This window comes from Iodobacter arcticus (assembly GCF_042664895.1).
Taxonomy (GTDB): Bacteria; Pseudomonadota; Gammaproteobacteria; order Burkholderiales; family Chitinibacteraceae; genus Iodobacter; species Iodobacter arcticus.
Genome location: NZ_JBHTBQ010000019.1, coordinates 115,344 through 171,337, shown reverse-complemented (window position 1 = coordinate 171,337; position 55,994 = coordinate 115,344). Strand labels below are relative to the sequence as shown.

Sequence of the window (55,994 nt, the reverse complement as noted above, 5' to 3'; positions counted from 1 at the left end):
TGGTATTTAGCCAAATCAAATAAGCTAAGCAGCACCCAAACTTACAAACCAGCCATGTTTTATGCAGGTGCATACACAGGCACTGACATTCAACGCAGCTGGCAATGCAGATTTGCTGGCAGCGGGCTTCTCCCGCCCAACAACAAACCCACACCAAAAATTAACTACGCAGCATCTGCAGCAACACGCCATATTGATGAGCGATTTCGCTATCGCTACCACGCATTTCTTCAATGGTGCGGCAAGCATGCAAGACCGTGGTGTGATCTCGCCCGCCAAAAGCTTCACCAATGGCAGGTAAAGACATTTGCGTGAGCTCTTTAGTCAGCGCCATGGCAATCTGCCTTGGCCGCGCAATATCACGAGTGCGCTTTTTAGAATGCATATCTGCAATCTTGATTTTATAAAAATCTGCGACAGTTTTCTGAATATTTTCTACCGATACCTGACGGCTACCAGACGCTAAAATATCTTTCAGCGCTTCTTTAGCTGCATCCAGTGTAATCGGCTGATTGGTAAAGCGAGAATAAGCCAATACCCGCTTCAATGCGCCTTCTAACTCCCGCACATTTGAGCGGATATGTTTAGCGACAAAAAACGCTACGTTGGCATCAAGCTTAAAGTTTTCGCGCTCGGCTTTTTTCATCAGAATTGCCACGCGCATTTCTAGCTCAGGCGGCTCGATCGCCACCGTTAAGCCCCAGGAAAAGCGCGAAGTTAAGCGCTCTTGCAAGCCGTCGATTTCTTTTGGATAGCGATCGGAGGTGATAATAATTTGCTTGTGCGCTTCCACAAGGGCATTAAAAGCGTAGAAGAATTCTTCCTGCGTTTTGTCTTTGCCCACAAAGAACTGAATATCATCAATCAGCAGCAGATCAAGCGAGTGGTAGTAGCGTTTAAACTCATCAAACGCTTTGTGCTGGTAAGCACGCACCACATCTTGCACGTATTTTTCGGCATGAATATAGCGAATCTTGGCGCCCGGATTACGCTGATGCACATAATTACCAATCGATTGAATCAAGTGAGTTTTACCCAAGCCCACGCCGCCATAAACAAATAGCGGGTTGTAGCTTACGCCGGGGTTTTCTGCCACTTGAATCGCCGCCGCACGCGCCAATTGATTGGCCTTACCGGTGACCAGCGTTTCAAAAGTAAAATTAGGGTTTAAGCGTGTGGTTTCGTGATTGGCGGCCGAAGCGCTAATCACCGCCTTAGCAGGCGCAGGTTTACCCTCTGCAACGCTGCTGCTAGCCTGAGGCGCAGCAGCAGGCCTTTGCATTGTGCCTACGCGCAAGGCAATAACAGGCGCATCGCCCGTTGCAAAGGTGGAGGCAGCTTCTTCAATCATTCCAAGATAACGATCACGAATAAATTGTAAGAAAATCTGATTAGGTACGATCAGGTTTAAGCCTTCATCGGTCATTTCAACCGTTAGCGGTTTAATCCAGATGCGAAACTGGTCCGCGCCTAAACGACGCTCCAACTCAGCAAGGCAGTGGGGCCAGCAATTTTCCTGCACAGACATAGGGGTATCCTGTCCGTCGTGATTTGTGGAATACACAAGTGCCCCACACAGGAGGCCCACAACGAAAGCGGTGATGTTTTCAAAAGAGAACGAGGGGCGATTGTACCGCTTCACCCCCTACTTATCCACAGCCCGATTATGATGCCGCTTAATAAAAGGCATTGACACAGGCGCCTAGAGGGCATATAAACGGCGGTTTACTTCGATTTTGTTTGGCAGGGATCCAATATTATGAAACGTACATTTCAACCTTCAGTTATCAAACGCAAACGCACTCACGGTTTTCGTGCCCGTATGAAGACCGTTGGCGGCGTTCGCGTTGTTAACGCTCGCCGCGCAAAGGGCCGCAAGGTTTTGACCGCTTAATTGCGGGCAGAACCTTGATGCTAAGCTTTGTTGGGACACTCCCAAACTGGTTTTGCGCGCAATATGCGCCTGCTAAAAGCGGATGAATTTTCATCCGTTTTTAGTTTGCGCTGTTCTTCTTCCAATGATTTTTTTCAAGTGCTTGGCAGGCCCAACGGGCTGGATCACGCCAGACTTGGCTTAGTCGTCGGTAAAAAAACAGACAAGCGGGCCGTAGGTCGCAACTACATCAAACGCACAGTGCGGGAAACATTTCGCCTGAACGCAAATAAAGTAACCGGCATCGATCTGGTGGTACGTGCACGTCGGCCATTTGGACGAAAAGAAGGCGCTGCAGCACGTGAAGCACTTATTTCACTGCTCGGCAAGATTCACAAATGTCGAAAATAATCGTCGCGCTACTGCAACTTTACCGGTTTACTATTAGCCCGCTCCTAGGAGCGCGCTGTCGCTTTACGCCAACTTGCTCCCAATACGGCATTGAAGCCGTCACACGCTACGGCGTGATGAAAGGGGGCTGGCTAACTACTCGCCGGCTATGTCGTTGTCACCCTTGGGGTGGCTGTGGCTATGATCCGGTACCATAAATCTGCATACCCTTTCGAGCCAAGATGGATACCAAAAGACTCATCCTCTTTATCGCGTTGTCATTCGGCATTCTGTTCTTCTGGCAGAAGTGGATGGAAGAGCGTTACCCTCAAATAAAAACCCCTGCAGCAACTGCAAGCGCTACAAATGGTTCTACGCCACAGGCTGCAGCACCAGGTCAGGCCCCACAAGATGCAGGCAGACTGCAACGTGGTCAGCGCATTACCGTTAAAACAGACCTGTTTAATGCAGAAATCGACACCAATGGTGCCGATCTGCGTAGCGTAAAGCTGCTTAAACACGGCATGATTGATAATGCCAAAAAGCCATTTGCCTTACTGCAAGACGAAGGCGAGCATATTTATGTGGCACAAACCGGCCTGATCGGTGAAGGCCTGCCTACGCATAAAAGCACTTTTACCAGCGCACAAACCGCCTACCAACTGGCTGATGGCCAGAAGGAAGTCTCTGTTCGCCTAGAAGCTGCCGGCCCTGATGGTATAAAAATCGCCAAGATTTATACCTTTAAGCGTGATAGCTATCTGATTGATGTGAAGTACGAGCTGGTTAACGGTTCTGCTAAACCATTGACCACTTCGGCTTACTACCGTTTGCTACGCGATGGCAAAACACCTGAAGGTAGCGGCGGCCATATGGGAGCCACTACCTTTACTGGCCCTGCTGTTTACACTGAAAAGAAGAAATTCGAAAAAGTGGAATTCAGCAAGCTGGATAAAGGTGAAGCCACCTACGAGCAAGCAGCTAAAGACGGCTGGGTTGCCATGCTTCAACACTACTTTGCTACTGCGTGGATTGTTTCACCTAAAAACGCGCCAGCAGTGGGCGGTGCAAATGGTGTTCGCTACGAGCTGAAAAAGCTGCCAGATGGCCTGTACTCTGCCGGTGTGATCGTAGAATTGCCGACGATTGCTGCCAATGCAAAGTATGAAACGAGCATTCCATTGTTTGTTGGCCCAGAAGAAACCCGTGTACTGAATACCGTAGCCGAAGGTTTTGATCTGATTAAAGACTATGGCATTTTCACCATCTTCTCTAAGCCTATCTTTGCGGTTCTGGATTTCATCCACAAGATGGTTGGCAACTGGGGCTGGTCGATTATTTTGCTGACCATGCTGATCAAAGCGATGTTCTTCCCGCTGGCTGCTGCGAGCTATCGCTCTATGGCTAAAATGCGCAAGCTTGCACCGCGCATGGAACAGCTAAAAGCGAAGCATGGCGATGACAAGATGAAGTTCCAGCAAGCCGTAATGGAAATGTATAAAACCGAAAAAGTGAATCCGCTGGGTGGTTGTCTGCCTATGCTGGTACAGATTCCGGTGTTTATTGCACTTTACTGGGCACTGCTGGCATCGGTTGAGCTACGCCAAGCACCATGGATTTTCTGGATTACCGACTTATCGGTGAAAGATCCTTACTACGTACTGCCTGTGTTGATGACGATTTCGATGTATATCCAAACATCGCTGTCCCCTCCTCCACCGGATCCGATGCAAGCTAAGATGATGAAGATTATGCCGCTGATGTTCAGTGTGTTCTTCTTCTTCTTCCCAGCAGGCTTGGTTGTGTACTGGGTAGTGAATAACGTGATTTCTATTGCCCAGCAATGGTATATCACGCGTAAGATTGAAAAAGCAGACGACGACAAGCCTATTAAGCTGGCTAAAGCTTAACAAGTCACTGCCAAATAACGCCGCCTTAGGGCGGCGTTTTCATTTCAGAGCAGCCGAGTATTTGTAATGACCACACAACAAATCCACACTGAAATTGAGCACTTTTTTAATACCTATTGCCTTGCTTACAATCAGCAAGATAGCCCGAGTATTGCTGGGATGTTTGCCGTGCCTTCAGGCATTGCTCAGCATGGGCAATACACGCATTTTTCTAGCCCGGATGCCACAGCAAGCAATATGCAGGAGCTTTGCCAGTGGTATACAGAGCATGGTTTTTTAAAAGCTAGCTTCAAGATTAATCAGCTCTTTTTGCAAGGCGCGCAACACGCCATCGCAGATATCAATTGGCATATTGAACGCAAGCAACAAGCGCCGTGGCAGTTCCATACCACGTATAATCTGATTAATACATCGCAAGGCTGGCTCATCCTGCTTTGCACCGCTTATGAAGAAAGTTTTACTTAATCCCCATACCGAGTCCGCCATGCTTTACACCCCCGACATCATCGCCGCCATTGCCACTGCCCCGGGTCGAGGTGGCGTGGGCGTTATTCGTATTTCTGGCCGTCATTTGGGCGATATTGTAGAAAAACTCATCGGCAAGCCCTTAAAGCCCCGCTACGCCCACTTCGCCCGATTTAAAGCCGAAGATGGTACGGTGTTAGATGAAGGGATTGCACTGTATTTCCCCGGACCCAATTCCTTTACCGGCGAAGAAGTGCTGGAATTACAAGGCCACGGCGGGCCTGTGGTGATGCAGATGCTGCTGGCTCGTTGCTTAGAGCTGGGCGCACGCTTTGCCGAAGCGGGCGAGTTCAGCAAACGCGCTTTTTTCAATGGCAAAATGGATTTGGCACAAGCCGAAGCCGTTGCCGATCTGATCGACGCCCAATCGACTGCTGCCGCCAAATCGGCGCTTAAATCGCTGGATGGCGCGTTCTCGCGTGAGATTCATGTGCTGGTCGACGAGCTAATCACTCTGCGTATGCTGGTAGAAGCCACGCTCGATTTCCCCGAAGAAGACATCGATTTCCTAGAAGCCGCCAATGCCCACGGCAAATTGCTGGAGCTGCAAAGCCAGCTGCAACGCGTGCTTGGCACCGCGACTCAGGGCAAATTGCTGCGTGAAGGCATGCATGTGGTCCTCATCGGCCAGCCTAACGTAGGCAAAAGCAGCCTGATGAATGCGCTAGCAGGAGAAGAAATCGCCATCGTCACCGATATTGCTGGCACGACTCGCGACACCGTGCGCGAGCTGATTCAACTCGATGGCGTGCCTGCGCACATTATCGACACCGCAGGCTTGCGTGACACCACCGATACCGTAGAAAAAATCGGTATTGAGCGCACCTGGGCAGCGATTGCCAAAGCCGAACTCGCCCTGCTGCTGATCGACAGCCGCATCGGTATTACCAGCGACGATCAAGCCATCCTGGACAAACTGCCGCCGGAGCTGCCCGTACTGCGCGTCTTTAATAAGATCGACCTCACGGGTGATGTGCCAGGCATTGTGGCCGACAATGAAATCCACGTATCCGCCAAAGCAGGCATCGGCCTAGACGAGCTACGCAGCAAGCTGCTCACTTTAGTAGGCTGGCATGGCCATGACGACAGCGTATTCATCGCCAGAGAGCGCCACCTTAACGCCATCCGCCGCGCCCAAAGCCATCTGGTGACGGCGGAAAGCGCCTATCTGCAAATCGAAATATTTGCAGAGGAATTACGTCTGGCGCAAAACGCACTCAGCGAAATCACCGGGCAATTCACCTCTGACGATTTACTCGGCGTGATTTTTAGCCGCTTTTGTATTGGAAAGTAATTAAGCAAGCCCGTAAAAAAACCCGCTTTAATGCGGGTTTTTTGCTTTTAAAAACCAATAAAATATATCGCAATCTGCTATGAATAAGTCATAAAACGGGAAGAGCTGATCAATCACGCCTATCCCGCATACCACCCTCAGTACTTTGCATCACACCGTGCTGCACTAAGCAGGTGTTTTTATGCACTACTTCTAAAGGCGGCGAATGACTTTAATTAAAAACACATCCCCTTCTAGCTATATTCCAGAAATAGATAGCCTGCGTGCAATCGCTGTTTTATCGGTTATTTTATTTCATTTTAACCCGCTGATTTTGCCCGGTGGTTTTTCAGGAGTAGCTTAGCCAAAAGCAGGCAAACTCATTTTGTGAACTTTGTGCTGCAATTTTATTCGCGGCGCATTATCCGCATTTACCCGGCACTCTTGGCTTGTTTAATGATTGTTGGTCTGCTGCAAACGCTCTTTGTGCCCGCATCATGGCTAAGCCAAAGCACGAACAGCACAGCCTTGTATGCTTTGCGGGCTTAAGTAATTTTGCACTGATCTGGTTTAACGATGGCTATTTCTCACCGCGCGTTGAGTTTAATGCCTTTACCCATACCTGGTCTTTGGCTGTTGAAGAGCAGTTTTATCTGCTATTCCCCTTCGTGTTTTTTATCTGGATTAAATATAAAGAACAAAAAAACTTTATGGGGCGAATCTCCCCATACCTATTGCCGCTGCTGTTTATTATTTCTTTGTTTTATTCTTGGTATGAAACCCAACTCGCCCCAAACCATGCCTATTACCTGCTGCCCAGCCGATTCTGGGAGCTGGCCAGTGGCGCAATGCTATTTATATTTCATCAGCAAAACAAACTGATTGCTCAATCAAAACACAGCTCAAACTTTGCCATTGCACTCGGTATGATATTAATTGTGGCTGGGTTTATATATTCAGACCCAAAAGCCTTTCCTTTTCCTTGGGCTCTATTAGCTGTAAGTGGCACTTTATGCCTGATTGCTGGCGTTGCTAAGACATCAGGCCGTTTAGGAATCATCCTGCAATGCTCATGGTTGGTTTATATCGGCAAAATATCCTATTCACTCTATTTATGGCACTGGCCTGTTTTGGTGCTATTTAGATGGACAACAGGGCTGGATCACCCAAGCAATATACTGGCTGCAGCTCTAACCACAGGCTTATGCAGTATTTTTTCCTATCATTTTTTAGAGCGCCCCATACGCAAAAACATTTTTATTCATAGCAAGCGAGACTGGCAAATTGCAGGAGGCGGCGTTTCAATTATTTTGCTCTGCTTTATTTCTACCCAGCATATTTTCAAAGCTCAGCCACGACTTAGCCTGAGCGTTACCCGTGATGTGCAAAACTGGTATCCCGAAGCTTGGCCATCTGCCAGCAATACGCTGAAAGCCACTGCTTTGGCAGATCGAAAAATCTTTATTCTGGGCGATTCACACGCCGTAGCTTACCGCACCATGCTGCGTAAGCTGAGCGATGAGCAAGGCATTGAAGTTTTACCTTACTCGGCAGCAGGCGGTCCTGTCGCCAATTTACGCCAGACAGCAAACCCACAATGTGCAGAATTTATTGAGCAAGCGCTCGGGCAAATCGAGCACACTGCACAAGCGGGCGATCTGATTTTTTTAGCCTCGCTCAGAATGCCCCGTTTAAGCGATCAATGGACCACCTTTATCGAGGCACAAGTTTTAGATTCCAATCAAAAAGCAGATGAGCATCGTAATCAGATTTTGGCAGAAGCAGAAAACATCATTAGCCGCTTAGAAAAACGCTCTTTAATCGTAATGCTGGATGCGCCCAAACCCGTTTTTAAATCTCCCCCTTTCGCTGCTCAGACTGGTTTAACGTCAACAACCCCATTTGCCAAAGCGGCCTCAGTATAAAGCGCAGCTATTTGCAAGAAATGAGCAAGCCCGCCTCCACCACGCTAGCCGCTTTGCAAAACAAGCACCCCAAGCTGCTTGTTTGGGAAACTTTCTCTGCCCTATGCCCATCAGATACTTGCTCAGCTTTTGATCGAGGATTGCCTTTATTTTTTGATGGCGATCATTTAAGCGCTCATGGTAACCGGGTGCTTTATCCTTCATTCCTTGCCCTGTTGCGTACGGCATGGCGCTAGCTTTGGATACTTGAAAGCTTATAAAATATACTGTGGCATCTTACTGACAGCACAAACAAAGAAAGCATCTATGCAATCCAAGCGTATTATGATCAAGTTATTATGCTGACAATCAGCAAGATTCAAGCTTTATATTGCGAAAAATACCCCATTACTTAGCTTTTAAACTACTTAATAATGATTAAATTTTAATCATTTAATGCGATGCTGAGTGCTCAATTTATTTTCGGCAGAAAATTCCAGAGAGTAAGCTTTGCATGTGCAATGATTGAATATACTTTTAAGGCATAACTGTACTAAAAGGAGTCCACCGTGAGTACTGCTGACCAAGCATCAGTTAAGCGGCTTTTAGAGCTAATTAATCTGGATGATCGTGCCGCTGTTGAAGCGCAATGGCTGGCATTTGAAGAAGAGCTTGACGCTCAGAGCGATGATGAATCTGACGATGAAACAGAGCTGATCTGGATCATCAAAGATGTGATCGATTGGGAATCGGGCTTCTTTGTAGATTGGAAAGACACCGAATCTTTTATTTCCTGCATTGAAACGCTAGTTGAGCGTGTCGATATCAGCATCGACTGGGGCGTGGACGATCCGGATGATGATGAGTTTCTGGATAACACCAGCGTGCCGGATCTGATGGAAGCCGCTTTCGAGCAGCTACGCACTCACGGCTACACGCTATGGAATTGGGCAACAGATGGCGATTGCTACGGCGGCTGGATTGCTAAAAGTGCGGATGACGAGGAAATGCTAAGTATTTCTGAGGCACTCGGTGTGGAATTCAGAACAGGTGATATGCCATTTTAAGCAGCAAGGAACAAGCCCAGCCAAATCTAATTTTGTAGGGTGTACAACGACGAAGCCGAAGCACCGAGAACCGGTGCGCAAGAAAAACAACTTGCACACCCTACGCAAACCCGACTTTGCACAAAGCTTGGCCTTACGCTGATGCGCCTTTATCGACAAGCTTCATCCCCACCGCTTAAGCCAATAAAGCTGCAGCCAAGGCAGAGCCAGAGCGGTAAGCGCCTTCTACCTTGCCGCCTGCTAGCCAATCCCCGGCTAAAGCTAGGCCATCATTGCTTAAAGCATAGGGCAAATCAGCCACCGGCAATGCTCCACTCGCAAAGCGCCAGCGATGCGCGCTCATTTGCAGTAGCTTAAAGACAGGTAAACCATCGACAGGCATATCATGGAAAAGATCGCCAAAAGCCCGGCTTAGCATGGCGCAGGCTTTATCCGGTGTTAATTCCAGATGCTGACGTGACCATTCTGGCGAGGCATGCGCCACCCAGTTTTCCTCACTACCGCGTCCCAGCTTGCTGCTATTTCTAGCCAGCCAGCTCAGCGGTCCCTGATTAATAAACAGGCCATCAAAAGGCAGGGCAATGGGTCTGGCAGAATGAATGAGTAAGGCCCAGCAAGGCTCCATCTGACAAGAGGCAGCAAGCGTAGCCAATGCATGGCCTGCTGGTAATAATGGCCCTACTTGCTCGGCAGGCGTGCTCAGTACCACTTGGCTGGCTTGCCAGCTTTGCTCGCCTGCTAAGACTTGCCAACCACCATCAATGGCTTCAAGCCCGGCGATCTTCACATCAAATAAAATCTCAATTCCATCAGCCAGAGCGCGGAGTGGCGCATTCATTCCCGGCACACCTACCCAGCGTTGTGTAGCACTAGGCGTACTAAAACGCTGCCCATCCCAAGCCTGGATTTTTCCTTGCCAATCCGCCACAGAGCCCGATTGCTGCCAAGCTGCAACTTGCGCCGCAAAATCACGATCGCTGGCCGTGAAATATTGCGCGCCATGATCCCAAGCGCCTTTTTCAGTCCGGCGGCAAGCCATACGGCCACCTAAGCCACGGGCTTTTTCTAAAACCAGAACCTTCTTGCCTGCATCTTGTAAGCGCCGGGCACAGCTTAAACCTGCCATGCCTGCGCCAAGAATAAGAACATCGTAATGGGAAGACATGTTTTCTCTCTTCAATCTTTAATTAATTAGCTATAGCCGAATTTTAGCACCCCGCCCCTTACTCAACCCTATCAATCTCAGGGGAATTTGTAGGTTGGGTTAGCAAGCTTTATCGCGTAACCCAACATTCTATTTGCGCATAAATGTTGGGTTACGCTGGTTTATCCGCCTTTTAAATAGACGAATAAACCAGCTAACCCAAGCTACAAAAGCATCATGCCTCGCGGGTTTTGCTCAAGTTGATAGGATTGACTCCTTGCTGCCTACAGCTAGATTGCAATAATTCCTTTCAACACACCGTACATTTAATACACAAGAAGTGGGTAATGCTTGCTTCCCTGCTTACCAATTCCTAGATAAACTCTTGCGTAATATCTAAGCAGCCTGTCGGACTTAGGCGGTCGAAGCGAAAAATCGCATGGTTGAAACCAGATTTTGCCGAATTTGCAGCGCCAATAACGAGTTATTGGTCAAAAATACGGTGAAATATGGGCCAATCAGGTGATTTTGCAGCCGACTGATGCTAAGTCCGACAGGCTGCTAAGCATTAAAATAGAACGCTCTTCCTTACCTGCATCACCTCCAGCTTTCGAGATCAACTCCATATGACGCTGTTTAAATTATTGGGCGATTTTGTCCGCCGCCATTGGCGTGCCTATATTTTGGCTGCGCTCATGCTCTTTGCCGTGGCCGTGCTCACGGTATGGATTCCGCGCCAAGTGGGTCAGATGATTGATGGCTTAGTCAATAAATCGCTGACGCCTGATTTACTGCTCTGGCAACTGGCGGGACTCGTTGCGATGGGGCTAAGCATCTACTTTTTGCGCGTAGGCTGGCGCTTGCAGCTGTTTACGGCGGCTTATCGCCTAGGGATAGAGCTAAGGGTGCAGCTTTACCAAAAGTTAGCCGCCCAAGGCCCGGCTTTTTATCATCGCCAACGCACTGGCGATTTGATGGCGCGCGGCACCAATGATATCGACGCAGTAGAAATGGCCGCGGGTGAAGCCATGCTGGCTGGTTTTGATGGCTCGATGACGCTGATCCTCGTGCTGGCGATGATGACGCTGGGCATAGATTGGCGCTTGGCCGCCGTTGCCCTGCTGCCTTTCCCGCTAATGGCGCTGGGTTTTTGGCGGCTATCGCGCCAAGTGCATCAGGCGTCTACCGATTCGCTAGAGCGCTTTTCGGCGCTCAACGATCATGTGCAGGAAACACTGGCAGGTGTGCGCACACTTCGTGCCTTGGGCTTAGAAGGCCGCAATAGCAAGGTGCTATCTGGCCTTGCCGAAAACGCTGCCAAAGCCAGCCTTGATGCGCAGCGCTGGGAGGCCGCATTTGAACCCGTAGTCGGCATGACGCTCACTGCGGCCAGCGTATTAACGCTATCTTTAGGCGGCTATCTGGTTTGGCACAATGAGCTAAGCATCGGCGCACTCACCAGCTTTAGCATGTATCTGGGCCAGTTAATCTGGCCGATGTTTGCTGCAGGCTGGGTACTCTCCCTGCTAGAGCGTGGCAAGGCAGCATGGGCGCGGCTTGATCCGCTGCTCAGCCAGCCACTCTCCGTAGACGATCATGGTGCAGTTGAAACCGCACCCAACGGCTTACTAAATTTTGACGCGATTGAGTTTACTTACCCAGAGCAAAACAATGCCGCACTGGCGGGTATTTCGCTCAGCCTTGCTGCCGGGCAAACGCTCGCTCTGGTTGGCCCAACGGGATCGGGTAAATCAACGCTGCTACGTATGCTGCTGCGCCAATACCACCCGCAAAGTGGCGCTGTGCGTTGGAATGGCGTGAATGTGGAAGAATATAAATTACAGCAACTACGCTCGGCGATGAGCTGGGTGCCGCAGGAGTCGTTTTTATTCTCGGCATCGGTCGCAGAAAATATTGCCCTGATTAAACCAGATGCCACGCGAGCCGAGATTGAACGCGTCGCCAAGCTGGCAGCAGTGCACGACGATATTCTGCGCCTGCCGCAGGGCTATGAAACACCGGTTGGCGAGAAAGGCGTATCGCTTTCTGGCGGACAACGCCAACGTGTCGCCATCGCCCGCGCCCTGCTGTCTGACGCACCGCTGCTGCTGCTCGACGATGCGCTATCGGCGGTAGATACACAAACCGAAACGCAAATTCTGGATCACCTAAGGGACGCCAAGCAAGGACGCAGCATGATTATCGTCAGCCACCGCCTCTCTGCCGTGGTCGACGCCAACCATATTGCGGTACTGAAACACGGCAAGGTGGTAGAAAGCGGTACGCATCAAGAGCTGGTCGATCTAGATGGCTGGTACGCCAGCCAATGGCGCTACCAACAGCTGGAAGCAAGCTTGGAAGAGTGATTATTACTTACACACAATACTTAAAACCCTAGGTTCTGTAGACACAGAGCTCAGTGAGAACACAGAGCACACCGAGAAAACCTTTAAAACGAGAACTTCGTAGGGCGGGTGAAACCCGCGACAATGAGTCAGAAATACGCGGGTTTCACCCGTCCTACAGCTTCTTATAGATGTTTTTTTCTGCTTTCTCAGAGTTCTCGCCTTTGTCTTTCTCCATGTTCTCTGTGTCTACAGATTTAAGGTTAGTTTTAAACAAAAAAGGTTGATGTATGAGCGAACGTAAGCAAGCGATTGCGCTGCTTAATCAGGCTGCGCTACCAGAGCGCCGGCATTTATGGCTGGGTTTATTCTGGCTGATCTGCGCTGCGCTGCTGGAAGCAGCAGGGCCGCTCCTAGGCAAGATGTTTATTGATCAGCATCTCTTGCCGCGCGTTTTAAACTGGCCCGAGATTTTTATGCTGCTGGGTGGTGCGCTAGCTTGTGGCTGGGCAGCGTCTTTGATCCGCTATTTGCAATTGCTACGCCTTGCCGGTGTGGCAATGCGCTCGGTTAAACGCTTGCGTGAGCAGGTTTATAGCCATGTATTAGCGCTACCGATGGCGTTTTTTGATAAAGCGATTACTGGTCAGCTGGTTAGCCGCGTTACCAACGACACCGAGTCGGTAAAAGCACTGTATGTGCAAGTGCTGTTTGTGATGCTCGATAGCCTGATTGTGGTGCTCGGCACGCTGGCGGCGATGGCCTGGCTCAATTGGCGCTTAATGCTAATCGTGCTGATCTTGATTCCGGCGGTGGTTTTAATTGTTTGGCTCTATCAGCGCTGGAGCGCGCCGTCAGTTACCAAAGCGCGTCAGCTACGCAGCGATATCAATGCTCAGATGGCCGAATCCATTGCGGGGATGAGCGTTTTACAAGCGACCAATTCCGAGCAACGCTTTACCGCACGCTTTCAAAAAACCAACCTCAGCCTCTATGACGCACGCATGGCCGAATTGCGCGCCAATGCTTGGCTGCTGCGCCCTGCGCTGGACTTTTTAAATGTGGCACTGCTGTCCACGGTGATTTGGATGTTTGGCCAGCAAAGCTTTAGCGGCTTGGAAATTGGCGTGCTCTACGCCTTTGTCAGCTATATCGCCCGCGTGGTGGAGCCGCTGATCCAGATCACCATGCAATTTAGCCAAATCCAGCAGGCCGTGGTTTCGGCTGCTCGGGTGAATGTATTGCTGGGTGAAAAACAAGCCATCAATGGCGATGGTGAGGGCCAAATTAGCAAAGGCGCAGTGCACTTTAAAGACGTGGCCTTTGGTTATGATGCCAAGCATCCGGTGCTGCACGATCTGTCGCTCACCATTCCGGCAGGCTCTTTCTACGGCATTGTGGGCCACACTGGCAGCGGCAAATCAACGCTGCTTTCCCTGCTACTGCGCTTTTACACGCCGCAAGCTGGGGAAATCGAAATCGATGGTTATCCGCTACTCGAAATTGGCGATACCGCGTTCAGAAGTGGCGTAGGCTTGGTGCCGCAAGACCCATTCCTGCTAGCATCCAGCGCGCGCGACAATATCGACATGGGCCGTAAACTCAGCCAGGAAGAGATCGAAACCGCCGCCAAAGCCGCCAATGTACACGAGCTGATTTTAAGCTTAGAAAACGGCTACGACACCGATATGGGCGAAAGCGGCACGCGGCTTTCTACCGGCCAAAAACAACTGATCGCCATTGCCCGCGCACTGGCAGGCAAGCCGCGTATCTTGCTGCTAGACGAAGCCACTTCGCATATCGACAGCGAAACCGAGCAAATCGTCCAGCAAGCTTTATCGCGCTTGCACGGCAAAGTCACCATGATCTCGATCGCCCACCGCCTATCCACCATCCGCGACGCCGATCAAATCATCGTGCTCAACCACGGCCGCATCGCAGAAAAAGGTAATCACGAAGAACTGATGCAAATAGAGCGCGGCATCTATCAGCGCCTGTATTTATTGCAGCAGCTGGATGCTGGCGCTTAAAAAAACCTAAAATCTGTAAACACAGAGAACACAGAGTTAAAAAGCAGCACACTGAGAAAACCTTAAAAATACAGAGAAAAACATTCATTAAGGTTTTCTCTGTGTTCTTCCTATTCTCATTTAGCTCTGTGTCTACAGAACTTCGCTTTTAAAGGTTAAACCATGTACACCCCTGCCGCCTTTGCCGTCAAAGACACCGAAACCCTGCATGGTTTTATTCGGGATTACGGCTTTGCCACGCTGATTAGCCAAGTGGATGGCAAGGCATTTGCCAGCCATTTACCGCTCACTTTAATTGCAAAAGAGCAAAAGCTGGCCGGCCACGTCGCGCGGGCTAATCCACATTGGAAAGCGTGGCAAAACGACGCTCAAGTTTTGGTTATTTTCCAAGGCCCGCACGGCTATATTTCGCACCGCTACGCCCCTAGCGGGCCACAAGTGCCGACATGGAACTACAGCGCAGTGCATGTGCAAGGCAGCATTAAATTGCTAGACAGCCCTGCCCCAGCCTTAGCGGCCCTTGTCGCCCAATACGAGGGCGAGCCCTATGCACGGCCCGACATCATGCCCGCCGAATTTATCCAGCGCTTGCAAGTGGCAGTTGTTGGCTTTGAAATCAAAATTGAATCGCTGATCGGCAAATTCAAACTTTCACAAAAAGACGCTCAGACCGAGCAAAACAGCATTATGGAGGCCTTAGCCCAAGGCTCGCCTGCCGATCAGGAACTTGCGGCTTTTATGCAGAAGCACAAACCCACGTCTTGAAACACGGAGTTTCACGGAAGAATACATTCCTTAAGGTTTTCTCCGTGTGCTCCGTGTTCTCATTTAGCTCTGTGTCTACAGAACTTCGCTTTTAAATTCTGTAGGGAGAGCACCTTTTGGCTAAAGACTTGGCAGCTTTTATGCAAAAGCGGCCAATAATCGGGCAAAATAGCGGCCTGTTGCTCCACTCTGATGCCTTAAGGAATTGCGATGACCGGCCTTACCACGACCAATTTGACCAGCCTGACTAAGATTTACTCAGGCAAAGTACGCGATCTTTACGCGATTGATGATGCGCGCATGCTGATGATCGCAACCGACCGCCTTTCCGCGTTTGACGTAATTTTGGCCGAGCCGATTCCTGAAAAAGGCAAAATCCTGACCGCTATTTCCAACTTTTGGTTTGAAAAACTAAAAGACGTGGTGCCTAGCCATTTCACTGGCGAGCGTGCCGAAGATGTAGTGAGCGCAGCAGATCTGCCGCAGGTTGAAGGGCGTGCCGTGGTGGTAAAACGCCTAAAACCAGTCGCCGTAGAAGCGATTGTTCGCGGCTATATCGCAGGATCTGGCTGGAAAGAATATCAACAAAACGGCACTATCTGCGGCATGGCTTTGCCAGCGGGTTTACGCGAAGCAGATCAACTGCCAGAGCCTATTTTCACCCCGTCCACCAAGGCAGAGTTGGGTGACCACGATGAAAACATCAGCTATGCACGCTGCGAAGAAGTGATTGGCGTAGAGCTTGCCGCCAAGGTGCGCGATACCGCCATTGCACTCTATAAAGCCGCCAGCGTTTACGCGGCGACTCGCGGCATTATCATTGCCGATACTAAGTTTGAATTTGGTCTGGATACCGATGGTACGCTCTGCCTGATGGACGAAGCACTCACGCCGGATTCCAGCCGCTTCTGGCCTGCAGATCAATATGTGCCGGGCAGCAATCCACCAAGCTACGACAAGCAATTTGTACGTGATTGGCTAGAAACTACCGGCTGGGATAAAACCCCGCCAGCCCCTGCCCTGCCTTTAGAAGTAGCGCAAAAAACCGCCGCTAAATATCGCGAAGCGCTGGATAAGCTGACTAAATAAGCCAGAGTACAATAAGGGCCGCAACTTCTTTTAATAGAAGCTGCGGCCCTTTTTATATGCGAAAAGTAAGACTCATCTGCCGAGCGGGCACTCCCCCCCTGCCCGCCTCCTCCTGCAACCTCCCCGTCTTCTGCTAGGCTTAAGCACTCATCTGCCTAGTGTTCAGCTCTCATGTTCAAGTTCTTACAGCAACTTTTTGCGAAACCAGCACCGCCGCCCTCGATACCACAGCCTGTCCAGCAGGGGCCTGCAATCACTTTGCAGCTGCAACACGTCAATATTATTGATGCCAACGGCAAAATAGTGGGCAGCCTGCTGCGTAGACGCCCGCAGAGTAAAGAAAGCATTGCGCAAATTCTGCTTGAAGAAGGCGAGCTTATTCGCCATGCCGTGCGCTTAGGCACAACCATGAGCAAGAAGCGGCTGCGCCTCTTGGAAATATCTGCAGGCAGCCTTTTACAGCCCGAACTGGCCCAATTTGCCGCCCAAGGGAACATGCTACTGCTCAACACCAATACGGCACTGCCCGAGCGTGGCTTAGCTGCGCTGCAAAAACTACAAAAAGCAGGCCTGTATTTAGCCCTGCAATTACCCGCTACTTGGTCATCCGAAATCATTGCCCAAGCACAGTGGTTGGGTTTTTCAGTGAATGGCAAGCTTGCGCCCGATATTGAAAGGCTGGCGCGGCGCATCCGGGCGCAGGGTCCAAGTAAACCGCTGCTGATGCTGGATCTGGCTTGGCACGATGAATTTCAGCTTTGTCAGCAGCTTGATATTGCCTATGCAGCAGGCAGGCTATTTCACCAAAGCTCCTGGCAAGAAGGTCCGATCGAAGCGGGGTTCTTACGAATAATGGATTTGCTGAATTTGCTGAGTCAAGATGCAAGCAATAGCGATATTGCCCACTCGCTAAAAACCGATCCGCTGCTCTCATTCAGAGTGCTGACGCAAGCCAATACTGCAGCTGAAGCACGCAATAAGAAAATTGACACGCTGGATCAGGCCTTGGTGGCCTTAGGCAGGGAGCGTTTATATCGCTGGTTATCCTTGCTGCTGTTTTCCTTACCCGGCCAAGAAAAACCCAATCCTGCCCTGCTGGAGTATGCACTCTTACGCGCCGAGCTAACCGAGCGATTGGGCAGCCAGCGCTGGCCACAGGAAAAAGACCATTTATATTTATTGGGATTGTTTTCAGTGCTGGAGCAACTGATTCACCGGCCATTGGTGCAAATTGTGGGGCTGCTTAAATTACCAGAAGCGGTATGCAGTGCCTTATTACAAGGCACGGGGCCTTACGCACCTTTTTTAAACTTAGCCATCGCCAGCGAATCCGCTCAATGCCCGGACGGTAAGCTCTTGGTTGCGTGCGGCATCAACGCCAATCACTATTTCACGCTTTATTATGAAGCGATGCTAAGCGTTGAAGCCGCAAATGAAGAGTATTAAAACAGACGTTCAGCAAACAGTGCTGGCTCAAAAACCTTGCGCCACTCGACTTGCTGGGCGGGCAGTAGTTGATCAGGCTCTTTGGCGCAAAGCACAGACAGCGCGCCCCAGAACGGGTCTTCCTTAGGCAGCAGCTGTGCCAGCTCGCCCGGCAAACAAAACATCGGTTTCTCGGCTAGATTACTAGCCACACTGGCAGCTAAATCCGGCGTGCTGGCCTTAATAAACAAGGGTACTTCAGCGCGTTTTCGCCATTGCTGCGGCGTGAGCTTATAGGCAAAACGGAATCGATCATTGCGCTCACCTTTCTCACGGAAAAACGCATCGTCAAACACACCTTTGCGATAAAACGCAGCCGTTAAAGAAGGCTTATGATCGCCGATTAAAGCAATTACCAAGGGGCGTTTACGCTTTTTAGCCTGCGCTTCAAGCTGTTTTACAAATTTTTCTAAATGCTTTATCGCGGCATCAAGGCGCTGATTGTAATCACCCAAACCCCCGTCATAATCTCTGTCGGTGTAATTGCCATGCGTCATCACCGTGATCAAAGACAGCATTGTTTTGCCTTTAGCCGGGCCTTCTGCATAGGCTTTAAGCGCCGCATCATATAAAAGACCATCGTCCGGCCAAGTTCTGGTTTTCCACGACATTTCTTCTACAAAGCGTGTTGAAGTAAAGCCAAAGCTAGGGTAAATTTCGCTCCGCTTCCAGAAGTTGCCATGAAAATTATGCATACCAATCGTTCGGTAGCCCGCATCTTTATAACGGGAAACCAGCGTGGCGGCATCTTTACGATAGCTACTGGCGTAGTTTTGATAATCAATGCCCGGCAACACGGCAGACGATAAGCCAGTCAACATTTCAAACTCGGCCTCGGCCGTACCCCCGCCGTAAACGGGGCTGAGCATCATGCTGGCGCTAAAACCCTTTTGCTTTAAACGCGCAATCGGCGTAACAAACTGCTCATCATTCAAACTGGTAAAACAGGCTTCGCATAAGATTAACGCCAGATCGGGCTCGATGGCCTCTTGGGTTTTAAGTGAACCCAATTTATAAAAAGAATGTGGCCCGGCAGCAGGCCGTTTCACACTTTCAGCCGTTTGGTAGAGATGAACCAGAAGGCCATTCTGACGGGTATTTTGAATAAAATTGTATGAAAGGTAATGAGCGTTTACGTAATCAGATAAAACGCTGGCCGTCGTTTTATTCAACACCCCGTGATCAAAGATACGAATCAGCAAAAGACTAGGTAATAGCAGCGCCAAGGCCAAACGCCACCAGACAAAGCGAGGCCTTTTCCAAATGCCAATGCCAACTGCAGACGCCACAAGAAGTGCAAAAACGATCATTTCCCAATTTAAATAGCTAGCCAAAGACACGCCTTGCGACACTTCAAACAAATCACGAGCCAAAAGCGGCTCGCCAGTCTGCCCTTCTTTTAACCAACTAGCCTGACACAACAAACCTTCGAGGCTGATTGCGGCCACAGCGGCGGCCCAGCGATTGAGCGGCAACGCTAGAAATGCAAACAGCAGTGCAGAAAACAGTAAGCGCTGGGCGCTCCAACTGCTATCCACCAGATATCGTCCGGCCAGCAGCAGTAATAGGGGGCCAATCGCAAAAGCAAACTGCTTACATATTTTTTTAAAGTGAATGAGAGTCATAACGCAACATCAGCATAAATTAGTAAGCGCATAAGTGCACTTGAGGGGCGGCAAATCTAGCATAAAATCAGCATATTAGTGCCTGATAATCATATATATTCGGACTATTCACAATGCTGTAACCTTTCAATAAAGACCTCTTTTTTACCATCCACATGGCATTTGTACCAAGCACACTACCGGCATAGCCGTTATTCTTGAGCAGGCTAATGCCTACACAAAGGACCAATATGTACCATGGAGAGCGCTTCAATAGCTGGAGCCATCTGATCGGAGCGGCACTCGCAATCAGCGGGCTGATCCTGCTCATCACCTTTGCAGGAATGACGGGCGACCCGTGGAAAATCGTCAGCGTAGCCGTCTATGGAAGCACACTTGTTCTGCTGTATGTGATTTCTACCCTTTACCACTCGCTCAGCGGTAAAGCCAAAACTGTTTTTCAGCGCCTAGATCACTGCGCTATTTACCTGCTGATTGCAGGTAGCTACACGCCCTTTGCCTTGGTTACCCTCAGAGGGCCACTTGGCTGGACGCTATTTGGCGTGAACTGGGGATTGGCGATCTTTGGCATTGTGCAGGAAAACATTCTAGGCAAACGCACCCGCATTCTTTCCCTAGGAATTTATGTAGTAATGGGCTGGCTAATTATCTTTGCTATCAAGCCCTTAATGGCCGCCCTGCCTGCGGCAGGCATGGCTTGGCTGGCGGCGGGTGGCGTAGTCTATACAGTCGGGATTGTGTTTTACGTGCTCGACACCCGCATCCCCCACGGCCACGGCATCTGGCATCTGTTCGTACTAGGCGGCAGCCTCTGCCAATTTATTAGTATCTTGTTTTATGTGATTTAGGGCTTAAAACCCTAAGATCTGTAGACACAGAGAAAACCACTCGAATCATCGTAGGGCGGGTGAAACCCGCCGTTTTCCTTAGCATTTCATACCAAAATCTGGCGGGTTTCACCCCAATTCAACTTAAGATTTTGTCTTAAGATGAATTGGCATTTCGTAGGGTGTACAACGACGTAGTCGTTGCGCACCGAGAGCGGTGCGCAAGAAAAACGACTTGCACACCCTACGCAAAAATAAGCTTTGCTATTTTTGACCTTAAGTTAATAGGATTGGATTTCACCCTCCCGATATGGCTCAAAGCAAATAGCTTAATTACAAGCCCTGCTTTTCTCCGTGGAACTCTGTGTTCTCTGTGCCCTCTGTGGTTCAAGGTTTGGGTTTTATTCCTTACTAGCTACTTTTCAACAAACTCCACAGCATCTTGCTCGCCAGCACAATCAACAGGGCAGCAAAGCATTTCTTCAGTACCGGCACAGGCAGGCGGTGTGCGGCGGCTGCGCCGACTTTAGCCATGGGGAAACTCGCCAGCACAATGCCCGCCAGCGCAGGCAGGTAGACAAAACCTAAAGCCCCCTGCGGCAAGCTCGCTGACCAGCCGCTCACTACGTAACCCAATGCCCCAGCCAAAGCAATCGGAAAACCAATCGCGGCCGATGTGCCTATCGCCTCTTTCACCGGCACATTGCATAGCGTCATAAACGGCACCGATAAAGAGCCGCCGCCTATACCTACCCAGCTCGAAACCAAGCCAATCGAAGTCCCCACCGCCGTCATGCCACCTTTGCCGGGTAAGGCTCTAGATGGCTTAGGTTTAAAATCCAGCAACATTTGTACGGCCACCAGGTAAGCAAAAGCCACAAAAAACCACTGCAAACCCAGTGCAGGCACAAAAGCCGCCAACTGCGCGCCAGCAAAAGTGCCCAGCAAAATACCAGGTGTAATACTCTTCACCACCGACCAGCGCACAGCACCACGAGCGTGGTGGGCTTTAAAGCTGGCGATGCCAGTAAACACAATCGTCGCCATCGACGTGCCTAGGGCCAGATGCTGGTGGTGCTCTGGCGGTAAGCCAAGCAGGGCAAACACATACAGCAGTGCGGGTACAATCACCAAGCCTCCACCTACGCCCAACAAACCCGCTAAAAACCCGGCAATCAGGCCAACACTTAAATAGGCCAGAATCGCGGTCAGCATAGCTTTGCCAGAATAAAGGCAGCATCTGCGGCAGACACCGGAGTGATCGATAGGCGCGAGCCTTTTTGCAATAGCACCATCTGGGCCAGCTCTGGAAAGCTACGCAGATCGTTCAGGCTCAATAAACGCGTTTTTTGCACGAAATGCACATCAACTTGTAGCCAACGAGGCTTATCTAAAGTCGATTTAGCATCAAAATACTCGGAAGTCGCATCAAACTGAGTCGGGTCTGGATAGGCGAGGCGGCAGACTGTCGCAAGGCCAGCAATCCCCGGCTCTTTGCAACTGGAGTGATAAAAAAACACTTGGTCCCCTAGCTGCATCTCATCACGCATAAAATTACGCGCCTGATAATTGCGCACACCGTACCAACCCACCGTCTGATCCGGCCGTGCTGCCAGATCATCAATCGACACATCATCCGGCTCTGATTTCATCAACCAATAATTCATTTACATCTCCTTTTACCCGCCCGTAGCACACCCCAAAAGACCTGTAGACACAGAGAACGGGAAGAACACAGAGCACACTGAGAAAAACTCTGGAAGAGAGACTTAACCATGAATATATTTGTAACTTCAATGAATAAGCTCGGAAAAGGTTAGTAAAGCCAAATTTATTCTTTGAGGTTTTCTCTGTGTACTCTGTGTCTACAGATCTTTGTAAACTTAATCAGGGCTCACATCACCTTTACCGTATCCCATACCAGCTTAGAAATCAGCGTGACCGACAAGATCAAAAATAAACGACGTACCCAGACGTTGCCGCCTTTTAGTGCCATTTTACTTCCCACTTGCGCGCCTGCGATATTCGCAATCCCCATCGGAATGGCATAGCCCCAGATCACCATTTGTGCTGGGATAAAAAACATCAGCGCGGCCAGATTGGTGGCTAGGTTTACCACTTTGGCCGATGCCGAAGCGCGCAGAAAATCGAAGTGAAATAAGCGCACAAATAGAAAAATCAAAAATGAACCGGTGCCGGGGCCAAAGAAGCCATCATAAAAACCAATCACCAGCCCAATCAATAGGCCGATATATAAATCGCGCCGCGTTAGCTCCCGCTCCGCATCTTCATGCCCAAAAGACGGTTTTAGCCATGTGTAGACCAGCATAATGGCCAGCAGACCAATCACCAGCGGGCGTACCCATTCCAATGGCAAAAAGTGCAAAGAGCGTGCGCCCAGATAAGAGCCAACAAAGGCCGACCCGGCCGTAGGCAATAAAATATTCCACGGCAATTTAACCCGCCGTGCATAGCGCACAGCCGCGGAAGCCGTGCCCATCATCGATGCTAATTTATTAGTGCCAAAGAGTGCTGCTGGAATTTCACGCGGCAAGATCGCAAACAGACCCGGAATCATCACAAGACCACCACCACCTACGGCAGCGTCGATTAAACCGGCAGTAAAAGCGAGTGGAAGCAGAAGAATTAAATCAGTAAGCATAGAAACTCGCAGATGCAGATAGCTGACCATTATCGTGCAAGCTTCTGATAAGTAACAGAGGCAGATTTCTTTAGCATCTGCCATAACAGGCAAAGAAATAGAGCACCGGGGTGCTCTATTTCTTTTGATGGACAGCAGCTTGCAGTGATTTCATGTAGGGCGGGTGCAACCCGCGTATTTTTCAGCATTGCACGCGGGTTGCACCCGCCCTACGTCATGCTTGCAATACCTCCCTAGCTTTTATCCTAGCAAAATCCGCAACATACGACGTAATGGCTCGGCAGCGCCCCAGAGCAGCTGATCGCCAATCACAAAAGCGCTGATGTATTCTGGGCCCATGTTCAGCTTGCGTACACGGCCTACGCCGATGTCCATTTTGCCGGTGATGGAAGCAGGAGTTAGCTCTTTCACTGTTACCGCACGATCATTTGGCACCCATTTCACCCACTGATTGCCTGATTGAATCAGCGCTTCAATTTCGGCGAGCGGCAGGTCTTTATTTAGCTTAATGGTTAAGGCAAGGCTGTGGCAGCGCATTGCGCCAATCCGCACACAGAGGCCATCAACAGGAATTGGTGCTGCATTACCGAGGATTTTGTTTACCTCGGCTTGGCCTTTCCATTCTTCCTTAGTCTGGCCATTATCCAGCTGGGCATCGATCCAAGGGATCAAGCCGCCAGCCAATGGCGCGCCGAAAAACTCTGTTGGCACGTCGCTACGAATTGTTTCTGCAACCTTACGATCGATTTCTAAAATCGCTGAAGCTGGCGTTGCCAATTCATCGGCTACCGAGCCATAAACCACGCCCATGCCCTTAATCAGCTCGCGCATATGGTTTGCACCACCGCCGGATGCGGCTTGGTAAGTCATTGAGCTAACCCAATCGACCAAGCCTGCTTTAAAGAGGCCAGCCATCCCCATCAACATGATGGAATTGGTACAGTTGCCACCGATATAGTTTTTAACGCCTTTAGCCAAAGAAGCACGAATCAAATCGTCATTCACCGGGTCAAGCACGATCACCGCGTTTTCTTCCATGCGCAGGGTAGAAGCCGCGTCGATCCAGTAGCCATCCCAGCCTGCGGCGCGCAGTTTTGGGAAGATATCCGAGGTGTAATCGCCGCCTTGGCAAGAAATGATCACGTCCATCAACGACAGCTCGGCGATATCGTTAGCGTTTTTCAGTGTGCCTGCGTCTTTACCAAAGTTCGGAGCGGCTTGGCCAGCTTGCGAAGTGGTAAAGAAAACAGGATCAATCACATCAAAATCTTTTTCTTCCTGCATGCGTTGCATGAGGACAGAACCCACCATGCCGCGCCAGCCAACCAGACCTACTTTTTTCATGGTTCTATCCCTAGCGGTAAAATAAACGAGAATACTGAATATTCAGCCCCTTTACTAGGCTCTGTTTCTCATTTTTCAAAAAATGTAAATTAGGGCTCTGCCGAACAAAAGCCATCGCCAATAGCAATGTCAGCAGGCAATATTTGCGCTTAAGAAATTTCAAAGCCCATGTAATATCACTGCTTCCGGGGGAAAGTAATGCGCGTTTTAATTCAAAGAGTAAAGCAAGCCAGTGTGGCTGTAGAAGGCGAAATCTGCGGGCAAATATCTACCGGATTATTACTTTTAGTGGGGATTGAAAACAGCGATTCTGAAGCCGATTTAAACTGGACCGCCAAGAAAATATGCAATTTGCGCATCTTTGAAGATGAAGCAGGAGTGATGAATCGCTCGGTGCTCGATTGCCAAGGTGAGATGCTGGCCGTTTCGCAATTCACGCTATTTGGCTCTTACAACAAGGGCAATCGCCCATCTTGGGGCAGAGCTGCCAAGGGCGAAATCTCTCAGCCGCTGTTTGATGCCTTTGTGGCAAAGCTAGCCGAGCTGAGCGCCCAGCCTATTCCTACAGGAATCTTTGGCGCAGATATGCAAGTCGCGCTGATTAATGACGGCCCGATCACGATGATGTTAGATTCAAAGCATCCAGAATAAGCTGCTTGACAGCTAAGCCGCTCACCGCCAGAATGAAACTCACAGCGCCGAGTTGATTTTGCCAGCTTGCGGGCGCTTTATAAATGCAGCTAAAGCAGCGTAACCCGCGTTGCGGGTTTTTTTGTTTTACGCGCCTATTAATCGACAACTTGCGAGGCGCGCCCAAGTCTGAAGTAAGACTCATGGGGAAATATCGCTAAAGCGTTGGCCGCATCCGACCTCAAAAACCTTGCGACCAGCTTCCCACTATGTGAATTAGGAATGCTGCCATGTACGACTGCCTAGCCCCAGAATTAACCAAAGCCACCCGCGAACTCCACCCAGCGCTGCGCTGGAAAACACAAAGCTGGCTGCGCCTCAATGCCAAGCGCAATACCTCGCCACTGGCACTCTCCAAGGCTTTTGCCGCCGCCACCAGCTTGGGCTTTCGTACCGAGAATCTGGCCAATGGCAGCGTCGTTATTCTGAATTTAGATTTGCAAGATGCGCTGATGTTTAGCCGACGATATCCTGATTTACTTGCCGAATACGAACCCATCAATCCATTTTGCTTGCATAAGTAGCAGTCTGTTGGACTCGATCTACCAAGCCAAGTAAAAAACCAGTAGATCACTATGACCACCCGACTCACCGATATTCGCGCCACTTGGCACCTTGCATGGCCCATTGCTATTGGACAGCTCGCCACCACAGGCACTGCATTTATTGATGCCGTAATGGCTGGGCGTGTTTCAGCAGGTGATCTGGCAGCGGTATCGGTAGGCTCGTCCATCTGGGTCACCATGATGGTAACGCTGATGGGATTTTTGCTGGCCATCAGCCCGCTGGTGGCACAAAAAATCGGCGCTAATGATCTTAAACCCATTCCAAACTTAACTCAGCAAGCGCTGGTGCAAGCCCTGATCCTCGCCTTAATCGGCCTGATTTTAATTCGCTTTTTATTGCCGATTTTTAATCATCTGGGCCTTGAAGCCGTTGTTGCACATAAAGCCGGAGAATTCTTAAAAGCTGTTAGCTGGGGCTTGCCCGCCTTTGCCTGCTACCGCGTTTTGTATTGCTATAGCGCAGCACTGAATCAAACCAAGCCGATGATGGTGATTTCCATCTTTTGCCTCTTGCTCAATATTCCTTGTAACTGGGTATTGATCTACGGCCACTGGGGCTTTCCAGCCATGGGCGGCGTGGGCTGCGGCTGGGCAACAGCGTTTTGCGTATGGATTAATTTCTTGCTATTAGCTGTATGGATCCGCTATGCCCACGTCTACAAAAACACCCATCCATTTCGCGCATGGCAAAGCATAGACTGGCATGCGCAAAAGCAATTACTAAAATTAGGCCTGCCCATTGGCATGATGTTTTTTGTAGAAGTCAGCGCATTTAGCCTGATCGGCCTATTAATTGCCCGCCTAGGCACCGTTACGGTGGCTGCGCACCAGATCACGCTGAATTTCTCATCGCTCACCTTTATGGTGCCGATGGCGCTTGGTACAGCGCTCACAGTCAGAGTGGGCCATGCGATTGGCGCCGGGGATTATAAAGCAGCTCGCTTTATTGGACAGACGGGCATTCATATGGGGCTGTGCATTGCCCTATTAACCGGCACCACCATGATTTTTGCCTCGCGCTTTATCGCAGGGTTTTACACCAACGATACCGTAGTGCTCATGCTGGCTAGCCAGCTGCTGGTATTGGCAGGCTTCTTCCAATTTTCTGATGCCACACAAGTTGTGGTGGCAGGCGTATTACGCGGCTACAAATCCACCCGCGGCCCCATGCTGATTCACCTTACCGCCTTTTGGGTGATCGGCATTCCACTTGGCTACTTGCTCACCTTCGGCACCTCCACCCTGCCCGGCTACGGCGTGCAAGGCTACTGGATCGCGCTAGTCGCCGCCCTCACCTGCGCCGCACTGGCCCTGATGGCACTGTTCCGTAGGGTAAGTTTGAAGCAGTTGGGGGTTTGAGATAATTTTTCTATGCATCTTTTGCAGGGCGGGTGAAACCCCATCTGCTAACCAGTTTGCTTTTGTTTCAGCAAACAACGAAAAACTTATTAGCCACGCTCTTGGCATAGGGCTTTTCAAATCCCCTTGAAGCACGCCGAAGCGAGGAATAATAGACTCGGGGTTTCGGAAAAGGGGTAGCGAGGCAGCGAGTGAGCAGCCTTTTTCGCCGAGGCGATTATCCGCAGCGAGGGGCCTTCGTGCTGGTCGGGGCGGCCTTCTTTGCGTACTTTCTTGGCCGTTCAAGAAAGTGAGTCCCCCGCGGGGATGCCGCACCTAAATCAACGTGCCGAAGGCACTAAATAGATCTTTTGGACTTTGCTTAGTGCAAATGGCGTGAAACCTGCTGTTTCCCTTATGTTTCTTATCAAGGTCTGGCGGGTTGCACCCGCCCTACGAACGCAATGCTTACATATGGGTATTAGAATCCCAACACCGCCAGCCCCAAATCAAGCCAAATACATCGCAATATTCTTCATCGCTCTAGCTACGTACTCTTCTTTTTCTCCCACCGGTGCCACGTAGTAAAGCGCTTCTTTGGCAGCATCGATGCCCGCCGTTTTAGCAATCATCCATGCGGCTAGATATGGCGCGGCAAAGCAACCTCCGGCGGTGGCGATATTATCTTTGGCATAAAAAGGTTGATTCAGCACCTCAACACCTGCCTCTATTACCCAAGGCTTGGTGGTGAGATCGGTGCACGCAGGAATCGCGCCTAAAAGACCCAGCTTCGCCAACACCAATGCTCCCGAGCATTGAGCGGCGATAAGCTGCCGACTAGGGTCTAGCTTGAGTTGCGCCATAATTTGCGGATCATTAATCACTTCGCGCGTTTTAGAGCCACTCCCCACTAGCACCGCATCTGCGCTCGCCACCTCATCTAATAAACTCTGTGCATGGATCGTTACGCCATTCAATGATGTAACGGTCGCCTCCGGACAGCAAATGCTGACCCGCCAGCCCAGCACTCGCTTGAGCACGCCAAGCGCGATAAAAGAATCAAGCTCGTTGAAGCCCTGAAAAGTAAGAATGACGACATGCATAGATTATCCTTAATCGAAGAGGGAACCCCGCCTATGAATTAGGCAGCAACGGGCGAAGGCAAAATATGCAGCACTTCAAAAACGCAGCATACAACCGGCATGCTCTCTACAGGCTGGCGGCCCAGTTGTTCACACTCCCGTGCAAAGAACCCCCAATGCGCTTGACGCCAGTATTCCAAAGAGCCGTCGCCTTCACCCTCAATCGCGGCATATTCGGCAGTCACTTCTGAATACGGCACAATATAAGTGCTCACCACACGCGTAATCAGCGCTGGCTCGTTATGGTGATCAAGCACAATCTGCAAATCGCCCACGCATGGCACAGGCACTTGATCCGCTTCATGCCCCCACAACAAACCAGTGCCTGCACGTTTTTTGCCTTGGCGAATTAACGCCAATAGCTCTTCGGATAACTCAGCAGAATCGCCATATCCATCCAGCAAAACCGGGCCAGCAGGCAAAGAAACACCCAGTGAGTCTAACTTGGAGAGGACTTGCGAGAGCGGAGGAAAAGCTTCCATGGTTTGTGTCCTGACAATGAATTAAGCGACTGGTAAGGTAGTATCACGCCCATCAGTGATGAATAAAATTTGGCCTATCGCCCCAAAGCCAGAGCCTGAGTTTGGGGCCGCAACTTCAACCAATCCCCACCCAAAGCGCCCTTGCCTTCAGTAGCAACTAAGAAAACGGCGGTTTGCGGGGTAAATGGTGTTTCAGGCGCAGGCGTAAAATCTCCAAAATAGCGGCGATGCAATTCCGTATGCACAAGCCGCCCCTTTAGACGAAAAACCATCAGCATTTCTCCTTCGCCAATAAATTCGATCTTGAACGCCGATTTACATTCAACAGCAGAGAGCATCAAGCGCTTACATACCTCGCTTTTAGGCAGATAGGGGTCAAAGAGAAAAAATTCGTCCCATGCAAATTTTGTCAGCTTAACCATTTCGACCTGCGTGTTATCACGAAGCTCTTTATTCAACGCCCGTCCGATCTCACCGCTCTTTAGATAGCAATAAACATCCCCACAGCCTGATAGCAATAGAACGAGCACAATTGTAAGCAAGAGTCGCATCGGTTTACCGATTTAGAATTAACTGAAAAAATAAGGAAAACAGCGATCGGGTAAAGAAACAAAACCAGACCGCAGTTATACCGTACGAAGGAAACGATTTACTGCGTATCTGGCCGATATTTATTTAAGAGATTGCCAATTTTTAATCGTGCCAACAAAGAAACCAAGGCCTGCCACAAACCAAACAACTGAGCCAACAATATCAAAGGTGCTCAATAATTCTGGCACCCGAATCAACAATGGCACCAGCAGCAGCCCCCTCAATAAGCAAATGCTGGAAATAACGATCAATCCTGTTCTTAGCAAAAACAAGCGCTTAATCACGCCAGCACCAGAAAAAGCATATACCGCACAAGTAAACATCAAAAAGCCAATCAATACCGCGCTAACCGGCGCTTCCGCCGTTCCATTTCGAGCTGAATCAACCACCCACTTTGGCGCGGTAAGAAAGGCGTACCAATCTGGGCCAATAAGCGGTGCAACCCAATGAATTAACGCGCCAAAGAGAGCAATCCCTGCGCCAATCAAAAAAGAAAAATAGCCAATACGGATCATTCAATATCACCTTGATAATTTAAAAACTAAGTCCCTGTTAATTTAACTGCCAACTGAAATAGCTTAGACATAGATCGCTGACCAAGCGAATACGGCCTTGGGCACTTTGTGCCCAAAGCACGAAGCTAGGTCTAACATTTCAACAAAAATATTGAAATATGAAAGCTCACTTCTCTAGCCCTTGATAACGCTAATTAACAGGGCCTTTTGTGATGTTTGATAAATCTAAATTTATATCAAAAATCTTGGCATGCACTTCAGAAACCCCAAAACCTTTTAACCTCGCCGTGTGTTTATCGAGATAAGCCGTGGCAGTTTCTTCGTTTTGAAACAAATAAATCCCGCCAGCGTCTTTGGTACTCTCATTTTCCGTCCATATTTTCCAAATAAATCCTGGCTCAGCAGCAATTGAACGGGCAATTTCTTTAAATTCATCAGCCATTTGCTGATTAAAGGGCCCGTTGAATGGGAAATCTATTTGCAATAACTTTGTCATTTCTACTTTCTCCGTTTTTCTAACAATTTCTACCTATGCAAAGTAGTCTCTGCAATAAAGTAAGCGCTAAAAAGTCGCAATAAAATCAGCCGGTAAACACGTATCAAATCTGGCAAGCATACGCTGCAGCATGATTTTCGGATCACTCTCTAGCGCTTCAAAGTGCGGGGTAAAGCAAAAGCCCATTCGCTCGTAAAGTGCGCACGCGGCTTTGTTGAGTGGGGAAACAAACAGGCACACTTCAGATTCGCCACGTGACGCAGCAGCAGCCAAGACTTTCTCAACCAGAGCGCTTCCAATACCAAGACCGCGATGCGAGGGGGCAACCCACATGGCGATAAGGTTAAAGCCGGTGTTTGCCTTAACGCCACCGATCACGCCAACTGGATTTCCCTCAGCACGCGCGACGAAATACATGGGAGGCGTTCGATTCCCTGCCCGATCCTGCCATTGGGCATCCGTGTAGGCAAAGGCCGCCTCATAGGTGAGGCCAAACGCATCCGGCGACTCCGCCAGTGAAGACAGCCTGATGGTCTTAAGATCGAGCCAATCTACGTCCGTGGTCTGTTGAATATGGATGTGCATAAGCCCTGCCAGATACATAAAGTGAAAGATAAGCAGATTGCTTCGGCCTGCTCGGCTAAGTAAAAAGTTAAAGAGTGTACCTTTGCCCTCAACTTGGCCCGTAGAAGCTGGCGGCAAATTTATAGCTTTGTAATGGCCAGTTTAACCAGCTCTACAAGCTTTGGAATATCGCTGGCCAAGCTAAAGCGCACTTCAATCCAGGCGGAATTAGGTGAGCGGGTCGGATGATGAAGCGAATCAGGCGGATGCTGCATTCCAAGCTTGCGGATGATGGCTTTAGTGAGCCTTAGATCAAGTTCATTTGTGTTATGAAAATGCGCGAACTCTTTGCCAAAATAAAAAAGTGCACATCCTCCCGCTACAGGCGACGGGCGATCCTCTACCCCCTCGATTTTTCTTAACTCGGCCAGAAGCTGATTCATCATCTGTGCAAATCCTGTGGACTTTGTAAGAGCAATGGCAAATTGAACATATTGCAATGCAAGACTGCGTGTATTTACCCTATGCGGTGCATTACACATGTGTCATGGCTTAGGACATTGTTTTATCACAGCGCTTTTTTGAAAAAAACCACCCGCTCAGTTTCATTAAAACCAAGTGATTTATGCATGGCATGGCTCTGGGTATTCTCTATTGCAGCATCAGAAGCCAACTCCTTACAGCCATGCTCTTTGGCCCATTGCTCAGCAGCGGCAACCAGCTTGCCCGCAATGCCGCGCCGTCTGGCACTTGGCTCAACGTAAATGCCTTCAAGAAATGCAACCGGCGAAGACTCCGTGCCATTTACATAATCGCCCCGCACGGCAAGCTCAATAAACCCAAGCGCCCTGCCAGCCTGATCGTATTCCACAAACTGGGCAAAACGCTGCGGCGAAGCTAAAAACAGTGCCATTTCTGCCAAGTGCTCATCTTTTGAGCAATCAGGCCAAAGCGCTGACCGAAGCGTAAGCCAGCCCGGCTGATTAAGAGATTTACAGGGAGTGATCATTCAAAGCCCATCCATTTAGTTTAAATACATGGGTTTAATGAATTATTCACCCTACCCTCATAAATACATAAACCACCGTGCTGCTCATGCCTACTAGGCTTTCTTTTGATAGAGGCGGCGCTTCCGCTTAAGAGGTCGTACCCTCCCTTCCAAAAACTCCACAACCGCTAAACAAATCGCCTTATCAAGAATGAGATTCTCTGGTGCAGAATAGTGATTGGAAGCAAGTACACCAATCGCAGCTACAGCTTGAGGATCAAGTTGCATGAGTTTTTCGGCGGCATCGATCTCTCCATAAGCCAATAACTCTCTGACTAAATCACGAGGGCTAAAGCTAACCGTGCAACGAGCGTTAAGAAGAATTTGTTGTGCATCCAGCATAGCGCCCCTTAATAGGCATATTTATATGTTTAACTTTGTAAGGCGCTAATAAGCACAGCGTATTACGCCGCATGCGGCTTAGCAAAGCACGTGACGATTAATAAGCCACATACGCCATAAGCCTTGCGTGTTTTTACATTGGCGAAACGGGTAGTGTTTTATTTCTGCAGGGTGATGCGGAATAATTTAACTTCGGCGCTTACCTCATACGGCGCACTACGCTTCGCTTTGAGTGCGCCCTACAAAGGTGCATACGGCTAATGACTTTGTGCAGCCCTTTAAGGTTAGTGAGCACCGCATAATGCTCCCTGGCAATTCAGTGTATTGAAATCATAAACAGCAGAATGCCCCGGATTGCCATCTGGTTTTGGTACGCCCTTACGAATCAGGAAGGTCGCCGAATTTCCACCATACAACCCAGAAGGATAAGTAAATGGTTTAAGCACTACATACGCATTGTATACAGACATCTTTGGAGGTTTAGGAACGCCTTGACCAGCAACCGGCGGTATATCTCTTTGTGGCGAATTTTTCAAAACTGCATCAGCCCATGCTTGGGCATCAGCCGCTGTTGCCTTGCGTAAAAGCCCTCTGCGAACAGCATCTTCTAACCCTGCAGGCCCCGCAATCGGTGCAGTTTTGTCATAAAATAATTCAGGCGTGGTTTCGGCAGATGTAAGCAGCTTGCTTCCAGCAGGAAGCGGCTCTCCAATAACTACCTTGCCATTAACTGCGGGGAAGACCATATCAACCTGACGTGCAAAAACACGCTTAGACAAAGGATTCAAAGGGGCCAGATTATCAGGGGTAACATAGAAGTATCCGCACGGCCCACGATTGTCGTAAGTGCTAAGCAGTAATGGAGTGCCTTTCACCAGCCCGGCTACAGCCTGCCGATGATATCCCCCAACCAACACCGCAATGATTTTAGTTGCTTTCGACCAGCCAATATTCCAAATCGTTGGCTCATAGGCACCAAGCATCAATACAACGGGCTTATTGGGGCTATTTACCACAACATCAATCTGCGTTCCTTCATGGCCGCTCTGATCAATTTGAAACGCAATCTTTCGACCTGAGTAGGCTCCTGCCGCGAACACCGCGAATTCCGTGGGCAATTTTAAATTTGGAAAACCACAAACCGTTTTTTCCACAGCAATCGTTTGCGATTTCGTTTCCGGCTCAAAGTTAAACGGCTTAAGCTCAGTAGCCCATGAATTAGAAATAGACGCAAACACAATGAGTAGTGTGCTGATAAGTTTCATAACATTCCGTTGATCGCTAAGGTTTAAATTCACCAGCCAGCGAGGCTTTTCTGGCATATCTGGCGAAATAATGGGTTCGGCCGCAAGCGATACCAAACTTCTGGTGCAACAAACACCCAAAATCCTGCAGGGCAAAAAAACTTACAGAAGGAGGCCATTCCAATACCTAAAAAATGCAAACCACCCCAAACAAAGCCAAAGGGCATCATAAATATGATGATGTAGGGCGCTAATAAGCGCAGCGCATTACGCCGCATGGGCTTAGCAAAGTGGTCAATGCACGTGATTAATAAGCCACATACGGCGCACTACACTTCGCTTTGAGTGCGCCCTACAGATGGGAATTACGAGTTATGGCCTTAGACCTTTGGACTGCGAAATGCCTTCTCGCCGAACAGGGTAACGTCAGCATTCATTGCTCGGTACGCATCGCTTTTGGCATAGCGGTCAATGCTCCCCCTGAAAGCTTTGTCAATTTTTCCCTGCTGTTTCTCATTGACACTGTCTAGTGCATCTCGCATCGCTTGAGCTTTTTGCATCAGATACTCCCCAAACGCTCTGGGTAGGACATATTTTTTGGGGGCAATGAGTCCAGCATTTACATGGACTTTAGTGCCTTTCCAGTGATTAGGGGATGGCTCGTGAATGAAACCTAACACGATAAATCGACCCATCTTGGCGTATGTGAACATCAAATTAGTGCTTTGACACAGGTCCATGTGTATGGCCCGCATAATGTACCGATTCATGTTGGATGGGAGATCCATTGATGTGGATGAAATTTCATCCATAGGAATGAGGTGAAGTCGATACTCGCCTGGATGCTGTATTTCCCCAAGCAAGAACCTTCTCCAAGTTGCCTCAGCAGATGCCATCCGATCACGTAGCATTTGAGGTGTATCGCTGAAGTCACTTTCTTGCTGATAGTGCCGCAATACCCGCCAAGAGATGGATGCGCAAAAGTGCGAGAGCCAAGGTCCATATTGAATCGTGAGCTTGCCATGGTCTGTGTATGGCCTAAACACGCGATTGGCGAACAACCCTTCTGACTGGCTAAATAGGTCCTCACAGTTTTTGCATAGCCAATAGTGCTTGAGTCCATCTTGAACGCGTCTATTTGGCTCCTGCGTTGTGCGGATGTGTCCATTGGCTGAACTCTCACGTTGCCAGCGAAACACAAAGGCAGGCAGTACATGACTGTACTGAAGCACGCTATCTTTTGAGCATAGAAAGCAGCAACCTGTTTGCATGGCCAAAGAAACCTAAGATTGTATTAACCGAATGGCCAACCGCACCAATGCCCCGAATGAGCTGTCGCGCCCCAACCAGTCCGATTGAATATATTATTTGGTGAAGCAATGCATTTAGGTAGATAGGTGCGAAACAACGCTACCGACTCCAATAGCCCACATAGTTTCAATTGTGGAACTGAATAACATACGAACACGGGCAGTAAATGCTGCAACCATAGACACCTCCTTTTGACTGGATTCGGCCGAAAGAACCAAACCAATTGATAAATAACGCAGCAAAAACAACAGAAGAGCTATGGAGCCAACAAACGTCCGGGAGAAATCTCCCTCACCTATTACCCCTATCAGCCTAAATACACTGACATTCTTTACACCTAACAAGATATAGACACCCTGAAATACCACGTTCAGTGACAAAACCTTACTTGATGCGGCAAAAATAAATTGCCATGAAAAAACCGCCCACTATTAAGCGGAGTTTACCCCCTGCACACACCGACCTGCCCAACCAAACAACTCATTCCGCATAATATCAGCAAAAAGTAAGCAATATTTATTATATCTTACGCCAAACACTAAACTCCTCGCCCTTATCCGTCGCCCTTGTGGTTTTTTTCAACAAGCTATATTCACCAATATTGGCGGGCATGGTACTGCCTTGGATTAATAGCTGCGGGCATTCTTTGCCTCGGCCTATTTCGAAGCGTTGCACGCGCATCGTGGTGTAGTAGTGGAAGTTGCCTCTTTCGTGCTCACCCAAGCCAAAGCTAGCCAGACACTGGTTTTTATCTAGTTGGGTGGCTAAATCCAGCATCATGGGTTTATAGCTTTTGCTGTAATTTAAGCCGGGTAACAGCAGGCTGAATACTAGGCCATAGCTCATCACCAGCACGGCCAGCCAGCGGATAGCGCCCTGGTGTTTGGCCCACTGGGGTGCTCGCCAAGCCAGATTCCACACGATGATGGTAAGTGCGAGCGCGGACAGCACACCCAGCCAGTTTGGCTTTTCTGCAAAACCCGGTAAGAAATGCAGCAGGCGCGCTTGCAAAGGCAGGCCAAAGTAGAGGGCAGCCCAAGCCCACCAGAGTAATAGCGCACTGACAGCCACTAAGCACAGGGCGACAAGGCCAAAGCGGCGCTCGAAAGTGGCGGGGACGCTGGATGCTTGTGCGCCCATCCATACGGCAAACGCCACCACGGCGGGCACGGCGTATAGCTCCATCGAGGTTTTAGCCAAGGACAAGATGGTGTAGGTCAAAAGGCAAAGCAGGGCTGCCGGGGCGGCGTTTTTAAACGCATCGAGGCGCTGCCTGAAAAATAAAACCGGCAGATAGAGAATCAGCGGGAAGGCGTGCCAAGGCAAAATCTTCAGGTAAAAGCCACGCTCGTATTCCGGGCCAAGGTTATTCTCACCGAGGAAACGCCCTAGGTTATTCACCCAAAACCAAGTTTTGAATAACTCCGGCGAGGCCAGCCACAAGCGCCAAGGCCAGATCAGCCACCAAGGCAATGCGGCCAGCAAGGCGATGCTTAGCGTCAGTAAATACGCTTTTTGCCGGTAAGTACGATCAAAGACCGGCAACAACAGAGCCGCCAAACCAAGGCAGCCCGGCCCCAACAGGCCCTTAGTTAAAAACGCCATTCCCCAAGCCGTGCCCATCAGCAGGCCGCTGGCAAGTGGCCGTAAGGGAAATATAGCAAATGCGTAGAGGGCAATGGCAAAGCTGGCAAATAAGGCGCTATCGGTCAGAATATGATGCCCATTGCCGACTAAGCCCAGCGTGCCTGCAAGCAAAATGGCGGTGAGCCATGCGGCTTGCGATGGGTCTTTGGCCCGGCTGCGGGCAGCAAATTGCCCTGCGGCCAGAGCGGCAAAGATAAAGGTGAGCGCAATATAAAATGCCGCGGCTAATCTTGCTGCCGCATGCACTGGCAGCCAGGTAAATACATAGCGGGAGAAGCCCGCTGCCGTCCAGAAAAACAGCGGTGGTTTTTCCATAAAAGGCTCGCCAGACAGCATCGGCACCAGCCAGTTATCGCGCAGCGTGTATTCATAAACTAGACCAAGGATATAGCTTTCGTCGGGCTTCCAAGGATCGTGCGGGGCGAACGAGGGCCAGAACCACAGTGCAAGCAGGACAAAACACCCGACTTTCCATGAAGGCCAGTCAATCTTTACACTCATCCCTTATCCCCCCAGCGCTGCATCAGCTGATGCGGGATTTGGAACTGATCCAATATCCTTGCCACCACAAAATCGACTAAATCGGCGATGGTTTTAGGGTGGTGATAAAAGCCCGGATTAGGCGGCAAGATCACCACGCCCAGCCGAGCCAGCTTGAGCATATTCTCCAAATGCAGCACCGAAAAAGGTGCTTCACGTGGAACAACGACTAATTTTTTGCCTTCCTTAATCATCACATCCGCAGCGCGCTCTAATAAATTATCCGAAGCGCCCACCGCAATCGCCGATAAAGCGCCCATGGTGCAGGGGCAAACAATCATGCCATCGCCAGGGTTAGAGCCGGAGGCCATCGGGGCAAACCATTCTTGCTGGCCAAATACTTGCAGCTTTGATTCATCAGTAACGCCATAACGCTGGCGAAAAAGCACCGCCAAATCGGCCGCGCGCGAAGGCCAGGTTTCATCTAGCTCTTGCTTGGCCACAATTTGCGCTGCCTGGGTATAGAGCACATGCACGGTGCAACCCGCCGCCAGCAAGCATTCCAGCGTGCGCAGGCCATAAGGCAGGCCGGATGCGCCGGTAAAAGCTAAAGTTATTGTTTTCATTTGAAACCTATTAAAACGATGTAACACCCAAAGGTCTGTAGACACAGAGAACACGGAGTTTAAAAACAGACCACAGAGAAAACCAAATCAATTGATATTTATAACGCTATGTTGTGTATTTTTTGTAGGGCGGGTGAAACCCGCGAGCGATGCTGAAAAATACGCGGGTTTCACCCGCCCTACGCACTTTTTGAACGTTTCACTCACGAGCCAGCAGCTTTGCTGCAATCACCCCATTTACCACACCAAATACCAAGGCTGCAGCAGCAAACAGGGGCACTAAATGGATGATGCCATTATGCGGAATCAGCCAGAGCCGCGCTAATAATAGCTGCCCTGCCATATGGGCAAAGGCGGCAACCAGCGAGTGCGATACGGGGCCGAACCAGCGCCTAGGCAAGTGATTCGCAGCGGCCAAGGCTAAGAGGCTGCTTAGCCCGCCCATCAAACTCATAGCAAAACCGGGGGATAAAAAACCGCCCAGCACAATACCACTGCCGATGATTCTGAGCATGGAAATCCACGCAGCATCGCGCCAGCCAAAGCGCCAGAGCGCAATCAGGGTAATGATATTAGCCAGCCCCGGCTTAATACCGGGAATAGGCGAAGGAATACCCGCCTCCAGCACCGATAAGGCAATCGCCAGCGCGGCATAGCGGGCAATGCGCACATCGTCCAAACTGGGTTTGATACGGATTTCAGTAACTGAGGCTGTCGAATTCATGAGGACGCGAGCCTAAAAGCTCGATGCTGATTCGGTTAGGCAGGCAAATCGCCATTTGGCCAGCCTGATCCAGCCAGCCCATGCGCACACAATATTGGCGCGGGCTGGGGTCACGGCTAATACGTACCCGGCCCGATTTTACTTCTACAGAGGTAAACCCAAGGGGGCCAGCCACTTGCACCGTGCGCTCTGCGTTTAAATCCAGCACGGCAAAGACTTTGCCCGCCTGATAAATACGCACCCGCGTGGCACTCTCCTGCTGCCAGCTCCAAAAACCCAAATACACCACAAAAACCAGCGCCAGTAAGGCAAACGGCCAGTCACCTGGCCGCATTACCCTAAGCATCTCCCGATTTCGAGAGGGGCGTATTTCAGGCATGCTGCTCACGGTGCCTAAGCAATACCTGCCGATGCTCGGCAAAGTATGCCGCTAATTGCTCCGCTAAATAAACCGAGCGATGCTGGCCGCCGGTGCAGCCAATCGCTACCGTGATATAGCTGCGATTATCGGCTTCAAACTCTGGCAACCAAGCTTCCATAAATGTTTTGATATGGCTTTGAAAGCGCCCCACCACCGCTTGCCGCTCTAAGAAATCAATCACGGGCTGATCTTTACCCGTTAAAGGGCGTAAAGATTTATCGTAATAGGGGTTGGGCAGGCAGCGGGCATCAAACACAAAATCGGCATCCATTGGCAAACCATGCTTAAAGCCAAAAGATTCAAAAATCACCGTGAGTCTGGAGCGGTCCAGCGCCACAAACTGCCGAATCCAGCTGCGCAGCTGATTAGCCGATAAATCACTGGTATCAATACGATGGGCAACTGCGGAGAAATCAGCCAGCATTTCACGCTCTAAGCTAATAGCCTCGGTCACCGTTAATGTGCCACTAGAGAGCGGATGGCTGCGCCTTGTTTCAGAAAAGCGCTTCACCAGAGTGTCGTTATTCGCTTCCAGAAACAGCATTTGCACATCAAGCCCCAGCTCAAACAGGGCTTCAAGATGATTGGGGAAGCTGGCAAAATTGTGGGCGCTGCGCACATCAACCGAAATGGCAATTTTGGGATAGCCATCTTCATCCAGTAATGCCGCGGTTTGTGGCAGCAAAGGCGCAGGCAAATTATCGATGCAAAAATAGCCAAGATCTTCTAAAGACTTAAGTGCAACGCTTTTACCCGCCCCTGATAAACCAGATAATAAAATAACCTGCTGCTGTTTCACTCCCCATCCCCATTATTTTGTATATTTTTGTGTAGCTTATATTTTGATACTTGCATAAACACCCTGCATATTGGGTGAGCGACTTATTCGCCCATTTCCATAAATTTTTGGTGTCTTTCAATAAATTCACGCGTGGAATCAATGCCGCGTAATTGCAAAATATAATTTCTAACCGCAGCCTCAACCAAAACCGCTAAATTTCGACCGGCCGCCACAGGAATCACCAGCTTGCGAATCGGCACGCCAAGAATATCTTGCGTGGCCGCCTGCATTTGCAATCGATCCATCGGAGCGACTTTCTCGCCACCCGCCTTGGCCAGATGCATAATCAGCTTGAGTGTTTTACGCGGCCTGACGGCAGTTTCACCGAAAATAGTGCGGATATTCAATACGCCAATTCCGCGCACTTCGAGAAAATCACGCAACATCGGCGGGCATCGCCCTTCCAGCGTTTCCGGATTGGTGCGATAGACCTCAACCACATCGTCTGCCACAAGGCCGTGGCCGCGTGAGATTAGCTCCAACGCCAGCTCGCTCTTACCCATCGACGATTCGCCAGTCAGCAAAACGCCCACTTCCAGCACATCCAGAAACACCCCGTGCAGATGCGTAGAAACCGCCAATGCCTTCGAGAGGTAATAGCGTAGTACATCCATCAAATAGGGGGATTGCTCGGGGGAGGTGAGCAGCGGTACATGAAAACGCTCAGAGGCTTCGCGCAGGCAGTCGCCCACAATCTGACCATTGGCTACAATCACTGCCGCCATTTCATTAGAGAAAAGCCGCGCCAAGGATTCTCTTTGCGCCTCGGGGCTAAGCTGCAGCAGATAAACCGTTTCTGCCACCCCAAGCACCTGAATGCGGTTGGGGTGGATAAAATTCAGGTGGCCGACTAAAGAGAGTGTTGGCTTTTGCTCAGATGCATCATTAGATAGCAGATTATTCGCACCCGATTGCCCTGCTACCCACGTCAGTCGCAGCTTCTCGGCGTTATCGATAAAAAGCTGTCTAACTGAAATCTGTGGCATAAGGCTCCCAAGTACTGATTAGCTTCCAGATTTGGCCGGGTTCAGTGGCCGCCAGCAGACTCTCGCGCAATACTTTATCTGAGAAAAGCTGAGCCAGTTCGGACAAAATTTGCAGATGTAAATCGGTAGCGTGAGCAGGCACCAGCAACACAAATACCAAGGAAACCGGCTTGCCATCAGGCGCGTCATAAGGGATAGGCTCATTAAGGCGCACAAATGCACCTGTGGCTTCTTTCAAACCTTTAATCCGGCCATGAGGGATGGCAACCCCTTGCCCAAGCCCCGTGGAACCAAGCTTTTCCCGGGCAAACAGACTATCAAAAATAACACTACGGGCAATACCGTGGCTATTTTCAAACAAAATACCAACTTGTTCAAAAATACGTTTTTTGCTGCCGACTTCCATGTCAAGGAAGACATTTCCGCTAGGCAAAATTTGGGCGATCAAGCTCATTGTAGACAGACCAAAACAGGGACGACACCCATTGTAGCGCCGTCGTTTAAAAACAAAAACGGGAACCTGAGTATTCCGGTTCCCGCTAAGGTGAGAAAAGTCGCTTTATTCAGCGGTAGGCTGGTGCTGCTTAATGGATTCGTTACGGTGATCCATTGATTTTTCTTTGTGCTTCACAACTTGGCGGTCTAGCTTATCGGCCAGCAAGTCAATGGCTGCATACATATTTTCATCCGTCGCTTCGACGTGGATATCGCGGCCGCGAACGTGAACGGTTGCTTCAACCTGATGTTGCAGTTTCTCCACGGATAGGATGACATTAACGTCAATTACATTGTCAAAGTGTCGAATGACTCGTTCCATCTTACTGTTTACGTACTCACGGATAGATGGGGTCACTTCAAGATGATGGCCACTGATATTCAAATTCATAGGGTTACTCCTTCCGTTGGGGCCTTACAAACTTTTGCGCTGACTTACTGGGTAAATCTGCAACGCTTCACGGTATTTGGCAACGGTGCGCCGGGCTACCACAATACCTTGAGCGGATAATGCTTCTGCCAATACGCTATCACTTAAAGGTTTTTTCTTATCTTCTTGCTGCACCATCTGCTTGATCAATGCTTTGATCGCTGTAGCAGAACACTCCCCTCCGGCATCCGTATCAACATGGCTACCGAAGAAAAACTTAAATTCATATAGGCCACGCGGCGTAAGCATATATTTTTGCGTGGTTACCCTAGAAATAGTCGACTCATGTAAATCTAGTTCTTCGGCGATATCTCTGAGCACCAGCGGGCGCATCGCCACTTCACCGTGTTCAAAAAATGCGCGCTGCCGTTCTACAATCGCGGTGGCTACTCGCAAAATGGTATCAAATCGCTGCTGCACACTTTTTACTAACCAACGTGCTTCTTGTAACTCACGGGCTAAATGGCCGCCATCGCCTTTTTGTAAGATATCTGCATAAAGACGATTCACGCGCAATTTAGGCATCGAAGCATCGTGTAATCTCACCCGCCAAACACCGCGTACTTTTTGCACAACGACATCGGGGCTTACATATCGGGGCGATGCTACAGACCATTGTGCACTCGGCCTAGGGTTTAAACTTACAATTAATTCCTGCGCTGCTTTTAACTCAGCATCCTCGCATTTAAAAGCCCGTTTAAGCCTAGTGTAGTCCCGCCCAGCTAATAAATCGAGTGAATTTTCGGCAATCTGCAAGGCTAAATCACGGGCAGCGCTCGCTGGCTTCTGGCGCAATTGTAAGCATAAACAATCAGCGGTATCTCTTGCTCCAATTCCCAAAGGCTCTAAGTGCTGTAAGCGAATTAAAGCAATTCTTAAGTCATCAGGTTCGAGTTCATAATCTTGGATTAGTTCCTCTGGCAGCTGAGAAAAGACATCTTCTAAGGACTGAGAAAGAAACCCATCCTCATCCAATGCCTCAATCAGCATCAATAACAAGGACTTATCCCGATGCGACAAAGGCAGCAAACCTGCTTGTTGCAGCAAGTATTCGCGTAAATCTAAATCGCGGGCGATATTGCTGGCCGGATCAAAATCATCATCATCATCCGAGCTGCCGTGGCTTGTGCCTTCCCAGCGTAAACCGTCGTCTTCACCCATTTCCCACTGCGGCTCTGCTTGCTCTGCCTCACCAGCGGCGGCTTCTTCGCCACGCTCCAATAGCGGGTTTTCGCTCAGATACTGTTCAAGCTCTTGTTGAAACTCAAGGGTGGAAAGCTGCAGCAGCTTGATAGCCTGCTGCAACTGAGGAGTAAGATTAAGTTGCTGGGATAACCGCAGCTGCAGGGTTTGTTTCATTTACATGCGGAAATGTTCACCGAGATAGACCCGACGCACACTTTCGTTTTCTACAATATCTTTCGGAGCGCCAGACGCCATCACTGCACCTTCGGAGATGATGTAGGCACGATCGCAAATACCAAGGGTTTCACGCACATTATGATCAGTGATCAAGACACCGATTCCACGTTGCTTTAAAAAACCAATAATACGTTGAATATCCATCACAGCAATCGGGTCTACCCCTGCAAATGGCTCATCCAGCAAGATAAAACGCGGGCTGGCGGCCAAGGCACGGGCAATTTCTACCCGGCGGCGCTCGCCCCCCGATAAGCCCATTGCACCTGCATCACGCAAATGATCAATGTGCAAATCGTGCAGCAGCTCATCAAGCCGGGCGTTTATTTCATCGCGATTTTTACAATGCAATTCAAGCACTGCAGTGATATTTTGTGCCACTGTCATTTTACGAAAGATAGACGCTTCTTGTGGCAAGTAGCCTAAACCTCGCCGCGCCCGCTGATGAATGGGTAAATGACCGATATCCTCGCCATCCAGCGTAATACGCCCGCCATTCATACCGACTAAACCCACAATCATATAAAAGCTGGTGGTTTTACCCGCGCCATTTGGGCCAAGTAAACCCACCACTTCACCACTCGAAATTTCCATGGTGACATCACGCACCACGGTTCTTTTTCCGTAACGTTTTTCTAGCTGCTCCGCTCGTAAAGAACTACTCATGGTGCAGGTGCCTTTTTCGGTGTAATCACGATATTGACGCGCCCGCCGCTCTCTGGTTTGCTTTGCGCTTGATAAGCTTCATTGTTTAAATCGTAAGTAATCAAATCGCTATGAATTTGATCTTCCCCACGTTTCACCCATGCCTTATCAATCAACTTAAGAATGCCAGTGCGCCCGTCATAATCAAAGCGCTGCGCTTCGGCATCCACCCAATCATTGCCGCCATCCATTTTCTGCCGAAAGCGAACCGGCCCGCCATTGCCAGCAACATACTGATTGCCCGCCTCATCCTGACGTACCGTCAGCTTATCAGCCCGAATGCTGAGTGTGCCTTGGGTCAGCACCACATCTTTGGTACAGACGCTGGCCTGCGTTTTTTGATTCATCACACAATTTGCAGCAACAATATTGATCTGTTTTTCCCGGTCTGCTTTTTCTGCATATGCAGAGCTTGCCAACAGCATGAGTAAAACAACTTTAACGGGTGCGAATCGGCTCATAGCTCATCCTGACTTTAGATTTAAGTTCTAGCGTTTCAGCCTTGGAATCAGCAATAAAACCGACTGATTCAATAACATACGTGCCCATCACTGCGATTGCCGGCGCTTCTGAGCTGGCAAGTCCTTCCTGCGGTAAAACGCGCATATCACGCCCATTAATCGTTAACTCTGCTTGCGTAGCACTGGCCGATCTAACCATTTTAACCACGCCGGGAAACCAGACTTCACTCCCCTGTTTGATTGATTTAGCACGCTCGCCAGTGACTTCTAAGCGGGGCTGATCGGGGGCGGTATAGCGTAAATGTGGGTTTTCCAACCAGGTGATATCGCCAGCAGGCAAATGAGAAACATGGGTGGCGGTGAGTAAAGATAAGGGGCGTCCATCTTCACCAAAGCGCACCGCAGTGGCTTTATCTACTAACATATCGGGCTGATTTGCATTAATTGCAACCGCAGAGCCAGGTAAACTTGCCGCCCTATCGAGCAGCCAAGTCAGGCTACCCAACAAAACAACAAGGGCCAACGGTAGCAGGCGAGTAGTCCCCGGCACTGCCATCAGGCGAGGTAAGGCGCCATAGCGGCATCAAACGTGCCTTGTGCTTGCATCAGGTATTCGCATACTTCACGCACAGCCCCCCGCCCACCCGAGCTGCCCGTAATATAGTGAGCATGTTTACGCACTAACTCCGGGGAATCAGGCACCGCTACCGCAAAAGCGACTCTGCGCATCACCGGAAGATCAATCACATCGTCGCCCATAAAACCACAGGCATCTTGGCCGACTCCAGCGGCTAGCAGTAAATCTTCATAGCTTGCCCGCTTATCGTGAGCGCCCTGATAAAGAAAATCCACCCCCAAATCTTTGGCACGTTTCTCAACCAGCAAAGAAGTACGACCGGTAATAATGGCTAATTTCACACCGCTGGCGCGTAACATTTTTAGCCCGTGACCATCCAGCGAGTTAAACGCTTTTAGCTCTTCACCCGCATCGCTGTAATACAAGCTGCCATCGGTCATCACACCATCAACGTCAAAAATCATTAAGCGCACCGCTTTTGCCATATCAGTCATTACTATTTTCCTATTTGTCATTTAGCTGCTTTTGGCACTTTTTAAAACGGGAATAACAGGCGGCTGCAATCCCACACAAGCCTGCTCCGCACTATCTATGTGCATTTTAAACCACTCGTGCCCGCAGCAGGTCGTGCATATTGATCGCCCCAACCAGCACACCCGCATCCAGCACCAATAAACCATTCACACGGCGTGCATCCATTTGCTGGACGGCCTCGGCGGCTAATTTATCCGCCTCAATCGTGGCAGGGGCTAAGGTCATTACGCTGGAAACCGAAGTATCACGTACATCGACGCCCTGATCCAGTGCGCGGCGCAAATCGCCATCGGTAAAGATGCCCATCAATTTACCTGCAGCATCCACCACCGCTGTCATGCCCATGCCTTTCTTGCTGATTTCCAGCAGCGCATCGCGCAATAAAACATCGTGCTGCACTACAGGCAAAGCATCACCGGTATGCATTAAATCGCGCACGAGCACCAATAAGCGCCGGCCTAAGCTGCCGCCCGGATGCGATAAGGCAAAGTCTTCAGCCTGAAAGCCGCGCGCTTCCAGCAGGGCCACAGCCAGTGCATCGCCCAAAGCAAGTGCCGCCGTAGTACTTGCGGTAGGCGCCAGATTCAGCGGGCAGGCTTCTTGCGCCACACCCGAATCAAGATGCACGGTCGATTGTTTACTTAAAGTAGATTCAGCATTGCCCGTCATGGCAATCAAAGGAAGACCTAAACGTTTTAGGCTTGGCAGCAAGGCAATCACTTCATCGCTTTCACCCGAATTAGACAAGGCCAGCACCACATCACTGCGGGTGATCATTCCTAAATCACCATGTGCGGCTTCGGAAGGGTGAACAAAAAAAGCAGGAGTACCAGTGCTGGCCATCGTGGCTGCTATTTTTTTAGCAATATGCCCCGACTTGCCAATCCCGATCACGATCACCCGCCCCTGGCAGGAAAGAATCAGCTCGCACGCTTTAACAAACTGATCATTCATTCGCTCGGCCAGCGCGAAAACAGCATCAGCCTCAACCCGTAGCACGCGACGAGCGCACTCGAGGATAAATTCAGCATTTTTCATATGCGCGAAAGTATAAGAGAAGCAGGCCCTGTCCCGCCACCTGCGTCTGCTGTCAATATGCCAATCAGGATCAATGATCTTGCAAATACAGCCTTCAACGGCTTGTTGCCAGCAGCCTGCCAGACTAAAAACGGATCGGCTGCAAGGGTAAAAGATAGTACCTGAAATGAAAAAAACGCTAGGATGTAACCCTCCACTTTGTCATTCGCAAGAGAAAAACGAATCCAGCCTATGTCCATTCAACTCTCTACGCTCTTGCTCTTGCTTGCCGCAGCCGTTTTAACAGTGGTGCTTTGCCGTCGCCTAAAGCTGCCAGCCATGCTTGGCTACCTAGTTGTTGGCTTATTAATTGGCCCCCATGCACTTGGTTTTATTGCCAGCAGCGATGAGGCCACTCATTTGGCCGAATTTGGTATCGTTTTTTTGATGTTTACATTGGGGCTGGAATTTAATCTTGCCCGGCTCAATGCCATGCGCCGCATCGTATTTGGCTTGGGTGCAATGCAAGTCATCAGCATGCTGGCTGTTGTCATGGTGATTTGCCTGCTGGCCGGCTTAGACTGGAAAGTAGGCTTGGCACTGGGTGGCGCGCTCTCGATGTCATCCACCGCGATGGCGTCTAAATTACTGGCTGATCGCAATGAGCTGCATTCTGCACAGGGGCAAAACGCCATCGGCATTTTGCTATTTCAAGACTTAGCCGTTGTCCCTTTCCTCATTATGATTCCCGTGCTCAGCTTTCCGGGCAATGAATTGCTGATGGCACTGGGTTTTGCCGCGCTAAAGATTATTGTGGTGTTGCTGGTTTTGCTCTACTTCGGGCAAAAGCTGATGCGGCCTTGGTTCAATATCGTAGCCAGACAGCACTCCAGTGAGCTTTTTATGCTCAACTTGCTGCTGGTTACTTTAGGAATCGCATGGATCACCGAGCTTGCAGGCTTATCGCTGGCTCTGGGCGCTTTTCTGGCAGGTATGCTGATTGCCGAAACAGACTTTCGCTACCAGGTTGAAGACGATGTGCGCCCGTTCCGGGATCTGCTGCTTGGGCTATTTTTTGTAACCGTTGGCATGAATCTGAATTACTCCGTGTTACTCACCCAATGGTGGCGAGTATTGCTGGTGCTGGCACTGCTCGGCCCCGGCAAAATTTTAATGATTGCCGGGCTCTCCAGACTATTTGGCAGCACACCCGGTGCAGCCTGGCGCACCGGCTTTACCATAGGGCAAGGGGGCGAATTCGCTTTTGTCATGCTGGCGCTCGCCTCTAAGAGCGCGCTCTTACCCGAAAACATTCTACAAACCACCATCGCTGGCATTGTTTTATCAATGCTAATCACCCCATTTTTAATTCAGCATTCCGATAAATTAGTATTGCGCCTTGCCCGCTCAGAATGGATGAATCTGGCCGCTAATTTGCATCAGGTGGCCGTACGCAGTATGCAAAGCCAAGGCCACGTAATCCTCTGTGGCTATGGCCGCAGTGGCCAATCTCTGGCCCGGATATTAAGCCAAGAAGGAATAGGTTTTTTTGCGCTGGATTTAGACCCAGATATGGTGCGCGAAGCCGCGGCCGCTGGCGATTCCGTCGTTTATGGCAACGCAGCCAAGCGAGAAGTACTGATCGCCGCAGGCTTAATGCGGGCTAGCGCCATTGTGGTGACTTACGCCGAAACCCATTCCGCCATGCAGATTTTAGAAATCGTACACGCCATCCGCCCGGAGCTGCCGGTGATTATTCGCACTCAGGACGATAGCGATATCGATCAGCTCAAAAACGCAGGCGCCACCGAAGTAGTGGCAGAAATCATGGAAGGCAGCCTGATGCTGGCTTCCCATACGCTGATGCTGCTAGGCGTGCCATTAAATAAAGTCGTCCACCGCGTGCGTGAAGTTCGCGAAGCCCGCTACCAGCTGCTACGCGGCTTTTATCGCGGCGTAAGCGAAGACGCCGATGATAGCGACCGGCCCCAGCCACGTTTACACACCATCTACTTAGCCAACGATGCCGCTGCCGTTGGTAAGCACCTTGGCGAGCTCAAGCTAGAAAACCTTCATATCGAAGTACGCAGCGTACGCCGCCGCAATATGCGCCCCACCCAGCCAGATGCCAGCTTTGAATTACAAGCAGGCGATATTCTGGTGATTTTAGGAGAAAGCGATAATCTGGCGGCGGCAGAGATGCTTATTTTGCAGGGCAATTAAAACATTTTGCGCTTTAAAACGCAGTATTAAAGCTGTAAAAACATTGACTTACAACGCACACAAGCTGACCATATGCTGTCGTGGTTCTGTTTCACAAAGATAGAATTGCGAAGCCTGATAGCGGACTAACACACCGTTTAAGCCGCTTGCATCCTTATCAAGGAGGTCTGTATGCGTAGTCATTGCCTTACCCAACTTGCCTTACTATCCGCCACGCTCTTTAGTCTGCCCTCTGCGGCAGAAATCAGCCCCGAGCTGCAGAAAACCGCCAGCCAAGCCATGCTCTTACAGCTGCAACCCACCGTGCAGCAAGGCGTGCTGATCGAAATCCAAAAAATACATCCTGATAAACACTGGGTTTTGGGCAGCGCCACCCTCATCCTGCCCTCGCACCTTGACGATGTGCCCGAAACACGGTTCTTTATGGCGCAATACATTGCAAACCAATGGCGGGTAGCCATCGAGGGCAGCGAGCAATACGGGCAATTGCTGGAACAAGCACCTGATGCGCTCTTTGCCCCCAATGAAAGAAAGCTGCTCCTGCAATCCCAGAGCGTGAATCAGCGCCAGAAACGCAGTGCTCCGCTGGCAGAAGTGCAGACCGGGCTTGGCCTGCCTTGGGCAGAAGGCACTGCATGGCGACTAACCGGCGGGCCGCATGGCGATGATCAGACCAGCCGTCCTTTTAATTCACTGGATTTTGCAGGCGGCAATGGCAGAGTGCTGGCCCCGCGTGACGGGCTGATTTATCAAAGCTGCTTACGTAATGGCAGCGGGCTGATTACCCTTGTCCACGATAATGGCTTTAGCAGCAGCTATTACCATATGGAAAACCTAACCAATCTAAGCAATGGTGCTGCGGTCAGCAAAGGCACTTATCTGGGGAAAATCGGCATGGGCCTGCCTTGCGGCGGCTCCACCACAGGGCCACACGTCCACTTCGCCCTTAAGCAAGGCAGTAATAAAACACCGGTCGATGGCAAAATCATCGGGGGTTGGTCGTTCCGCGAAGGCAATGCGCCTTATCAAGGCTATGCCTCACGTAATGGTCAGCGGGTTAATGTGGGTGGCGAATTAATCAACTTTGGCGGTGGTAGCTCCTTGCCTTCCGGCAAAATAACGCCGGGCAATAATGAGAGCACAGTTAATCTGCGCCAATCTCCGTCACTCAGCTCAGCCATTGTTGGCTCCTTGCAAAGAGGCGAAATCGCCACCATTGCCTGCACCGCTCAAGGCGATTGGGTAGATGGCGTATGGGGGCGCACCCAGCTTTGGAATCGCTTAAGCGCAGGCAGCTGGATTAGCGATGGCTTTATTGATACGGGCAGCAACCAAGCCGTAGCACCGCCTTGCTAAAGCACAAAAAAATCCACGCAGATGCGTGGATTTTTTTGGCAGGTGCGCCGTAACTATCGCCGGTTAAATTTAGGCCGTTTGCCTAATTTAACCGGTAACAGCACCGGTTTTCCCTTGCGAAACACCTGCATTTCTACTTCTTCATCGGGCTTAAAGGCTGCAATCAGATTAAGCATCGCCGATGCATTCTGCACCTCTGCACCGCCAATTTTAAGCAATACATCCCCCGGTTTCAGGCCAGCCCTATCCGCAGGGCCACCACGAACAACACCGGCAATCAAAGCCCCTCCGGCTTCTTTCAAATTAAAAGACGCCGCCAATTCAAGCGTTACCTCCTGCATTTCTACGCCCAACCACCCGCGCGTTACACTGCCGTCTTTAATCAACGCATCCATAATTTGGCGAATAGTCGAAGCAGGAATGGCAAAACCAATCCCTAAGGACCCCCCTGTTTTGGAATAAATAGCAGTATTAATACCAATTAAATCGCCCTTAGTATTAATTAAAGCTCCGCCAGAATTACCCGGATTAATAGGCGCATCGGTTTGAATAAAGTTTTCAAAGGTATTGATGCCTAATTCAGAGCGCCCCAAGGCTGAGACAATACCCATCGTTACGGTTTGCCCCACCCCGAATGGATTACCAATGGCCAGCACTACGTCGCCGATTTCTGCCTTGCTGGTATCGGCAAAAGTAATCGCGGGTAAGTGATCTAGCTCAATTTTAATCACTGCCAGATCGGTATCCGGGTCTGCCCCGATCAATTTGGCAGACGCCGTGCGCCCATCTGACAAGGCCACTTCTATCTCATCCGCTGACTCCACCACATGATTATTCGTGATGATGTAGCCCTGATTAGAAACAATCACCCCTGAGCCTAAGCTTGAGGCGCGCTGCTCTTCCCCACCTAAGCGATCCCCGAGGAAGCGCCGGAAACGCGGATCTTTAAACAAAGGCGGTAGTTGTGTTTTTACTTCCTTGGCGGTGTAGATATTTACTACCGATGGCATAGCACGCTTTGCAGCAGGGCTATATGACGACACCACAGGAGCCGAAGCCGCTTCTGTATGGCTTTGCTGCACCATCACCACAGGTGCAGGAGGCGCGGGAGGATGAACCAAATCAGGGCGAAGTAAGGCCACTAAGAACCAGACAGCAAGACCTGCGGTGGTAGTTTGTGCGAAAATTAACCAAAGTTTTTTCATGTTTTCCAAGGCGCTGTTGATATGCCCATAGCACGACAAGATCTAGAAAATTATATCGGACAACTGCTGCTCGTAGACACTTGGCGTGACTACTGCCCAAATGGCCTGCAAATTGAAGGCCGAAAAAATGTACAGCGTATTGTAACTGGCGTCACTGCCTCACAGGCATTGATTGATGCTGCAGTTGACTTAAATGCCGATGCCTTACTAGTGCACCACGGCTTTTTCTGGAAAGGTGAAAACGCCTGTATTACACGCAACAAAAAGACCCGCATCGCCAAATTATTAGCCAATGACCTCAATTTACTGGCCTACCACCTGCCGCTTGATGCTCACCCAACGCTGGGCAATAACGCGCAACTGGGCAAAAAATTAGGCCTTATTGGCTCTGGCCGCTTTGGAGATCAGCAACTCGGCTGGCTTGGCGAGCTTGAAACTCCGCTGACTTTGGCAGAATTTACACTGCAAATTGATGCGCAATTACAACGCCTCCCCCTTGTCATTGGCCCTGCTGAGCAAATTATCAAGAGGGTGGCTTGGTGCACGGGTGGCGCGCAAAGCTTCTTCCACGAAGCCGCTCATTTAAGCATCGATTGCTTTATCACCGGCGAAGCATCCGAATTTGTAACCCACTTAGCCCGTGAAAGTGGAGTGAGCTATATCGCCGCAGGCCATCATGCTACCGAGCGCTATGGCATTGAAGCATTGGGGCAACACTTAGCCAGCCAATATGGGCTAGAACATATTCATCTTGACCTAGAGAATCCCGTCTAATGAAACGTTTTTTAATCTCCCTAGCCACCGTAGCCCTGCTCTCCGCATGCGCCAGCTCCCCGGTCCCCCAAACACCGGGTACCTCCCCCTTTCCCGATACAAGCAAACCAATCCCAGCAAATACGCCAGATGCCAGCTTAGCTTTACCCAGTATTGTGATCAAAGAGCGACAAGCCCGCGCTATTTTTGATGACATCGTGCAATACCGAAAACAAAAAGGCATGCAGCTCAAGCGCAGAACGGCTCAGCGTCTAGAATTCAGCATGCAGATTCCCAATGTCACGCAAGCAACCGAAGCTAGAATGAGCTATCAGATTGCACAAGTTGACGGCGGCTTGCAGCTTTCTGCGCGCGTTTGGCAAATTACTGCGCCCGGTACTTCGCGTGAAAGTGTCAGTGAAATTACATCGGCTGTCGCCGATAAAATTGCTGAAGAATTGCAGACTTACGCTCGTTCTAAGCCCTAAGCCTAGGCACGGGCAAGAAAGATTATCAAAGACATGCGCGCAAAGCTTTAAGTTCCCCTGTCGTTTCAGGTAGAATTTGGTGGTTTTAGCCGTCAATCAGGGATTGGGTTATGAGTGACCAGCAAGTAGATAACAGCAAACGGCGATTCCTGCTGATCGCCACGGGTGTAGCCGGAGCGGTAGCAGGGGCGGGTGTAGCCACGCCTTTTATCGCCAGTTTTTTTCCTTCCGAGCGAGCCAAAGCCGCGGGGGCCCCTGTAGAATTGGATATCAGTAAGCTTGAACTGGGCCAGCAAGTGACCACCGAATGGCGGGGTAAGCCGGTTTGGGTTGTAAAACGCACGCCCGAAATGCTGGCTAACTTACCAAAGCTCGACGGTAAGCTAACCGATCCAAAATCATTAGGCAGCGATCAACCAGAATATTGCAACAATGCAGTACGTTCAATTAAGCCTGAAATTTGGATTGCACTAGGCGTCTGTACGCACTTGGGCTGTTCGCCAACCTTCCGTCCGGATCTGGCCCCTGCCGATTTAGGCCCGGACTGGTTAGGTGGCTTTTACTGCCCATGCCATGGCTCCAAATTCGACCTCGCTGGCCGCGTATATTCTGGCGTTCCAGCTCCGAAAAACCTCGACATTCCTCCGCACAAGTACCTTACCGAAGCGCGGTTGTTGATTGGCGACGATAAATAGAGGCTGACCCATGAGCAAAGCACAAGAAATAGGGCAGCAGGCCCTCAACTGGGTTGACGAGCGATTCCCGCTTACGTCAACCTGGAAAGCACATATTTCCGAATACTACGCACCAAAAAACTTTAATTTCTGGTATTTCTTTGGTTCTTTGGCGATGTTGGTACTGGTGATTCAAATTGTCACCGGCATTTTCCTCACCATGAACTACAAGCCAGACGGCTCTTTAATTCCGGGCACGAATATCTCTGTCGCTTTTGCTTCTGTCGAGTACATCATGCGGGATGTGGCCGGCGGCTGGCTGATTCGCTATATGCACTCCACTGGCGCATCGATGTTCTTTGTGGTGGTTTACCTGCATATGTTCCGCGGCTTAATTTATGGTTCTTACCAAAAACCGCGTGAGTTAATCTGGGTATTCGGCATGATGATTTATCTATGCCTGATGGCCGAAGCATTCTTAGGCTATTTGCTGCCTTGGGGCCAGATGTCATTCTGGGGTGCTCAGGTTATTGTTAACTTATTTGCTTCAATCCCTGTGATCGGTCCCGATTTATCGGTGCTGATTCGTGGTGACTTTGTGGTATCTGATGCCACACTAAACCGCTTCTTTGCGCTGCATGTGATTGCGCTGCCACTGGTTATTCTGGCACTGGTTGTGGCTCACATTGTCGCTCTGCACGAAGTAGGCTCGAACAACCCTGACGGCGTTGAAATTAAGAAAAAGAAAGATCCTAAGACAGGTATTCCACTCGACGGGATTCCTTTCCACCCTTATTACACCGTTAAAGATATCTTCGGTGTATCGGTGTTCTTGGCCGTATTCAGCGCAATTATCTTTTTTGCGCCGGAAATGGGCGGCTACTTCCTTGAACACCCGAACTTTGATCCGGCAGATGCACTGAAAACCCCTGCACACATTGCACCGGTTTGGTACTTCACCCCGTTTTACGCCATCTTGCGCGCTGTACCGTCCTTCTTTGGTACACAAGTTTGGGGCGTACTGGCCATGGGTGCGGCAACGATGATTATTGCCGCTTTACCTTGGCTGGATAAATCCCCCGTGAAGTCAGTTCGTTACCGTGGCCCGATTTACAAAACCATGCTGGCTTTGTTTGTGATTGCCTTTATTGGGCTGGGTATCTTGGGCGCATTACCTTCGACCAATGTGCGGACTGTCATCGCACAGGTGCTGTCGGTGGTCTACTTTGTCTTCTTCTTGGCCATGCCGTATTACACCAAGATTGATAAGACCAAGCCGGTTCCTGACCGCGTAACGATGCACTAAGGGGAGGAAACCATGAAAAAGATACTCAATACACTGCTGTTTGCCCTCTTAGCCAGCGTCACCTTTGGCAGCCATGCCGCTACTGGTGGTATTCATCTGGATAAGGCGCCAATTAATCTGCGCGATACCGAAAGCCTGCAACGGGGTGCGCAAACCTTCGCTAACTACTGCCTGTCCTGTCACGGTGCAGTAGCGATGCGCTACAACCGCCTACAAGACATCGGCCTGACGGAAAAGCAGATCGAGACCAATCTGATGTTCCCTACCGACAAAATAGGTGATCTGATGAAGGTGTCGATGCAAGCCAAAGACGCCAAGGTTTGGTTTGGTTCAACCCCGCCGGATCTATCAGTGATCTCGCGCTCACGTGGTGCAGATTACCTCTACACCTATCTGCGTAGCTTTTACCGCGACAGTGCCCGGCCTACTGGCTGGAACAACCTGACATTCCCGGATGTAGGGATGCCGAATGTCTTGTGGGATTTGCAAGGCCAGCAGGTATTAGAAGTGGAAGGCGAGCACAAAAAGCTTAAGCTGGTTAAATCAGGCAGCCTCACCAAAACTGCAGAAAATGGCGAATTTGATCAAACCGAATTCGACCATCGCGTTACTGATCTGGTGAACTATATGGTTTATATGGGCGAGCCAGGTCAGGTTAAACGAGAGCAAATTGGCTATGGCGTACTGCTGTTCCTCTTGTTCTTTATGATTCCAATTAGCTATATGCTCAAAAAAGAATACTGGCGCGATATTCATTAAACGCACTATGTATTGATAAAAAAGCGGACAGGGCAACCTTCCGCTTTTTTTATTGCTCTCTTCTAAAAAAACATAACCTATTAGATATATTTCTAATAAATTCTAATAAAAAACAAACTAATTATGTCTCTTGCTCAGACAGACTCCCACACTGGCCTCGCTTAAGTTAGATACGTGTGGAATAAGGGCGCACCACGTCAAACCCAATTAAACCATCCGAAGTAGCAATGCCGTACAGACCGCTAAATCAAGGGTTCCGGAGCAAGAGACATAATCAGGAAAAACAAACTGCACACCTGCCAAAATGATTGATTGTTCTTTTAAAAAAATATAAGCAAATCTAATCGCCAATTAAACAGCACCCCATTTAATGCCCACGGCATAAAAAATCGGCACCAATCCAAAACTTACTCTTCCAGATTAAAAAACAATCGTTTCAAACAAAATTAAACAGATACTTACCAGCCATAGTATTTAAGAAAATAGTAAATAAACGGCTAGCAAAATTTGCTTATGATTCTATAAATACGAGACGACCTTAAATAATTGATTAAAAACAACAGCCCACCACTTATGCATGAGTGGCACTTTCAATTATGAAAGTATTTTCTAGTCTGCGCTCGTCCTAGGAGGGTGCTGTGGCGAATATAGCGACCATCTTAAATATATGTGACGACCCGAAGCAGCTCCAATTCAGCTCGGAATTATTGAATGCCGCAGGCTATATCGTTATTGAAGCTAAAGACGCCAACAAAGCCCTCACACTTTGCTCGCAGCATATTGACTTGGTTATCGTTCACAGCCAGCCCCGGTCATTGCCACCACCCTGCTGCAAACTCGCCAGCGAACTAACTCTGGGCGTCCCCATGCTACTGCTTCATGGGGAAGAACCCGTTTGCTTATCATGCAGCGACAAAGCACACACCGCCACACTACGCTGGCCCTGTAATTCAGCCGCACTGATGAGCACGCTAGAACAGCTACTCAAGCAACATGCGGTACCAAGATCACTGCCACTAGGGCACACTTTAAAAAACAATTCTGTTGCATCGCCCCCTCAAGTACAAGACCATCTATCAGCGTTTACTTATCCAGAGCAACCATTAGAGCTATTTAAACGCGCTGTAGAATCCTCAGCCAATGCCGTCATGATTAGCGATTCGCTGATCGACACCCACCCTGTTCTGTATGTAAACCCCGCCTTTGAAAGAATCACCGGTTACAGTGCTGCAGAAATGATTGGCCAAAATGGCCGGCTCCTGCTCGGCAATAAACTCGAC

The 55,994-nt window shown here is 49.9% G+C and carries 61 protein-coding genes (1 of these 61 only partly in view); 27 read left to right on the top strand and 34 right to left on the bottom strand.

Annotated elements, in window-relative coordinates; translation table 11 throughout:
• Nucleotides 1–160 precede the first annotated feature (160 nt).
• Nucleotides 161–1,528 (bottom strand): chromosomal replication initiator protein DnaA, encoded by a 1,368-nt coding sequence (dnaA, locus tag ACFQNF_RS12050; protein WP_380188199.1) that lies wholly within the window; start codon nt 1,526–1,528, stop codon nt 161–163.
• Between the two features lie 231 nt (nt 1,529–1,759).
• Here dnaA and rpmH point away from each other — a divergent pair, with 231 nt between their 5' ends.
• The 10 genes from rpmH (at nt 1,760) to ACFQNF_RS12000 (ending at nt 8,942) form a co-directional block, all read left to right on the top strand.
• Nucleotides 1,760–1,894 carry a 50S ribosomal protein L34 gene (rpmH, locus tag ACFQNF_RS12045; protein WP_293933600.1) on the top strand — a complete coding sequence of 45 codons (135 nt, stop codon included), beginning with the start codon at nt 1,760–1,762 and terminating at the stop codon, nt 1,892–1,894.
• 63 nt (nt 1,895–1,957) lie between these two features.
• On the top strand, nt 1,958–2,284 hold the full coding sequence (gene rnpA, locus ACFQNF_RS12040) for a ribonuclease P protein component (protein ID WP_046351799.1): 327 nt from the start codon (nt 1,958–1,960) through the stop codon (nt 2,282–2,284).
• A complete protein-coding gene (gene yidD / locus ACFQNF_RS12035; protein WP_082752849.1) occupies nt 2,272–2,481 on the top strand; it encodes a membrane protein insertion efficiency factor YidD in 210 nt (69 codons plus the stop codon). The genes rnpA and yidD overlap by 13 nt, the downstream gene beginning before the upstream one ends.
• Before the next feature lie 24 nt (nt 2,482–2,505).
• Nucleotides 2,506–4,173, top strand: a complete 1,668-nt coding sequence (yidC, locus tag ACFQNF_RS12030; protein WP_380188198.1) for a membrane protein insertase YidC — start codon at nt 2,506–2,508, stop codon at nt 4,171–4,173.
• Nucleotides 4,174–4,239: 66 nt separating this feature from the next.
• Entirely contained in the window at nt 4,240–4,638 is a 399-nt protein-coding gene (locus ACFQNF_RS12025) for a hypothetical protein (RefSeq protein ID WP_380188197.1), read from the top strand.
• Between the two features lie 19 nt (nt 4,639–4,657).
• Entirely contained in the window at nt 4,658–5,992 is a 1,335-nt protein-coding gene (mnmE, locus tag ACFQNF_RS12020) for a tRNA uridine-5-carboxymethylaminomethyl(34) synthesis GTPase MnmE (RefSeq protein ID WP_380188248.1), read from the top strand.
• Between the two features lie 205 nt (nt 5,993–6,197).
• The gene (locus ACFQNF_RS12015) at nt 6,198–6,335 is read left to right on the top strand and encodes a hypothetical protein (protein ID WP_380188196.1); all 138 of its coding nucleotides are present in this window, start codon (nt 6,198–6,200) and stop codon (nt 6,333–6,335) included.
• Between the two features lie 133 nt (nt 6,336–6,468).
• Nucleotides 6,469–7,896, top strand: a complete 1,428-nt coding sequence (locus ACFQNF_RS12010) for an acyltransferase family protein (protein ID WP_380188195.1) — start codon at nt 6,469–6,471, stop codon at nt 7,894–7,896.
• A 20-nt stretch (nt 7,897–7,916) separates the two neighbouring features.
• Nucleotides 7,917–8,132: an SGNH hydrolase domain-containing protein gene (locus ACFQNF_RS12005; protein WP_380188194.1), complete on the top strand. Its 216-nt coding sequence runs from the start codon at nt 7,917–7,919 to the stop codon at nt 8,130–8,132.
• Nucleotides 8,133–8,444: 312 nt separating this feature from the next.
• The gene (locus ACFQNF_RS12000; RefSeq protein ID WP_380188193.1) at nt 8,445–8,942 is read left to right on the top strand and encodes a DUF6630 family protein; all 498 of its coding nucleotides are present in this window, start codon (nt 8,445–8,447) and stop codon (nt 8,940–8,942) included.
• Between the two features lie 175 nt (nt 8,943–9,117).
• Here ACFQNF_RS12000 and ACFQNF_RS11995 read toward each other — a convergent pair whose 3' ends face one another.
• A complete protein-coding gene (locus ACFQNF_RS11995; protein ID WP_380188192.1) occupies nt 9,118–10,107 on the bottom strand; it encodes an NAD(P)/FAD-dependent oxidoreductase in 990 nt (329 codons plus the stop codon).
• Between the two features lie 605 nt (nt 10,108–10,712).
• Between ACFQNF_RS11995 and ACFQNF_RS11990 the strand changes: the two genes are divergently transcribed.
• From ACFQNF_RS11990 to ACFQNF_RS11970, 5 genes are all read left to right on the top strand, one after another.
• The gene (locus ACFQNF_RS11990; RefSeq protein WP_380188191.1) at nt 10,713–12,452 is read left to right on the top strand and encodes an ABC transporter ATP-binding protein; all 1,740 of its coding nucleotides are present in this window, start codon (nt 10,713–10,715) and stop codon (nt 12,450–12,452) included.
• Between the two features lie 269 nt (nt 12,453–12,721).
• Nucleotides 12,722–14,461, top strand: a complete 1,740-nt coding sequence (locus ACFQNF_RS11985; protein WP_380188190.1) for an ABC transporter ATP-binding protein — start codon at nt 12,722–12,724, stop codon at nt 14,459–14,461.
• Nucleotides 14,462–14,623: 162 nt separating this feature from the next.
• Nucleotides 14,624–15,226, top strand: a complete 603-nt coding sequence (locus ACFQNF_RS11980; RefSeq protein ID WP_380188189.1) for an FMN-binding negative transcriptional regulator — start codon at nt 14,624–14,626, stop codon at nt 15,224–15,226.
• A 210-nt stretch (nt 15,227–15,436) separates the two neighbouring features.
• On the top strand, nt 15,437–16,315 hold the full coding sequence (locus ACFQNF_RS11975; protein ID WP_380188188.1) for a phosphoribosylaminoimidazolesuccinocarboxamide synthase: 879 nt from the start codon (nt 15,437–15,439) through the stop codon (nt 16,313–16,315).
• Between the two features lie 258 nt (nt 16,316–16,573).
• Nucleotides 16,574–17,761: an EAL and HDOD domain-containing protein gene (locus tag ACFQNF_RS11970; protein WP_380188187.1), complete on the top strand. Its 1,188-nt coding sequence runs from the start codon at nt 16,574–16,576 to the stop codon at nt 17,759–17,761.
• Here the strand turns inward: ACFQNF_RS11970 and ACFQNF_RS11965 are convergent.
• Nucleotides 17,758–19,425, bottom strand: coding sequence for an LTA synthase family protein (locus tag ACFQNF_RS11965; RefSeq protein WP_380188186.1), 1,668 nt, complete (start codon nt 19,423–19,425; stop codon nt 17,758–17,760). The genes ACFQNF_RS11970 and ACFQNF_RS11965 overlap by 4 nt on opposite strands.
• Nucleotides 19,426–19,655: 230 nt before the next feature.
• Here ACFQNF_RS11965 and trhA point away from each other — a divergent pair, with 230 nt between their 5' ends.
• Nucleotides 19,656–20,273: a PAQR family membrane homeostasis protein TrhA gene (trhA, locus tag ACFQNF_RS11960; protein WP_380188247.1), complete on the top strand. Its 618-nt coding sequence runs from the start codon at nt 19,656–19,658 to the stop codon at nt 20,271–20,273.
• A gap of 390 nt (nt 20,274–20,663) precedes the next feature.
• Here the strand turns inward: trhA and ACFQNF_RS11955 are convergent, their stop codons facing one another.
• The 4 genes from ACFQNF_RS11955 to asd form a co-directional block, all read right to left on the bottom strand.
• Nucleotides 20,664–21,467: a sulfite exporter TauE/SafE family protein gene (locus ACFQNF_RS11955; RefSeq protein WP_380188185.1), complete on the bottom strand. Its 804-nt coding sequence runs from the start codon at nt 21,465–21,467 to the stop codon at nt 20,664–20,666.
• Nucleotides 21,461–21,919 carry an EVE domain-containing protein gene (locus ACFQNF_RS11950; protein WP_380188184.1) on the bottom strand — a complete coding sequence of 153 codons (459 nt, stop codon included), beginning with the start codon at nt 21,917–21,919 and terminating at the stop codon, nt 21,461–21,463. Before ACFQNF_RS11950 ends, ACFQNF_RS11955 begins: the two co-directional genes overlap by 7 nt.
• Before the next feature lie 227 nt (nt 21,920–22,146).
• Nucleotides 22,147–22,914: a sulfite exporter TauE/SafE family protein gene (locus ACFQNF_RS11945; protein ID WP_380188183.1), complete on the bottom strand. Its 768-nt coding sequence runs from the start codon at nt 22,912–22,914 to the stop codon at nt 22,147–22,149.
• 240 nt (nt 22,915–23,154) lie between these two features.
• Nucleotides 23,155–24,258: an aspartate-semialdehyde dehydrogenase gene (gene asd, locus ACFQNF_RS11940; protein WP_380188182.1), complete on the bottom strand. Its 1,104-nt coding sequence runs from the start codon at nt 24,256–24,258 to the stop codon at nt 23,155–23,157.
• Nucleotides 24,259–24,456: 198 nt separating this feature from the next.
• Between asd and dtd the strand changes: the two genes are divergently transcribed.
• The 3 genes from dtd (at nt 24,457) to ACFQNF_RS11925 (ending at nt 26,873) form a co-directional block, all read left to right on the top strand.
• Nucleotides 24,457–24,909 carry a D-aminoacyl-tRNA deacylase gene (gene dtd / locus ACFQNF_RS11935; RefSeq protein ID WP_380188181.1) on the top strand — a complete coding sequence of 151 codons (453 nt, stop codon included), beginning with the start codon at nt 24,457–24,459 and terminating at the stop codon, nt 24,907–24,909.
• A 269-nt stretch (nt 24,910–25,178) separates the two neighbouring features.
• On the top strand, nt 25,179–25,472 hold the full coding sequence (locus ACFQNF_RS11930; RefSeq protein WP_380188180.1) for a hypothetical protein: 294 nt from the start codon (nt 25,179–25,181) through the stop codon (nt 25,470–25,472).
• A gap of 51 nt (nt 25,473–25,523) precedes the next feature.
• Nucleotides 25,524–26,873: an MATE family efflux transporter gene (locus ACFQNF_RS11925; protein ID WP_380188179.1), complete on the top strand. Its 1,350-nt coding sequence runs from the start codon at nt 25,524–25,526 to the stop codon at nt 26,871–26,873.
• Between the two features lie 488 nt (nt 26,874–27,361).
• Here the strand turns inward: ACFQNF_RS11925 and ACFQNF_RS11920 are convergent, their stop codons facing one another.
• The 26 genes from ACFQNF_RS11920 to ACFQNF_RS11795 all read right to left on the bottom strand — a co-directional run bounded on the left by ACFQNF_RS11920 (nt 27,362) and on the right by ACFQNF_RS11795 (nt 46,210).
• Nucleotides 27,362–27,955, bottom strand: coding sequence for a DJ-1/PfpI family protein (locus ACFQNF_RS11920; protein ID WP_380188178.1), 594 nt, complete (start codon nt 27,953–27,955; stop codon nt 27,362–27,364).
• Nucleotides 27,956–27,993: 38 nt separating this feature from the next.
• The gene (locus ACFQNF_RS11915) at nt 27,994–28,476 is read right to left on the bottom strand and encodes an ASCH domain-containing protein (RefSeq protein ID WP_380188177.1); all 483 of its coding nucleotides are present in this window, start codon (nt 28,474–28,476) and stop codon (nt 27,994–27,996) included.
• Nucleotides 28,477–28,550: 74 nt separating this feature from the next.
• Complete coding sequence (locus ACFQNF_RS11910; protein ID WP_380188176.1) at nt 28,551–28,934, bottom strand: hypothetical protein; 384 nt, start codon at nt 28,932–28,934, stop codon at nt 28,551–28,553.
• 213 nt (nt 28,935–29,147) lie between these two features.
• On the bottom strand, nt 29,148–29,582 hold the full coding sequence (locus tag ACFQNF_RS11905; RefSeq protein ID WP_380188175.1) for a hypothetical protein: 435 nt from the start codon (nt 29,580–29,582) through the stop codon (nt 29,148–29,150).
• 190 nt (nt 29,583–29,772) lie between these two features.
• Entirely contained in the window at nt 29,773–30,078 is a 306-nt protein-coding gene (locus tag ACFQNF_RS11900; RefSeq protein WP_380188174.1) for a monooxygenase, read from the bottom strand.
• Between the two features lie 66 nt (nt 30,079–30,144).
• Entirely contained in the window at nt 30,145–30,663 is a 519-nt protein-coding gene (locus tag ACFQNF_RS11895; protein WP_380188173.1) for a GNAT family N-acetyltransferase, read from the bottom strand.
• Between the two features lie 119 nt (nt 30,664–30,782).
• Complete coding sequence (locus ACFQNF_RS11890) at nt 30,783–31,142, bottom strand: luciferase domain-containing protein (RefSeq protein ID WP_380188172.1); 360 nt, start codon at nt 31,140–31,142, stop codon at nt 30,783–30,785.
• Between the two features lie 68 nt (nt 31,143–31,210).
• Nucleotides 31,211–31,651 (bottom strand): aminoglycoside 6'-N-acetyltransferase, encoded by a 441-nt coding sequence (gene aac(6'), locus ACFQNF_RS11885; RefSeq protein WP_380188171.1) that lies wholly within the window; start codon nt 31,649–31,651, stop codon nt 31,211–31,213.
• Nucleotides 31,652–31,744: 93 nt separating this feature from the next.
• Entirely contained in the window at nt 31,745–32,032 is a 288-nt protein-coding gene (locus tag ACFQNF_RS11880; protein ID WP_380188170.1) for a hypothetical protein, read from the bottom strand.
• 284 nt (nt 32,033–32,316) lie between these two features.
• On the bottom strand, nt 32,317–33,297 hold the full coding sequence (locus ACFQNF_RS11875; RefSeq protein ID WP_380188169.1) for a hypothetical protein: 981 nt from the start codon (nt 33,295–33,297) through the stop codon (nt 32,317–32,319).
• A 359-nt stretch (nt 33,298–33,656) separates the two neighbouring features.
• A complete protein-coding gene (locus tag ACFQNF_RS11870; protein WP_380188168.1) occupies nt 33,657–33,836 on the bottom strand; it encodes a hypothetical protein in 180 nt (59 codons plus the stop codon).
• A 1,270-nt stretch (nt 33,837–35,106) separates the two neighbouring features.
• A complete protein-coding gene (locus ACFQNF_RS11865; protein WP_380188167.1) occupies nt 35,107–36,735 on the bottom strand; it encodes an ArnT family glycosyltransferase in 1,629 nt (542 codons plus the stop codon).
• Complete coding sequence (locus ACFQNF_RS11860) at nt 36,732–37,340, bottom strand: flavin prenyltransferase UbiX (protein WP_046351720.1); 609 nt, start codon at nt 37,338–37,340, stop codon at nt 36,732–36,734. The genes ACFQNF_RS11865 and ACFQNF_RS11860 overlap by 4 nt, the downstream gene beginning before the upstream one ends.
• A 199-nt stretch (nt 37,341–37,539) precedes the next feature.
• Nucleotides 37,540–38,064 (bottom strand): Gx transporter family protein, encoded by a 525-nt coding sequence (locus tag ACFQNF_RS11855; protein WP_380188166.1) that lies wholly within the window; start codon nt 38,062–38,064, stop codon nt 37,540–37,542.
• Nucleotides 38,039–38,398, bottom strand: a complete 360-nt coding sequence (locus tag ACFQNF_RS11850) for a NusG domain II-containing protein (RefSeq protein WP_380188165.1) — start codon at nt 38,396–38,398, stop codon at nt 38,039–38,041. The genes ACFQNF_RS11855 and ACFQNF_RS11850 overlap by 26 nt, the downstream gene beginning before the upstream one ends.
• Before the next feature lie 37 nt (nt 38,399–38,435).
• Entirely contained in the window at nt 38,436–39,284 is an 849-nt protein-coding gene (gene rapZ / locus ACFQNF_RS11845) for an RNase adapter RapZ (protein WP_046351717.1), read from the bottom strand.
• Between the two features lie 83 nt (nt 39,285–39,367).
• Entirely contained in the window at nt 39,368–40,312 is a 945-nt protein-coding gene (gene hprK / locus ACFQNF_RS11840; protein WP_046351716.1) for an HPr(Ser) kinase/phosphatase, read from the bottom strand.
• Nucleotides 40,293–40,766 carry a PTS IIA-like nitrogen regulatory protein PtsN gene (ptsN, locus tag ACFQNF_RS11835; RefSeq protein WP_046351715.1) on the bottom strand — a complete coding sequence of 158 codons (474 nt, stop codon included), beginning with the start codon at nt 40,764–40,766 and terminating at the stop codon, nt 40,293–40,295. The genes hprK and ptsN overlap by 20 nt, the downstream gene beginning before the upstream one ends.
• A 105-nt stretch (nt 40,767–40,871) precedes the next feature.
• The gene (gene hpf / locus ACFQNF_RS11830; RefSeq protein WP_380188164.1) at nt 40,872–41,198 is read right to left on the bottom strand and encodes a ribosome hibernation-promoting factor, HPF/YfiA family; all 327 of its coding nucleotides are present in this window, start codon (nt 41,196–41,198) and stop codon (nt 40,872–40,874) included.
• Between the two features lie 24 nt (nt 41,199–41,222).
• Nucleotides 41,223–42,596 (bottom strand): RNA polymerase factor sigma-54, encoded by a 1,374-nt coding sequence (locus ACFQNF_RS11825; RefSeq protein WP_380188163.1) that lies wholly within the window; start codon nt 42,594–42,596, stop codon nt 41,223–41,225.
• Nucleotides 42,597–43,322 carry an LPS export ABC transporter ATP-binding protein gene (gene lptB / locus ACFQNF_RS11820; protein WP_380188162.1) on the bottom strand — a complete coding sequence of 242 codons (726 nt, stop codon included), beginning with the start codon at nt 43,320–43,322 and terminating at the stop codon, nt 42,597–42,599.
• Complete coding sequence (gene lptA, locus ACFQNF_RS11815) at nt 43,319–43,822, bottom strand: lipopolysaccharide transport periplasmic protein LptA (RefSeq protein WP_380188161.1); 504 nt, start codon at nt 43,820–43,822, stop codon at nt 43,319–43,321. Before lptA ends, lptB begins: the two co-directional genes overlap by 4 nt.
• Nucleotides 43,800–44,372 carry an LPS export ABC transporter periplasmic protein LptC gene (lptC, locus tag ACFQNF_RS11810; protein WP_380188160.1) on the bottom strand — a complete coding sequence of 191 codons (573 nt, stop codon included), beginning with the start codon at nt 44,370–44,372 and terminating at the stop codon, nt 43,800–43,802. The genes lptA and lptC overlap by 23 nt, the downstream gene beginning before the upstream one ends.
• A 5-nt stretch (nt 44,373–44,377) precedes the next feature.
• A complete protein-coding gene (locus ACFQNF_RS11805; protein ID WP_380188159.1) occupies nt 44,378–44,893 on the bottom strand; it encodes a KdsC family phosphatase in 516 nt (171 codons plus the stop codon).
• A 106-nt stretch (nt 44,894–44,999) separates the two neighbouring features.
• Nucleotides 45,000–45,971, bottom strand: a complete 972-nt coding sequence (locus ACFQNF_RS11800) for a KpsF/GutQ family sugar-phosphate isomerase (RefSeq protein WP_380188158.1) — start codon at nt 45,969–45,971, stop codon at nt 45,000–45,002.
• Nucleotides 45,968–46,210, bottom strand: a complete 243-nt coding sequence (locus tag ACFQNF_RS11795; protein WP_380188157.1) for a hypothetical protein — start codon at nt 46,208–46,210, stop codon at nt 45,968–45,970. The genes ACFQNF_RS11800 and ACFQNF_RS11795 overlap by 4 nt, the downstream gene beginning before the upstream one ends.
• Between ACFQNF_RS11795 and ACFQNF_RS11790 the strand changes: the two genes are divergently transcribed.
• Complete coding sequence (locus ACFQNF_RS11790) at nt 46,203–48,173, top strand: monovalent cation:proton antiporter family protein (RefSeq protein WP_380188156.1); 1,971 nt, start codon at nt 46,203–46,205, stop codon at nt 48,171–48,173. The two genes, ACFQNF_RS11795 and ACFQNF_RS11790, sit on opposite strands and share 8 nt — an antisense overlap.
• A 171-nt stretch (nt 48,174–48,344) precedes the next feature.
• Nucleotides 48,345–49,529, top strand: a complete 1,185-nt coding sequence (locus tag ACFQNF_RS11785) for a peptidoglycan DD-metalloendopeptidase family protein (RefSeq protein ID WP_380188155.1) — start codon at nt 48,345–48,347, stop codon at nt 49,527–49,529.
• A 53-nt stretch (nt 49,530–49,582) separates the two neighbouring features.
• Here the strand turns inward: ACFQNF_RS11785 and ACFQNF_RS11780 are convergent, their stop codons facing one another.
• Complete coding sequence (locus ACFQNF_RS11780) at nt 49,583–50,734, bottom strand: Do family serine endopeptidase (RefSeq protein ID WP_380188154.1); 1,152 nt, start codon at nt 50,732–50,734, stop codon at nt 49,583–49,585.
• A gap of 21 nt (nt 50,735–50,755) precedes the next feature.
• Here ACFQNF_RS11780 and ACFQNF_RS11775 point away from each other — a divergent pair, with 21 nt between their 5' ends.
• The 6 genes from ACFQNF_RS11775 to ACFQNF_RS11750 all read left to right on the top strand — a co-directional run.
• Nucleotides 50,756–51,508 carry a Nif3-like dinuclear metal center hexameric protein gene (locus tag ACFQNF_RS11775; RefSeq protein ID WP_380188153.1) on the top strand — a complete coding sequence of 251 codons (753 nt, stop codon included), beginning with the start codon at nt 50,756–50,758 and terminating at the stop codon, nt 51,506–51,508.
• Nucleotides 51,508–51,975, top strand: a complete 468-nt coding sequence (locus ACFQNF_RS11770) for a putative periplasmic lipoprotein (RefSeq protein WP_380188152.1) — start codon at nt 51,508–51,510, stop codon at nt 51,973–51,975. Before ACFQNF_RS11775 ends, ACFQNF_RS11770 begins: the two co-directional genes overlap by 1 nt.
• Before the next feature lie 110 nt (nt 51,976–52,085).
• On the top strand, nt 52,086–52,670 hold the full coding sequence (petA, locus tag ACFQNF_RS11765) for a ubiquinol-cytochrome c reductase iron-sulfur subunit (protein WP_380188151.1): 585 nt from the start codon (nt 52,086–52,088) through the stop codon (nt 52,668–52,670).
• Between the two features lie 10 nt (nt 52,671–52,680).
• A complete protein-coding gene (locus ACFQNF_RS11760; RefSeq protein WP_380188150.1) occupies nt 52,681–53,955 on the top strand; it encodes a cytochrome b in 1,275 nt (424 codons plus the stop codon).
• A 12-nt stretch (nt 53,956–53,967) separates the two neighbouring features.
• Entirely contained in the window at nt 53,968–54,714 is a 747-nt protein-coding gene (locus ACFQNF_RS11755; protein WP_380188149.1) for a cytochrome c1, read from the top strand.
• Nucleotides 54,715–55,352: 638 nt separating this feature from the next.
• On the top strand, nt 55,353–55,994 hold the beginning of the coding sequence (locus ACFQNF_RS11750) for an EAL domain-containing protein (protein ID WP_380188148.1). 1,923 nt of this gene lie beyond the right edge of the window; the window shows 642 of its 2,565 coding nt (coding positions 1–642); the start codon lies at nt 55,353–55,355; its stop codon lies beyond the right edge, outside the window.

What these genes read in the sequence shown, in the direction of transcription:
- ACFQNF_RS11930 (WP_380188180.1), top strand. Translation starts at nt 25,179, where the DNA reads ATGTACGACTGCCTAGCCCCAGAATTAACCAAAGCCACCCGCGAACTC.
- trhA (WP_380188247.1), top strand. Translation starts at nt 19,656, where the DNA reads ATGTACCATGGAGAGCGCTTCAATAGCTGGAGCCATCTGATCGGAGCG.
- ACFQNF_RS11945 (WP_380188183.1), bottom strand. Translation starts at nt 22,914, where the DNA reads ATGCTTACTGATTTAATTCTTCTGCTTCCACTCGCTTTTACTGCCGGT.
- lptB (WP_380188162.1), bottom strand. Translation starts at nt 43,322, where the DNA reads ATGAGTAGTTCTTTACGAGCGGAGCAGCTAGAAAAACGTTACGGAAAA.
- ACFQNF_RS11780 (WP_380188154.1), bottom strand. Translation starts at nt 50,734, where the DNA reads ATGAAAAAACTTTGGTTAATTTTCGCACAAACTACCACCGCAGGTCTT.
- asd (WP_380188182.1), bottom strand. Translation starts at nt 24,258, where the DNA reads ATGAAAAAAGTAGGTCTGGTTGGCTGGCGCGGCATGGTGGGTTCTGTC.
- yidD (WP_082752849.1), top strand. Translation starts at nt 2,272, where the DNA reads ATGTCGAAAATAATCGTCGCGCTACTGCAACTTTACCGGTTTACTATT.
- ACFQNF_RS11870 (WP_380188168.1), bottom strand. Translation starts at nt 33,836, where the DNA reads ATGCAAAAAGCTCAAGCGATGCGAGATGCACTAGACAGTGTCAATGAG.
- ACFQNF_RS11990 (WP_380188191.1), top strand. Translation starts at nt 10,713, where the DNA reads ATGACGCTGTTTAAATTATTGGGCGATTTTGTCCGCCGCCATTGGCGT.
- ACFQNF_RS11950 (WP_380188184.1), bottom strand. Translation starts at nt 21,919, where the DNA reads ATGAATTATTGGTTGATGAAATCAGAGCCGGATGATGTGTCGATTGAT.
- ACFQNF_RS12005 (WP_380188194.1), top strand. Translation starts at nt 7,917, where the DNA reads ATGAGCAAGCCCGCCTCCACCACGCTAGCCGCTTTGCAAAACAAGCAC.
- lptA (WP_380188161.1), bottom strand. Translation starts at nt 43,822, where the DNA reads ATGAGCCGATTCGCACCCGTTAAAGTTGTTTTACTCATGCTGTTGGCA.
- mnmE (WP_380188248.1), top strand. Translation starts at nt 4,658, where the DNA reads ATGCTTTACACCCCCGACATCATCGCCGCCATTGCCACTGCCCCGGGT.
- ACFQNF_RS11795 (WP_380188157.1), bottom strand. Translation starts at nt 46,210, where the DNA reads ATGGACATAGGCTGGATTCGTTTTTCTCTTGCGAATGACAAAGTGGAG.
- ACFQNF_RS11865 (WP_380188167.1), bottom strand. Translation starts at nt 36,735, where the DNA reads ATGAGTGTAAAGATTGACTGGCCTTCATGGAAAGTCGGGTGTTTTGTC.
- ACFQNF_RS11775 (WP_380188153.1), top strand. Translation starts at nt 50,756, where the DNA reads ATGCCCATAGCACGACAAGATCTAGAAAATTATATCGGACAACTGCTG.
- dnaA (WP_380188199.1), bottom strand. Translation starts at nt 1,528, where the DNA reads ATGTCTGTGCAGGAAAATTGCTGGCCCCACTGCCTTGCTGAGTTGGAG.
- hprK (WP_046351716.1), bottom strand. Translation starts at nt 40,312, where the DNA reads ATGCCACAGATTTCAGTTAGACAGCTTTTTATCGATAACGCCGAGAAG.
- ACFQNF_RS11785 (WP_380188155.1), top strand. Translation starts at nt 48,345, where the DNA reads ATGCGTAGTCATTGCCTTACCCAACTTGCCTTACTATCCGCCACGCTC.
- ACFQNF_RS11895 (WP_380188173.1), bottom strand. Translation starts at nt 30,663, where the DNA reads ATGCACATCCATATTCAACAGACCACGGACGTAGATTGGCTCGATCTT.
- ACFQNF_RS11915 (WP_380188177.1), bottom strand. Translation starts at nt 28,476, where the DNA reads ATGGAAGCTTTTCCTCCGCTCTCGCAAGTCCTCTCCAAGTTAGACTCA.
- ACFQNF_RS11860 (WP_046351720.1), bottom strand. Translation starts at nt 37,340, where the DNA reads ATGAAAACAATAACTTTAGCTTTTACCGGCGCATCCGGCCTGCCTTAT.
- ACFQNF_RS11995 (WP_380188192.1), bottom strand. Translation starts at nt 10,107, where the DNA reads ATGTCTTCCCATTACGATGTTCTTATTCTTGGCGCAGGCATGGCAGGT.
- ptsN (WP_046351715.1), bottom strand. Translation starts at nt 40,766, where the DNA reads ATGAGCTTGATCGCCCAAATTTTGCCTAGCGGAAATGTCTTCCTTGAC.
- rnpA (WP_046351799.1), top strand. Translation starts at nt 1,958, where the DNA reads ATGCGCCTGCTAAAAGCGGATGAATTTTCATCCGTTTTTAGTTTGCGC.
- ACFQNF_RS11965 (WP_380188186.1), bottom strand. Translation starts at nt 19,425, where the DNA reads ATGACTCTCATTCACTTTAAAAAAATATGTAAGCAGTTTGCTTTTGCG.
- ACFQNF_RS11925 (WP_380188179.1), top strand. Translation starts at nt 25,524, where the DNA reads ATGACCACCCGACTCACCGATATTCGCGCCACTTGGCACCTTGCATGG.
- ACFQNF_RS11985 (WP_380188190.1), top strand. Translation starts at nt 12,722, where the DNA reads ATGAGCGAACGTAAGCAAGCGATTGCGCTGCTTAATCAGGCTGCGCTA.
- ACFQNF_RS11850 (WP_380188165.1), bottom strand. Translation starts at nt 38,398, where the DNA reads ATGCGGCCAGGTGACTGGCCGTTTGCCTTACTGGCGCTGGTTTTTGTG.
- ACFQNF_RS11770 (WP_380188152.1), top strand. Translation starts at nt 51,508, where the DNA reads ATGAAACGTTTTTTAATCTCCCTAGCCACCGTAGCCCTGCTCTCCGCA.
- ACFQNF_RS11900 (WP_380188174.1), bottom strand. Translation starts at nt 30,078, where the DNA reads ATGACAAAGTTATTGCAAATAGATTTCCCATTCAACGGGCCCTTTAAT.
- petA (WP_380188151.1), top strand. Translation starts at nt 52,086, where the DNA reads ATGAGTGACCAGCAAGTAGATAACAGCAAACGGCGATTCCTGCTGATC.
- ACFQNF_RS11875 (WP_380188169.1), bottom strand. Translation starts at nt 33,297, where the DNA reads ATGAAACTTATCAGCACACTACTCATTGTGTTTGCGTCTATTTCTAAT.
- ACFQNF_RS11955 (WP_380188185.1), bottom strand. Translation starts at nt 21,467, where the DNA reads ATGCTGACCGCGATTCTGGCCTATTTAAGTGTTGGCCTGATTGCCGGG.
- ACFQNF_RS11805 (WP_380188159.1), bottom strand. Translation starts at nt 44,893, where the DNA reads ATGACTGATATGGCAAAAGCGGTGCGCTTAATGATTTTTGACGTTGAT.
- ACFQNF_RS11880 (WP_380188170.1), bottom strand. Translation starts at nt 32,032, where the DNA reads ATGCTGGATGCACAACAAATTCTTCTTAACGCTCGTTGCACGGTTAGC.
- ACFQNF_RS11825 (WP_380188163.1), bottom strand. Translation starts at nt 42,596, where the DNA reads ATGAAACAAACCCTGCAGCTGCGGTTATCCCAGCAACTTAATCTTACT.
- ACFQNF_RS11980 (WP_380188189.1), top strand. Translation starts at nt 14,624, where the DNA reads ATGTACACCCCTGCCGCCTTTGCCGTCAAAGACACCGAAACCCTGCAT.
- ACFQNF_RS11855 (WP_380188166.1), bottom strand. Translation starts at nt 38,064, where the DNA reads ATGAATTCGACAGCCTCAGTTACTGAAATCCGTATCAAACCCAGTTTG.
- ACFQNF_RS11760 (WP_380188150.1), top strand. Translation starts at nt 52,681, where the DNA reads ATGAGCAAAGCACAAGAAATAGGGCAGCAGGCCCTCAACTGGGTTGAC.
- yidC (WP_380188198.1), top strand. Translation starts at nt 2,506, where the DNA reads ATGGATACCAAAAGACTCATCCTCTTTATCGCGTTGTCATTCGGCATT.
- ACFQNF_RS11975 (WP_380188188.1), top strand. Translation starts at nt 15,437, where the DNA reads ATGACCGGCCTTACCACGACCAATTTGACCAGCCTGACTAAGATTTAC.
- ACFQNF_RS12015 (WP_380188196.1), top strand. Translation starts at nt 6,198, where the DNA reads ATGACTTTAATTAAAAACACATCCCCTTCTAGCTATATTCCAGAAATA.
- ACFQNF_RS12010 (WP_380188195.1), top strand. Translation starts at nt 6,469, where the DNA reads ATGGCTAAGCCAAAGCACGAACAGCACAGCCTTGTATGCTTTGCGGGC.
- hpf (WP_380188164.1), bottom strand. Translation starts at nt 41,198, where the DNA reads ATGAATTTGAATATCAGTGGCCATCATCTTGAAGTGACCCCATCTATC.
- ACFQNF_RS12025 (WP_380188197.1), top strand. Translation starts at nt 4,240, where the DNA reads ATGACCACACAACAAATCCACACTGAAATTGAGCACTTTTTTAATACC.
- ACFQNF_RS11920 (WP_380188178.1), bottom strand. Translation starts at nt 27,955, where the DNA reads ATGCATGTCGTCATTCTTACTTTTCAGGGCTTCAACGAGCTTGATTCT.
- ACFQNF_RS11800 (WP_380188158.1), bottom strand. Translation starts at nt 45,971, where the DNA reads ATGAAAAATGCTGAATTTATCCTCGAGTGCGCTCGTCGCGTGCTACGG.
- rpmH (WP_293933600.1), top strand. Translation starts at nt 1,760, where the DNA reads ATGAAACGTACATTTCAACCTTCAGTTATCAAACGCAAACGCACTCAC.
- dtd (WP_380188181.1), top strand. Translation starts at nt 24,457, where the DNA reads ATGCGCGTTTTAATTCAAAGAGTAAAGCAAGCCAGTGTGGCTGTAGAA.
- ACFQNF_RS11790 (WP_380188156.1), top strand. Translation starts at nt 46,203, where the DNA reads ATGTCCATTCAACTCTCTACGCTCTTGCTCTTGCTTGCCGCAGCCGTT.
- ACFQNF_RS11905 (WP_380188175.1), bottom strand. Translation starts at nt 29,582, where the DNA reads ATGATCCGTATTGGCTATTTTTCTTTTTTGATTGGCGCAGGGATTGCT.
- ACFQNF_RS11755 (WP_380188149.1), top strand. Translation starts at nt 53,968, where the DNA reads ATGAAAAAGATACTCAATACACTGCTGTTTGCCCTCTTAGCCAGCGTC.